Raw genomic sequence first — 57,671 nt, 5'->3', positions numbered from 1 at the left:
CCTATAAGCCGGATTCTGTCTCCAATAAAATTGGAGCCTTATCATTTATCTAGTTCCGAAATTACTCGCGGAATCTATCTTTCTACCCTTCAACAACGGACGAGAAGCCCTTACATGCTGATATACTTGAAATTTCACCGCATAGAGTTTACCTGGTTTCACTACAGCTTAACCTGTACATACTTTCTGTTGCACTTGTCCTTACCGATAGGTATCGGCAGACGGGCGTTACCCGCTATGCTTCTCTGTGGTGTCCGGACTTTCCTCACCGATAAATCGGAGCGATAAGGCGGTCTGCTTGGCAAATATAATTTAAATTGGGCGTTTTTCATGAATTAAATTGATTTTCTGAATTAATTTTAGAAACACAGATTATAGAAATCATATAAATTTTATAAATTTCTTTAATCTGTATTGTAAAGTTTATGCCTAAAAAATTCTTAATAACTTTTTACTTTTCACTTTTGAGTTTTCACTTTTTAAATCTATATTTGCTATCAATAATACGTTATGGAACAATTTATAGTATCAGCCAGAAAGTACAGACCTCAAACATTTAAAGATGTTATTGGGCAACTTGCTATTACGAATACTTTGTTGCATGCCATTGAAAACAACCATTTAGCACAAGCACTACTTTTTACAGGACCTCGTGGTGTTGGAAAAACAACTTGTGCTAGAATATTAGCCAGAAAAATCAACCAAGAAGGATACGATGATCCAAATGAAGATTTCTCTTTCAATGTATTTGAATTAGATGCTGCGTCTAATAATGGTGTTGATGATATTAGAAGTATTATCGACCAAGTAAGAATACCTCCACAAACCGGCAAATATAAAGTGTACATAATTGATGAGGTGCACATGCTTTCAGCTTCGGCATTTAATGCGTTTTTAAAAACATTAGAAGAACCACCAAAGCACGCTATTTTTATTTTAGCTACGACTGAAAAACATAAAATTCTTCCTACCATATTGTCTCGTTGTCAAATATTCGATTTCAAACGAATTACGATAAACGATACAAAAGAATATTTAATGGAAATTGCACAAAATCAAAATGTGCAGTTTGAAGAAGAAGCGCTTCGAATCATTTCGCAAAAAGCTGATGGCGCCATGCGTGATGCCTTGTCTATATTTGACAGAGTAGTTTCGTATTGTGGAAATAATTTAACACGACAAGCAGTAGCTGAAAACTTAAACGTATTAGATTACGATTATTATATAAAAGTTACCGATTTAATTTTAGAGAACGATATTCCGCAATTACTTTTAACGTATAACGATATTTTATCGAAAGGATTTGACGGACACCACTTTGTTGCTGGTTTAGCTTCACACTTTAGAGATTTATTGGTTTGTAAAAATCCAGCAACACTTTCGTTGTTAGAAGTCAGTGAACAAACACAACAAGAATTTGCTGTTCAGGCACAAAAAGCTTCTCAAGAGTTTTTATTGCAAGGGATTTCTATTGCTAATGAGTGCGATTTAAAATATAAAGTGAGTCAAAACCAACGATTGTTTGTTGAACTTACACTTATGCAATTGGCTTCATTAACACATGATGCCGAAAAAAAAAAGCTAAATATTATATAATACCTTCTACTTTCTTTGATTCAACTCAAAAAAGTCAATCTCCACAAATATCAATTCAACCACCAGTTGTTTCAACACCTGAAATAAAAGCTGTTCCTCAGGAAGAAGTTCCAAATATGGAAGTAAAAGTGGAAGCGAAAATTGAACAAATACAACAAAAACTTACGCCTACAATAGATACCAATAATCGAATTTCTTCTTTATCTATTAAAGGATTAAAACAAAAAGCAGATGTTTCTAATTTAGCAAAATCAGAAACTTTATCTGTAGGCGAACATTTAGCCGATCCATTCACACAGGAAGATGCCATAAAACATTGGAATGATTTTATAGATGTTTTAGAAAATAAAGGAAAAAAATTATTTGCAAGTTATATGCGATTGAGCAAACCTGTATTAATGGGCACCAATATATTGTTAGAATTTCCAAATCAAGGTTCTAAAGAAGATTTTGAAAATACAAATTCAGAATTAATTAGCTACTTGAAAACCAATTTACGCAACTACGATGTTAAAATTAAAATAACGGTAATTGAAACCTACAAACCTAAGGTGATTTATACCAACGAAGAAAAATACAAACATTTTAAGGAGTTAAATCCTAACATAGAATTATTTAGACAAACTTTCGAATTAGACTTATAAAAAAATGGATATTAATTTCAATAAAAACGAAGACCACAACAAACTTTTGGTTTCAGATATGTTGCAAAAATTTGCGAAAGTAAAATTAGGCGGAGGACAAAAACGTATTGATAAATTACACGCTGAAGGCAAAATGACAGCCAGAGAGCGTATCGATTATTTATTGGACAGCAATGCCAAAAGTATTGAAATTGGTGGCTTTTTAGGAGAAGGTATGTACGAAGAACACGGCGGATGTCCGTCTGGCGGCGTAGTAATAAAAATAGGATATATTAAAGGTAAACAATGCATAGTAGTTGCCAATGATGCGACTGTAAAAGCTGGTGCTTGGTTTCCTATTACTGGAAAAAAGAATTTAAGAGCACAAGAAATTGCAATGGAAAATCGTTTGCCAATTATTTACTTGGTAGATTCGGCAGGGGTTTATTTACCTATGCAAGACGAAATATTTCCAGATAAAGAACATTTCGGCAGAATTTTCAGAAACAACGCCATTATGAGTAGCATGGGAATTACCCAAATTGCTGCCGTTATGGGAAGTTGTGTAGCCGGTGGCGCATATTTGCCAATTATGAGTGACGAAGCTTTAATTGTAGACAAAACAGGAAGTATTTTCTTAGCCGGAAGTTATTTAGTGAAAGCCGCAATTGGCGAAACCATTGATAATGAAACACTTGGTGGTGCAACCACACATTGTGAAATTTCTGGAGTAACCGATTTTAAAGCTAAAGATGATGCAGCTGCTTTAGACAGAATTAAAAGTATTGTTTCAAAAATTGGCGATTATGACAAAGCTGGATTTAACAGAGTAACTCCTGCAAAACCCGCATTAGAGCCCAAAGATATTTACGGAATTTTACCAAAATTACGTACGGATCAATATGATATGAATGAAATTATCAAGCGTTTGGTGGATAATTCAGAATTTGATGAATACAAAGCAGGTTACGGACAAACGATTATTACTGGTTATGCTAGAATTGAGGGTTGGGCTGTAGGAATTGTTGCGAATCAGCGTTTGGTTTCTAAAACTAAAAAGGGTGAAATTCAGTTTGGTGGTGTAATTTATTCGGAAAGTGCGGATAAAGCCACTCGATTTATTGCGAATTGTAACCAAAAGAAAATTCCGTTAGTCTTTTTACAAGACGTAACGGGTTTTATGGTAGGAAGTAAATCGGAACACGGTGGTATTATTAAAGATGGTGCCAAAATGGTGAATGCTGTAGCCAATTCTGTTGTGCCAAAATTTACAGTTGTAGTTGGAAATTCATACGGTGCAGGAAATTATGCTATGTGTGGAAAAGCTTACGACCCACGATTAATTTTTGCTTGGCCAAGTGCTGAGTTAGCCGTTATGGGTGGAACGCAAGCCGCAAAAGTACTCGCACAAATTGAAGCCGCTTCTTTAAAAAATAAAGGAGAAGTGGTAGATGAAGCCAAAGAAAAAGAATTATTTGATAAAATTAAAGCCAAATACGATGCACAAGTGTCACCGTATTATGCGGCTTCCAGATTATGGACCGATGCTATTATTGACCCATTAGATACCAGAACTTGGATTTCTATGGGAATTGAAGCCGCCAACCACGCGCCTATTGAAAAGAAATTTAATTTAGGGGTAATACAGGTTTAGTTGGCAGTGTTCAGTTATAAGTAATCAGTAAAAAAACGCAAACTTGTATTGCTGAAAGCATCATTATAATTAATTAATTACGTTTCATATTTTAAATTTACTTTCTTTACTATGAAAAAAATACTTCTATTTACCTTTTTTCTATTCGTTTTCAATCAAATTGAAGCGCAAGAATTTTCTCGTAAAGATTCGCTACAAGGTGGACTTCGTGAAGAAAGAACCTGTTATGATGTGTTGCGATATGATTTAGACATCAGAATTGATCCTGAAAAAAAATGGCTATTTGGTTCCAATACGATAACATTTAAAGTAGACGATGATACAAATAAAATCCAAGTAGATTTGTTTGAAAATATGATAATTGATGGTATAAGATTAGATAATATTCCTAAAATAGAATGTACAAGAGAATTTAACGCCGTATTTATTCATTTTCCGAAAACATTAAAAAAAGGTGAAACCCATAAATTAAGAATTTCGTACTATGGAAATCCTATAATTGCTAAAAATGCACCTTGGGATGGTGGTTTTGTATTTACAAAAGATAAAAAACAAAATCCTTGGATTGGTGTGGCTGTGCAAGGAACCGGTGCGAGTTTATGGTATCCGTGTAAAGATTCGCAAACGGATGAACCAGATAATGGCGCCAGTATAAAAGTAGCCGTACCAAACGGATTAATGAATGTTTCCAACGGAAGATTTTTAGGTTCAACCGATTTAAAAGACGGCTACACACGTTGGGATTGGGAAGTAAAAAATCCTATTAACAATTATGATATTACAGTAAATATTGCCGATTATGTTCATATTCACGATAATCACGAAGGTCTGGATTTAGATTATTATGTGTTGCGATACAACGAAGAAACAGCTCGTAAACATTTTGACAATGATGTAAAACCTATGATGAATTGCTTTCAAAGTAAATTTGGAAAATATCCGTTTTTTGAAGATGGTTATAAATTAGTGGAAACGCCTTATTTAGGTATGGAACACCAAAGTGCTGTCGCATACGGAAACAAGTACAAAAAAGGGTATCTTGGAATGGATTTATCTGGTACAGGAGCTGGATTATTTTTCGATTATATTACGATTCACGAAACAGGACACGAATGGTTTGGTAACAGCATTACAAGTAAAGACATCGCAGATATGTGGATTCACGAAGGCTTTACAACCTACACAGAAACCGTTTTTATTGAATGTATTAAAGGATATGAGGAAGCCATTAAATATGTAAACGGACAATCAAGAAGTGTACGAAACGACCGTCCAATTATTGGTCAATTTGGTGTAAACCGAGAAGGAAGTGGCGATATGTATTACAAAGGTGCCTTAATGCTGAATACCATTAGACATATTATTAATGATGATGTAAAATGGTGGAAATTACTTTACGATTACTCTGAAACCTTCAAAAAACAAATTATTGATACGAAAACAGTAATTGATTTCTTTAATAAAGAAAGCGGTATCGATTTAACTTCTGTATTTCAGCACTATTTAACGACTACAAAAATTCCAAAATTAGTACTCTCAAAATCTGGCAATACACTGAATTATAAATGGGAAAATGTAACTGCCGATTTTAAAATGCCCGTTGATATTATCATTAACGAAAAAACAATTCGTTTACAAGTCACTACTGAAAATCAAGAGCTTAAAGTGGATAAAAAGGTAGTATTGGAAGACGTTACAGTAAAAACCAATCAGTTTTATATTAAGGTAGAAAGAAAATAATCCTTTGAAAAGTATTTGTTACACTAATTTTTCCAATGTTTTCTTTCTGTTGATTTTTTGCGTTTCTGTTCTTTTAAATGACTTTAAAAACAGAATTTCTTTAGGTATTTGATATTTTGATAATTCTGAAAACACACTATTATCAATAGCAAACGGAGTGGCTTCAAGCACAAGAATTACTTTTTCGCCTAAAATTTCATCTGGTTTACTGACTACAAAAAATGGAACTGAAATGAATTTAGCAAGTATTTCTTCTACTTCTTCAGGAAAAATTTTAATACCACCAGAATTAATTACATTGTCAATTCGTCCTTTTAACACAAATTGAGTTGCATTCAAGATTTCTACAATATCGTTTGTAATAATTTTTTCCTTAGACAGTTCTACTGCTTCAACCACCAAACAATTTCTTTCATCTACAGATATTATTACATTTGGTAAAACTTTAAATGCCTTTGAACCTATTTTCTTTATGGCAATATGCGAAATGGTTTCTGTCATTCCATACGATTCAAAAGCGTTACAATTGGTTTTTAGAATACTTTCTGATAAAGTATAACTCACTTTTGTACCGCCAATTAATAGGTTTTCAACCAAATGTAATTTTGAAATTGATTTTTGTACCTGCAAAGGAACCATTGCAATAAAATTGTATTTTTTTGTAACTAATAAAGTACTTGTTGGATCAATTGTATCTAAATGCAATCCTAAAGTAATTGCACGCACCAACATCATTTTTCCAGCAATATAATTGGCTGACAAACATAACAAAGCGGTGTTTTTTGGTTGTAATTTAAAAAACAAACCTGTAGCTTTCGCCGAAGCTATCATTGCCGATTTTTGAAGAACAATTTGCTTTGGTATTCCTGTAGAACCAGACGTTTGGACAAAAACAAATGATTCATTACTTAGCCAATCTATAAGGAATTTTCCAATTTCTTTTTCAAATAATTGTCCGTTTTCTTTTAAATATAATGCTTCAGATAAAAGTTCTATATAAGTAAAACTTTTTCCGTTTAATTTAAAATCGGGATGAATAATTTGACTCATTATTCTGATACTTGTATTGGTTTTATATTTCCAAAAAGTCTTTCTTTCCAATTGCTCCATTTGTACTTTTTAGAAAAAATATAAAGTAAAATTGGAAAAAACACTAATATCGGTATGAAAATTTGAAAATTAGCACTTGGAACTGAAATATCTTTTAAAATAGAATGCGTTTGAAATGCCGACCAATCTGAAGTAACCAACAACGCACCAATTAAATTATTAGCTGCGTGAAATCCTAATGCCAATTCTAAACCTTCATCCATTAAAGTTAAAATTCCTAAAAACAAACCTGTTCCAATATAATAAAACATAATAATCATCCCCAGTTTATCAACTTCTGGGTTGCCAATATGCATTATTCCAAATAAAAATGAAGTAACCAATAATGGCACCCATCTAGTTTTTGTAGCTAAACCTAATCCCTGAAGCATATGTCCACGAAATAAATATTCTTCAAAACTCGCTTGAAAAGGAATTAAAACGAAAGCCAATATTACAAATACAGCAAATTTTTCAGGATTAAATTGAATTACAAAATCTTCTGGAGCGGTATAATAGCCTATAATGGTTGTAATTATCGTAATGCCTCCCCAAACTCCAAATGAGAAAAAAACTCTAGACCAGTCAATTTTTGGACGAGATGTAGTCAATATGCGTAAGGAATTATTTTGAATGAATTTGTTATAAAACAAAACTATAAATAACAAAAATGATAATGGCGCTACTAGCATTACAAAAGTGCCATTTATTCCATACTTTTCAATCGTTTTTTTCATCACTTCATTGGTATCAACACCTTCTGATGAAATAAAAATTGTTACCATTAAAGCTAAAAAAAGAAATGGAATTATAGTATAAGACCATAAATTAATTTTAAACTTTTGCAATTGTTCTATATACATATTACGGTTTTTTAAGTCCACTAAATTACAATTATTACCTTTGTAAAAAAAATATTTATGCTAACTATATATCACAACAAAAGATGTTCAAAATCCAGAGAAGGTGTTTGTTTTTTAGAAAACCTTAAAATACCCTTTGAAACCATACATTATCTGGAAAAATCGCTTACTTACACTGAGTTAGAAACAATTATTAAAAAATTAAAAATCAAGCCAATTGAATTGGTAAGAGTTAAGGAAAAAGATTGGATTGAAAATTTTAAAGGCAAAAATTTGACAGATAAAGCAACAATTGAAGCTATGCTGCAATACCCAAAACTAATAGAAAGACCTATCGTAATTAATGAGGAAAAAGCGGTAATTGCAAGACCTTCAGAATTGATAAACACAATTTTATAAAATGATTTAACATAGTTTTAATACTTGTTTGAATCCAGAACACTACATTTGTACTGTAAAATGTCACAAAATATGTTATTTAAAAAATCAATGCTGCTACTAACTTTCTTATTTGTTAGTACTACAGCCATCTCTCAAATTTCGTTAAAAAAAGTAATTATTACTGGTAAAATTATCGATAAAGAAACTACAAAACCTATTGAATTCGCTGTAATTACGATTTCAAAATCAGATACTAAAAAAATTATTACTGGAGGTACTTCAGATGCAAATGGAAATTTTAGCATCGAATTAAACAACGGAATGTATAATTTTAAATATGAATTTCCTGGATTTAAAACTCAAGAAAAACTAAATCAAACTATAGCTTCAGATACCAATTTGGGAAATATAGCCTTAGAATCTGATTCGAATCAAATTGAAACCGTCGTAATTCGAAGTGAAAAAACGTCGGTTGACATTAAATTAGACAAAAAGGTATATAATGTTGGTCAAGATTTAATGGTTAAAGGCGGAACGGTAAGTGACGTTTTAGATAATATACCAAGTGTAGCGGTTGATGTTGAAGGGAATATTAGTTTGCGTGGTAATGAAAGTGTTCGTGTTTTAATTGATGGAAAGCCTTCAACAGCTATAAATGTTGCCGATGCCTTACGAATGCTACCTGCAGATGCTATTGAAAAAGTAGAAGTAATTACCAATCCATCAGCGCGATATGATGCTGAAGGTGGTGGTGGTATTTTAAATATTATCCTTAAAAAAGGAAAAAATAAAGGAATCAACGGAACAGTAATTGCAACTGCTGGTGATCCAAAAAATCAAGGTATTTCTGCAAATATTAATTCAAAATCAGACACATATAACTTATTTGCAACTATAGCTTATAATGACAGAAATAATCCAGGAAATACCAAAATCAATCAAGAAAATTTTGTGGCAAATACCTATATTGAAGAGCGTAGAAATGCCAATAGATTTAGCGATGGAGTCAATGTTAATTTTGGTATGGAAGTATTTCTAAACAAAGACAAATCGGCAACTTGGACAAATAGTATCAATTATAGAAACAACGACGGTAAAAATTTTGAAGATGTAACCTACAAAAATTATACTTTAAATAGAAGTAACTTTTTATTTACGCGTTTCAGAGACAACCAATCACTTTCTAGAAATGAAGCAGTAGAATACACTTCTAATTTTATAAAGAAATTTAAAAAGGATGGACACAAATTAACAATTGACGCTTCCTTTTCATTAAATGAAGAAGATGAATTTTCAACTATTTATGGAAGTATTTTAGAAACAAATACATTTGTATCGGACGAAACAACTTCAAAAATTGGAAGACAAACTAGAAATTTAATTCAAGCTGATTACGTTTTACCAATTACCAAAGATTTACAATTTGAAGCAGGATATAGAGGAAGTTATACTAATTCTACTAGTAATTATGAAGTATTGGAACGAATAAATCAGAACAGTCCTTATACTAATATTCCTGGTTTTACTAATAATTTTGAGTACATCGAGAATGTAAGCGCTATTTATACTCAATTAGGAACTAAATTCTTTAAAAAGTTATCTGTTTTAGGAGGATTACGATTGGAAAATACCAATTTGGAAATCAATCAGTTATTGACAAACGACTTAAACTCTAGAAATTATAGCAATTTTTTTCCAAGTTTGTTTTTAACATATGAATTAAATAACGATTCAAACATTTCCTTAAATTATAGCAAAAGAATTACCCGCCCTAGAGATAGATATATTAATCCGTTTTCTTCGTACACTAGTAATATCAATTTATATATTGGAGAGCCAAAATTAAATCCGTCATTTACCGATGCTTTTGATATTGGCTATTTAAGAAAATGGGATAAAATTACATTAAGCACCTCTGCGTATTATAATCATACTACTGATTCTTTCCAAACAGTACGAAAAGAAAGCGGTCAGTTTATAAATGGAATTCCAGTAATTTTAAATACGCCTTTTAATTTAGGTGAAGACAATAGAATTGGTATGGAAGTAACCTTTAATTATAGTGTAAAAAAATGGTGGAAATTAAATTCAAACGTAAACTATTTTTACAATGAAACGAAAGGAAATTATCAATTTATAAATTCTAATAATACTTTGGTAAATCAAAATTTCAATTTCAAATCCAGTACTTGGACTGCTCGATTAACGTCTAAAATTAATTTACCTTATAAAATTGATTGGCAAACTAACGGAACGTATAACGCTGGACAAAAAACAGCACAAGGAAAAACAATAGGAATTGCAAGTATGAATTTGGCTTTTAGTAAAGATGTTTTAAAAGAAAAAGCTACCATTTCACTTAATGTGAGTGACGTTTTTAATTCAAGAAAAAGAATTCAAGATTTACAATTGCCAACTGTAAATTCATATAGCGAAATGCAATGGAGGGTTCGACAAGTAACGGTTTCGTTTACCTACCGATTTAATAAACTGAAAAATGAAAAAGAAATAAAACCAAAAAGCCTTGAACAACAAGAAGGCGGTGGCGGAGAATTCTAATACAAAATAAAAAAATCCCGATTCGTACGAATCGGGATTTTTTATTAACTTAAGAAAATTACTTTTCTTGTTCAGCTAATTTTTTTGCTTTCTTTTCTTTGTATAATTCTATTAATGATCCGCCAATCCAATATTGAACAAATCCTACAAGAAAAAACATTAACCAAAAACCTATAGTTAAAATGGTTAAGAAAAGTATAAAGCCTAAATACTGTTGAAATTCAAACATATTTTCCGGAATTTTATTTGTGAATTCTTGTCAAAGATAAATCATAAATTTATTTTTAACAAATAATATCTTTTTTTTAATACTATTTTCTAAATTATACTTTAAAAACAAAAAATAAAATTAAATAGTTGGCAGTAGAAAAGCAGTTTAGTGCTATTCAATTTAGAAACATATTTCTACAAATCGCAATAAACTATATAACAGATTACTTTTTTTTGTAACTTTGCATTCCAAAATAATGAAGACATGTTAGACAGATTACAATATGTAAAACAACGTTTCGACGAAATATCAGATTTAATTATTCAACCTGATGTTATTGCCGACCAAAAGCGTTATGTACAATTAAACCAAGAATACAAAAGTTTAAATGCGTTAGTTCAAAAACGTGAAGAATATATTAATCTTGATGCTAATATTAAAGAAGCACAAGAAATAATTGCAGATGGTTCTGATGCCGAAATGGTAGAAATGGCAAAAATGCAATTAGAAGAAGCCAAAGAACGTTTGCCTCAATTGGAAGAAGAAATCAAATTTATGTTGATTCCTAAAGATCCAGAAGACGCGAAAAACGTAATGGTTGAAATTCGTGCCGGTACTGGTGGTGATGAAGCGTCTATTTTTGCAGGAGATTTATACAGAATGTATACTAAATATTGCGAAGGTCGCGGTTGGAAATGTTCCGTTGTAGATATGAGTGATGGAACTTCTGGTGGCTTTAAAGAGGTAATTTTTGAAGTAACTGGAGAAGATGTTTATGGCGCCTTAAAATACGAAGCTGGTGTACACCGCGTACAACGTGTTCCTCAAACAGAAACACAAGGTCGTGTTCACACTTCAGCAGCTACTGTTATGGTTTTACCAGAAGCGGAAGAATTTGACGTGCAAATTGATATGAATGATGTTCGTGTAGATTTCTTCTGTTCATCAGGTCCTGGAGGTCAATCAGTAAATACTACTAAATCGGCAGTTCGTTTAACGCACATTCCATCTGGATTGGTAGCGCAATGTCAGGATCAAAAATCGCAACATAAAAATAAAGATAAAGCGTTAACTGTTTTACGCTCTCGTTTGTACGAACAAGAATTGGCAAAAAAACAAGAGGAAGATGCGAAAACGCGAACTTCTCAAGTAAGTTCGGGTGACCGTTCGGCTAAAATTAGAACGTACAATTACCCTCAAGGTCGTGTAACTGACCATAGAATTGGTGTTGACGTTTTTGATATGGACGGAGTAATGTCAGGTAAAATTCATAAATTTATTGATGAATTGCAATTGGTTGCTAATACTGAAAAGTTAAAAGAATCGGAAGCATATTAAGAATTTACGATTTGGGATTTACGATTTACGATTTATAAAAACTCTGGATTTTTTCAGAGTTTTTTTTTATTTTATAGGGAAATTTTTCAATAACTGTTTAATTTTCAGAAAAAGAGAGAGATAAATCAAAGCGTTTTTATTAAATTTACTACTTCAATTTAATTAAAACACTATTTATAACTTATTAAATTTTACTCATATGAAAACAAAATTTCTAATCGTTATTGCTTTATTTAGTATCAGTTATACTAATGCACAGAGTTACTTTGGCTATTTAAATGATAACTATGCTGGAGTACATTCAGTACTTAACAATCCAGCAAATATTGTTGATAGTCGATTTCGAGCTGACATCAACTTATTTTCATTTAGCGCATTAGCTACAAACGATTATTATGGTGTGAAATTTTTTGACTTATTAAAAAGTGATTATAATTTCGAAAGAGATGCGAAGCAATATCCAACTAATTCTAATAATTTTTTGTTAAACTATGATGTTTTTGGACCTTCATTTATGTTTAACTTAAACAAAAAAAGTTCAATAGCACTATTCACAAGAGTTAGAGGAATTTCGCATTTAAGCAATATTAACGGTAATACATTAAATGATGTTCAAGATGGAAACAATGTAAGCTACCAAGTAAACAATCAAAATTTTAGTATTGCCTCTAATTCTTGGGGAGAATTAGGATTGTCTTATGCCAGAATTATAATGGATAAAGGCCAACATTTCTTAAAAGGTGGTTTTTCTGCAAAATACTTAGTCGGTGTTTATTCGGGTTATGCTAAAGCAAACAATATTAATATGGCGTTTAATTATACAGGCAATCCAAATACAAGCACCTATACATCTTCAGGAAGTTTAGAAGTGGGGAATTTGAATTCACTTGATAATTTTGATAATCCTACAGATAATATTGGAACTGGTTTTGGAGCTGATTTAGGATTTACATACGAATATCGTCCAGATTATCAAAAATATAAAAACCCCAATAGTGATAGTAAAACAAACTATTTCAAAGATCAAAACAAATACAAATTTAAATTAGGTTTTTCTATAACTGACATTGGTGCTATTAATTATAATGATGCAACTGTAAGTTTTTATAACGTAAACACTACATATACTGACGCACAGTACAATGCTAATTCAAATTTTGATAATTTATACACTACGATTAATCAAACAAAATCAGTTAAATTTAAATTACCAACTGCCATTCATTTAAATGCAGATTGGAAAATGAATAAACGTTTTTATTTGAATTTAAATACTGATTTTAGTGCTGTTTCAGCAGCAGACAAAAACTCTTCATACATAAATAACAATGTAAGCCTAACGCCTCGTTATGAAGTAAAATGGTTGAGTTTATTCACGCCAATTAGTTATTTAGAATATTCTGGCTTACAAGCTGGTTTTGGATTTAGAGTGGGACCATTATTTGTAGGTTCAGGATCAATTGTAAGCGCTATGCTTTCTGAAACTAAAGCAATTGATGCACATTTAGGATTAAAAGTTCCAATTTACCAAAACAAAATTAAAGATATTGATTTTGATGGAATTAAAGACAAAGACGATAATTGTCCAGATGTTGCCGGACCAGTTGAAAACAAAGGTTGTCCTTGGGGCGATGCTGATAATGATGGCTTAACAGATAATTTAGACAAATGTCCGAAAGAATTTGGACCATCAGAAAATAACGGTTGTCCTTGGACAGATAAAGATGGTGACAAAGTTTTAGATAAAGATGATAGTTGTCCAGATGTTGTTGGTGCTGTTGAAAATAAAGGTTGTCCTTGGGGAGATGAAGACAAAGATGGTATTACTGATAATTTAGACAAATGTCCTACTCTGTTTGGAGAAAAAGACAATAACGGTTGTCCTTACACAGATAAAGATGGTGACAAGGTTTTAGATAAAGACGACAAATGTCCAGATGTGGTTGGAACTATTGAAAACTATGGTTGTCCAGTTATTGATACTAAAGTGATCAAAAAATTAAATGATTATTCTAAATCCGTATTATTCAATTCTGGAAAAGCAACTATATCAGCAAATTCTTATGCAACTTTAGACGCTATGACTGAAATTATGAAAGAATATGAAGCCACGAACTTTAGCATTGAAGGTCATACGGATAATGTTGGGAAACCAGAAAGTAACGTAGAGCTTTCTGCAGAAAGAGCTTTAGCAATCAAAACATATTTAATTTCGAAAGGAATAAACGAAAACAGATTGAATTCTCAAGGATTTGGAGCAGCCAAACCAATTGCTTCAAACAAAACTGCGGCTGGAAAAACCGCTAATAGAAGAGTCGAAATCAAAGTTATTCAATAAGCTTACAATCAATATATTAATAAAAACTCTTTCTTAACGGAAAGAGTTTTTTTATAAACTTTTCTTGAACAATAGTTTTTTACAATCAAAATATTTACTTTTATCACAAATATTAATACAATGACCATTACCCAATTATATTACGTTTTAGCTGTTGCTGAAAACAAAAATTTTACATTAGCTGCCGAAAAATGTTTTGTTACGCAGCCGACATTAAGTATGCAAATTCAAAAATTAGAAGACGAATTAGGGATTCAAATTTTTGATAGAACAAAAAAACCTATTGGTTTAACAGAAGTAGGTTATAAAATTGTAATACAAGCTAAAAACATTGTAAACGAAGCAAATAGAATTAAAGACATTGTAGACCAACAAAAAGGATTTATTGGTGGCGATTTTCGTATTGGAATGATACCTACGATTATGCCTACATTATTACCTATGTTTTTAAATACATTCATTAAAAAGTATCCAAAAGTAAACTTAATTGTAGAAGAATTAAACACGGCAGATATTATTACCAAATTAAAAAATGGTCATTTAGATTGCGCTATAGCCGCTACGCCTTTAGATGAAGAAAAACTTAAGGAAATTGTGTTATATTACGAACCGTTTGTAGCATACATTCCAGATAACAGCCTTAATAAAGCAAAAAAAGAAATTGAAGTTGCTGATTTAGATGTTGAAAAAATATTGCTTTTACAAGACGGACATTGTTTTAGAAACAGTGTTTTGAATCTATGTAAAAACAATAATTTTATTGGTGAGAATCATTTTCAATTAGAAAGCGGCAGTTTTGAAACTTTAATTAAATTATCCGATGAAGGTTTAGGAACTACCCTACTTCCCTATTTACACACATTAGATTTAAACGATAAAAACAAAACTAAACTTAAGCAGTTTACTAACCCAAAACCATCAAGAGAAGTGAGTTTAATTTTCTCTAAAAACGAATTAAAGATTCATATTATTGATGCGTTAAAATCAACCATTCAAGGTGTCGTTCGAGGTGCGATTGCGTTTAGTGATGTGGAAATTGTAAGCCCAAAGTAATTTACGATTTGGGATTTACGATTTACGATTTAAAATATGAATATTGGAATTTGGAATTTTGGAGTTTGTAATTTATATTACATTTACATCACCTTTACCTTCTCGTACAATAATTGGTTCGTGACCTGTTAAATCGATAATGGTTGATGCTATGTTTTCTCCGTAACCGCCATCAATTACTAAATCGACTTGGTTTTGCCATTTCTCAAAAATTAATTCTGGATCGGTGGAATATTCAATTACCTCATCTTCATCGTGAATGGATGTTGAAACTATTGGATTCCCTAACATTTCCACAATTTGTATGGCAATATTATTATCTGGTACTCGAATTCCGACTGTTTTTTTCTTACGGAAGTCTTTTGGTAAGTCGTTATTTCCTGGTAAAATAAACGTATAAGCGCCGGGCAACGCTCGTTTTAAAATTTTAAAAGTAGGCGTGTCAATTTGCTTTACGTAATCTGAAATATTGCTTAAACTACTACAAACAAACGAAAAATTAGCTTTTTCTAACTTCACACCTTTAATTTTCGCTAATTTTTCCAACGCACGAGAATTGGTAATGTCACAACCTAAACCATAGACGGTATCGGTCGGATAAATAACTAATCCACCATTTTTTATGACCTCAACCACTTTTTTAATAGCAGTTTCACTTGGTTTGTCTTCGTATATTTTTATGAATTCTGCCATATTTTTTTTGCTTTATGCCGTAAGCTTAATGCTTACAGCGTTACCCAATCACATTTAACTTTGCAAATCGTAACAATAACTTCTTCAAGCCTCCAACATCGAAACGAATTTCCGCTTTTTTGTCGGCTCCTATGCCTTCTAAACCTACAATTTCACCTTTTCCGAAACGTTCGTGCATTATAATATTTCCTACAGCTAAATTAGAATCTGTAACATTATTTTTCGATGCACTTGCGCCACTATTTAACGGTTTTAATCTTCTAATATTAATAGACGAAACCGGTTCGTTTTTGGTAATATATTCTGGTGGCGTTCCTGCAGTTGGTTTCGCCAATCGTAATTTAGATTTATCCACATCGCCAAAAATATCAATATCCATAGTTGGTTTGTATCGGTAACCCGAATCTATAGGATTGATATATTCTAAATATTCGCCATTAATTTCTTCGATAAAACGTGATGGTTCACTATCTACTAATTTTCCCCAACGGTAACGCGATTGCGCATACGTTAAATACGCCTGGTGTTCAGCACGAGTTAAAGCTACGTAAAACAATCTTCTTTCTTCTTCCAATTCGCTTCGTGTGTTCATACTCATCGCACTTGGAAACAAATCTTCTTCCATTCCTACCACAAAAACGTGTGGAAATTCTAATCCTTTTGCTAAGTGAATCGTCATTAATGCTACTCTATCATCATCGCCTGTGTCTTTATCTAAGTCTGTTGCCAACGCCACATCTTCCATAAATTCTGCTAAAGCACCACGAGCACCATCAATTTCTTTCTGACCTTCGGTAAAATCTTTAATACCGTTTAATAATTCTTCTATATTTTCGATACGAGCAATACCTTCTGGCGTACCGTCTTTTTTTAATTCTTGTACTAATCCTGTTTTTTTAGTGACGTGGTCAGTAAGTGTAAAGGCATCTTGCTGTTCATTAATAACTTGAAAACTTTTAATCATAGTTACAAAATCTTGCAACTTGGTTTTCGTCCCTGAATTTAATTTTAAATCGATTTTATCAATGTGTTCCATCACTTCAAAAATGGAACGTTTGTAATGGTTGGCGGCTACCGTAAGTTTTTCTACAGTTGTATCGCCAATTCCTCTTGCTGGATAATTTATAACTCTAACTAACGCTTCTTCGTCTTTCGGATTGATTACCAATCGTAAATAAGACAATACATCTTTAATTTCTTTACGTTGATAAAACGATAATCCGCCATAAATTCGGTACGGAATATCTCTTTTTCGCAACGCATCTTCCATAGCACGAGATTGCGCATTGGTACGATACAAAATAGCAAAATGTGAATTTGGTAATTGATTCTGCATTTTTTGTTCGAAAATTGTTCCAGCTACAAAACGACCTTCTTCACCATCTGTAAGACTTCGATGTACTTTAATTTTCGGACCGTCATCATTCGCTGTCCAAACAATTTTATCCAACTTGGTTTTGTTCTTATCAATAACATTATTTGCCGCTTCTACAATATTTTTTGAAGAGCGATAATTCTGTTCCAATCGATACATCTTTACGCCATCGTAATCTTTTTGAAAGTTTATAATGTTATTAATATTCGCACCACGGAAAGCATAAATACTTTGCGCATCATCACCTACCACACAAATATTCTGGAATCTATCCGAAAGTGCTTTTACAATTAGATATTGTGAATGATTGGTATCTTGGTACTCATCGACTAAAATATATCTAAATCTGTCTTGGTATTTCGCTAAAACGTCTGGAAAACGATTTAATAACTCGTTGGTTTTCAATAACAAATCGTCAAAATCCATCGCACCCGACTTGAAACAACGTTCTACATAATTATTGTAAATTTCTCCCATTCGAGGCTTTTTGCTCATCGCATCGGCTTCTTGTAGTTCAGGATTATTAAAATAAGCACGAACTGTAATTAATGAGTTTTTATATTGCGAAATTCTTCCTAAAATTTGTTTGGGTTTGTACACATCTTTATCCAATTGCATTTCCTTAATAATACCACCCAAACAACGTAAAGAATCTTGAGAATCATAAATGGTAAAATTGGAAGGATAACCTAATTTTTCAGCTTCACTTCGTAAAATTTTAGCAAAAACTGAGTGAAATGTACCCATCCAAAGGTTTTTAGCTTCATTATTTCCCACAATTTCAGCAATACGTTTTTTCATTTCACGTGCTGCTTTATTCGTAAATGTTAGAGCTAAAATATTAAACGCATCTACACCTTGATGCATCAGGTTAGCAATTCGAACGGTAAGCACACGTGTTTTTCCTGAGCCAGCACCCGCAATAACAATCATCGCACCGTCTTTTTGCAAAACTGGCGCACGTTGTGCCTCATTTAATTGATTTATGTATTGTTGCATGGCCAAAATAGGATAATTAGGAAAGCAAAAATACAGATTATGAAGTGATTTTACCCGTTTTTAATTGTCTTTTAACTGTAAATTATCAACAATTTTTTGATTAAAAGTAACAACATAACATAAGAATTAAATATTGCATAGACTTTTAAAAAAATATTTTAGATTTGTAAAAAAAATCTAATGAACATAGAAGCAAAATTACTTGAAATTGCCACTTACACTTTACCAGCAATTATTACTGGCGGAGTTGCGTTTGGTTTATTGCATAAATTTTTTAAAAACGAAGAAAACAAACGAAAATTCGAATTACTAAGAGAAAATCAGCGCTTAGGGTTGCCAATTAGACTGCAAGCATACGAGCGTATTGTATTATTCTTAGAACGCATCAATCCAATCAACTTAATGATGCGTGTAGAACCGAACAGTTTAGATGCGCAGAATTACGCCACGCTTTTAATACATACTATTCAAACTGAATACGAACACAATATTGCGCAACAAATATATTTCACTCATGAAAGTTGGGAAATTATTTTAAAAGCCAAAAACAGTATTATTACTCAAATTAGAAGATTTTCGATTGAAGGAGAAGTAAAATCTGGTGAAGAATTACGCACGAAACTACTTCAAGAACTTACACAAACAGAAAGCGCAAGTGCTGTAGCCATTAGTTTTATTAAAGAAGAACTAAAAAGGGTATTTTAGCTATTAAACCTGTCAGGTTTTTGAAACCTGACAGGTTTATTCTTGTTACTCCTTCAAAAATTTCAAATATAAATTAGTTGTTTTTTCATCCACAGTTTTGACTAAATTTTCAACTTGATTTCTAAAATCAGGCTGCTTTAACATCGTTCGAATTTTCTCTCTTGCGAATTTTGTAAATTGCCATTTGTGATGCGTGGTTGCATGAAACAAAGCTTGAATTACATTAGGATTATTTGGATATAATTCCAACAAAACCTCTAAAGCATTTTCACGAATTAAACTTCCATTGTTACTTGAAGTGTAATTTAATAATTCATTGAAATACAGATTTTTATGACTTATGTATTTATCTGAATTCAACGCGATTTTCAACCAAGATACTCGTAAACTTTTATCATTGTTGCCTTGCAAATTTTTTAATTTCTCTAAATATTTATTTGCTTGATTTGGAAAAGAATTACATAAATTTATCAAGGCAATTTCTTTTGTTTTATATGAATCATCATCTAAAAACGTTTCATATTGCGATTTAAATTCAACTGGTATTTCACTCACCGTTTCTGCAATAGCTTGACGAACATATACGTTTTGTTTCATACCAATTTCAATCAGTTCTTTTTTGCCTTCAAAAGGTGTGTTTCCTAACTTATAGAAAATATATTGTTTTATAGGAAAATACGTTTCTGATTGTAAAATTGCTTTATAGTTTTCAATATCTTTTTTCTCTTTTGTTAGTTGAATATAGGTCGTTACAGATTTGTTCTTTAACAAATATCTTTCCGCTAAAACCATATCAAAACCTGCCGTTTCTAGCCATATCTTTTTAAAATTTTCTGTATCAAAATCTTTAGCAAACTTTTTTATTTCAGCTATAAACTCATCAGTATTTACATTTTTATATTGGTATTTTTTCAAATACCTTTTTACTGCCTTTTGAAATTTTTTCGCACCGATATCTTCACGTAACGTATGCAACGCCCAAGCGCCTTTTTTGTAAAATGATAGCGAACTTGCTTTTTCATTCATCACTGGAATTGTGTCGGTTTTGGCTGCATTTCTTAACTGCAAAGCATAATCATATAACTCGTTATAAAAATAATCGTCGCCAAATATTTCTTTTTCTGCCAAAAGTGCATAATAAGTCGCAAAACCCTCTTGTAACCAATGATGTTTCCCCGATTGTGCAGTAATTAAATCGCCAAACCATTGATGCGCCAATTCGTGGGCATTAACATTAATATAATTTTTATCATTAAAACCAATTGAATCCACTACAAAATCTTGAGAAAAAATGGTGGAAGTTGTGTTTTCCATTCCGGAATATAAGAAATCTCTAACAGGAACTTGACGATAAATTTTCCACGGGTATTTAATACCAATTTCTTGTTCTAAATAATCGAAAATTTGTTTAGAATAGCGATATGTAGGTTCGAATTTTGAATAATCATTTTTATCTATATAGAATTCTAAGAATGTTCCTGAATTGCTTTTAACTTCATGTTTTACAAAATTTCCAAACGCCAACATTACCAAATAAGATGACATTGGTTTTTGCATTTGATAATTTCTTGTTATATCGTTAACGCCTCTACTCCAACTTATAGTTTTTTTCTCAAAATTTAATTTACCATTAGATAATGCGATAGGATTAAATTCAAATTTATCCATATCAACATAATAGTTAATAGTTATACCAAAAATTACTTTCTCATTGACATCGTCAAAACTCGGCAACCAATGACTCGTATATTTTCCTTGACCTTGCGTCCAGATTTGCCTATTTTCATCTTGACCTATGAAATAAAGCGTCTGTTTTGGTATTGCAGAGTACTGAAACGTTAGTTTGTTTTTACCTTTAGAAAACCCATCAAATAAGTCCAATGTTTTTCCTGAATTTTTATATTTCACCAATTTACCATTAATCATCACGTCAGAAAATACGATGTTTTTGGCATCGATTTTAATAGTATCTATAATCTGCTTTACTTTAAATTCGTATGTTACACTTCCAGAAATAGATTTTTCTTCAAAATTTGGATACAAAGAAGCAGTACACGTCAAAAAATCAACATATTTTGTTTGTTGCGAAAAGGAAAAAATGGAAAAAAGCAGAAAAAACAGCGCTTTCATAAATTAATTTAAAATTAGATACGAATATAACTATTTTTAATTTTACTCATTTCTAATTTAACAAATAATAACTATCTTCGCTTTTCATGTGTGTCTTAACACAGATTAGAGAAATTTTAATAATTTATATAATATCTTTTATCCGTGTTCAAAATTTAACTTGAATTACAAAAATAGAATTAGACTTTGAATCTACTCGATACTCCCATAGAATATTTAAAAGGTGTTGGACCTCATCGTGGCGACTTACTTCGCAAAGAAATGAATATTCATAAATATGGCGATTTAATCAATTTATACCCTAATCGATATATCGACAGAACGCGCTATTTTAAAATCAACCAACTGATAAATAGTAATTCAGAAGTTCAAATTATTGGAAAAGTGGTTCATATTAAAACCATCGACCAAGTAAAAGGAAAATCGAGATTAGTCGCAACATTCTTGGATGATACCGGACAAATGGAATTGGTTTGGTTTCAAGGACAAAAATGGGTTAAGGAAAGCTTAAAACTCAATACTGTTTATGTTATTTTTGGGAAAGTCACACAATTTGGTTCGGTTTTCAATATGGCTCATCCAGAAATGGAATTGTTGGAAGAACACAAAACCACTTTACGAAGTGCGATGCAGCCTGTTTATCCAAGTACCGAAAAGCTAAATAATAAAGGTGTTACGAATAAAGTTATCAATAAAATGATGATGCAATTATTTTCGGAAACGCATCAATTATTTTCAGAAACGCTATCTGATTCCATTATTGAAGAATTAAAGCTTATTCCAAAGAAAGATGCATTACTAAACATTCATTTTCCGAAAAATCAAGACCTTTTATCTAAAGCGCAACTTCGATTAAAGTTTGAAGAGCTATTTTTCATTCAACTGCAATTAATCACTAAAAATTTAATTCGAAAACATAAAATAAAAGGTTTTCCTTTTGAAATAATTGGTGAAAATTTCAACAATTTTTACAACAATCATTTACCATTTGAACTCACCAATGCTCAAAAACGTGTATTGAAAGAAATACGAAACGATTTGGGAAGTCACGCACAAATGAATCGTTTATTGCAAGGTGATGTGGGTTCAGGTAAAACCATTGTGGCATTAATGTGTATGCTTATCGCGAAAGATAACGGTTTTCAAAGTTGTTTAATGGCGCCTACAGAAATTTTAGCCAATCAACATTTTAATGGCATTACCGAATTAGCTAAAGATTTGAATATTAATATTCGTATATTAACAGGTTCTACGAAAATTGCACAACGAAGAATTATTCACGAAGAATTAGAAAACGGCACGTTAGATATCATCATCGGAACACACGCTTTATTAGAAGATAAAGTTCAATTTAAAAATTTAGGTTTAGCCGTAATTGATGAGCAACATCGTTTTGGCGTAGAACAAAGAAGTAAACTGTGGACGAAAAGCCAAATCCCACCTCACGTTTTAGTAATGACCGCTACTCCTATTCCACGTACTTTAGCGATGAGTTTGTATGGCGATTTAGATATTTCTGTGATAGATGAGTTGCCTCCTGGCAGAAAACCAATTCAAACCGTACATCGATTTGACAGTAAACGACTGGTTGTTTGGAAATTTATAAAAGATGAAATCGCCAAAGGCCGACAAATTTACATTGTATATCCGTTAATTCAGGAATCTGAAAAAATGGATTATAAAGATTTGATGGACGGTTATGAAAGTATTTCTCGTGATTTTCCTTTACCACAGTATTCTATTTCTATTTTACACGGAAAAATGAAACCTGCCGACAAAGATGAAGAAATGAAACGTTTTGCGGAAGGAAAAACCAATATTATGGTAGCCACAACAGTTATTGAAGTGGGTGTAAACGTTCCAAACGCTTCCGTAATGGTAATTGAAAGTGCCGAACGTTTTGGCTTGTCGCAATTGCATCAGTTGCGTGGACGAGTTGGGCGTGGTGCCGAACAAAGTTATTGTATTTTAATGACGGATTACAAACTTTCTGAAGACAGCAAAACCCGAATGGAAACAATGGTTAGAACGAATGACGGATTTGAAATTGCAGAAGTCGATTTAAAACTTCGCGGTCCCGGAGATATAATGGGAAAACAACAAAGTGGCGTGTTAAACCTTCAAATTGCCGATTTGGTAAAAGACCGAGATATTTTGCAAGTAGCAAGACATATTGCTGTAAGACTTCTTAAAGAAGACCCAAGTATGAATTTACCTGAACACGCCAAATTAAAAGCGGTATTTATGGAAATCAGTAAGAAGAAAAGTATTTGGAATTATATTTCGTAATGGAAAAATGAATGTAGATTTAATAATTTTATTTAAAACATAAAACAATGGTACAATACAACCCAAAAGACTGGATTACTTTTATTTTTCGATTTCATAAATCGGATACGTTTCGTCAATTAATCCCAATGATGATTTTGATTGGTGTATATTCTGGTGCCATTTGTTATTTCGAAATACATTATTTCAAATTAAAAGAAAATAGTCACGTTAAGAATATTTCCATATTACATACAACTGTTGGATTTGTGTTATCATTGCTTTTGGCCTACCGAACCAATACTGCATATGATAGATGGTGGGAAGGAAGAAAATTATGGGGAAGTTTAGTTAATAATTCCAGAAATTTAGCCATTAAGTTAGCCGCTATTTTGGAAAGTGAATCGGATAAAAATTATTTCAGAAAAGTGATTCCAAGTTTTGCTTCAATTTTAGCGAAACATTTAAGTAATGAAGAAGTTGGTAAGGTTTTATTTGAAGGATCAGACCTCGAAATAGACCAAAACAAGCACAAACCCAACCAAGTAGCTAAGATGATTTATAGTAAAATTAATGATTTATATAAATCTAATAAAATATCTGGAAATCAATTAATTATATTAAATTCAGAAATACAATCTTTTACCGATGTTTGTGGTGCTTGTGAACGAATTAAAAACACACCAATACCCTATTCGTATAGCGCATTTATTAAAAAATTTATTTTCTTTTACGTTATGACATTGCCTTTTGGATATGTTTTTAGCTTAGGATATTACATAATTCCTGTGGTAGTTTTTATATTTTATGTGTTGGCAAGTTTAGAATTAATTGCTGAAGAAATTGAAGATCCTTTTGGCGGAGATGAAAACGATTTACCTACAGCAAAAATTGCAAGCAATATTAAAAAACATGTAGAAGAAATTTTATAACCTACTAACTAAAACAAAAATTCCCGTCCCGATTATATCGGGACGGGAATTTTTTAATTATAAAAGAATATTATTTTCTGGCCATCACTTTTAATGATTTCTCAATAATAGCTTTACTATTTAATCCGTATTTTTCCATTAATTGTTCTGGCGTTCCGCTTTCTCCAAAGGTATCATTTGTTGCTACAAATTCTTGTGGAGCTGGTGAATTTAAGCTTAACGTTCTGGCTACACTTTCTCCTAAACCACCTAAAAAATTATGTTCCTCAGCAGTTACTACACAACCTGTTTTAGCAACCGATTTTAAAATTGCTTCTTCATCTAAAGGTTTAATGGTGTGAATATTGATTACCTCTGCAGAAACGCCTTGTTTTTCTAATTCTTCAGCAGCGATTAAAGCTTCCCAAACTAAATGCCCTGTTGCGATTATAGTTACGTCATTACCTTCGTTTAATAAAATGGCTTTCCCAATTACGAAAGGCTCATCTGCTGGCATAAAATTAGGCACTACTGGACGACCAAAACGTAAATAAGCAGGACCATGATGATCTGCTAATGCCAAAGTCGCAGCTTTAGTTTGATTGTAATCACATGTATTGATTACTGTCATCCCAGGTAACATTTTCATCAAACCTATATCTTCTAAAATTTGGTGCGTGGCACCATCTTCACCCAAAGTTAAACCCGCGTGTGAAGCACAAATTTTAACATTTTTATCAGAATAAGCTACAGATTGACGAATTTGGTCATATACTCTTCCAGTAGAAAAGTTAGCAAAAGTTCCTGTAAAAGGAATTTTTCCTCCAATGGTTAAACCTGCTGCAATTCCAATCATATTGGCTTCTGCAATTCCGATTTGGAAAAAACGTTCTGGATGATTTTTTTTAAAATCGTCAAACTTTAACGAACCAATTAAATCGGCACAAAGTGCTACTACATTTTCGTTTTTTTGTCCTAATTCGGTCATTCCTGCGCCAAATCCTGAACGCGTATCTTTACTTCCTGTGTTTTCGTATTTTTTCATATTTTTAAGCTATAAGCATAAGGCATTAAGCACAAAGCATTAATTAATAATCTCCTAAAGTGGCTGGATTTTGATTTAAAGCATTTTCTAATTGCTCATTACTTGGTGCTTTACCGTGCCAAGCATGTGTATGCATCATAAAATCTACTCCATTACCCATTTCTGTATGTAATAAAACACAAATCGGTTTTCCTTTTCCTGTACGAGATTTTGCATCTGCCATTCCGTTTATTATGGCTTCTATATTATTTCCTTCCGTAATTTCTAACACATCCCAGTCAAAGGCTTCAAATTTCGCTTTAATATTCCCCATATTTAAAACATCAGTAGTAGAACCATCAATTTGTTGCCCATTTAAATCCACTGTTGCAATTAAGTTGTCTACATTTTTAGCAGATGCATACATAATTGCTTCCCAATTTTGACCTTCTTGCAACTCTCCATCACCAGTTAAAACATACACTAAATTTGTGTCTTTATTTAGTTTTTTTGCTTGAGCAGCTCCAATTGCAACTGACAAACCTTGTCCTAAAGATCCAGATGCTATTCTTATACCTTCTAAACCTTCATGTGTAGTTGGGTGTCCTTGCAAACGCGTGTTTAATTTTCGGAAAGTAGCCAATTCAGATACTGAAAAATAACCGCTTCGAGCTAAAACACTATAAAATACTGGAGAAATGTGTCCGTTTGATAAAAAGAAAATATCTTCATTAGCACCATTCATATCAAAACCTTCGTTTCTTTTCATTACGTGTTGATACAGGGTTACTAAGAACTCTGCACAGCCTAAAGAACCACCTGGATGACCTGAATTAACTGCATGAACCATTCTCAGAATATCTCTTCGAACTTGTTGTGTAAATTGTTCTAAATTAGAAATTTGTTGTGTCATTGTAAAAAGTTTTTTGCAAAAATAAATTTAATAATCTGTTTATACTAATGAGATTTTATTTTTTTATCAATAAGAATTCAACAATTTTTTGAATCACTTTTGAATCACCTAATATTTTTCTATGTCCTAATTGATTTGTAATTAGCAATTCTTTATCAGAAAGGTGCTTCGCTAAATGATAGGCTTCTGAAACCGGTATATCTTCATCATCAGTATCATGAATAACTAAAACTGGAATTTTCACATCTTTAGCTGCTACGTATGCCGAAAAACTTTCCATTTCAAAATGGTATTTTTTCTCAAAATTATTTTTCATTAAAATAGCTACATCATTTGTTAAACCAATTTTTTCAATAAATGTATTCACAATATTAATCACGCTATTTCCACTGCCAATTACTACCGCTTTTTTTATTTGAAAGCCTTTTTTAACTGCATTTAAAATAGACATACCTCCTAAAGAATGTCCTACAGCAAACTCAAAAGAACCATAGTGTTTTTCAACCTCTAAAATTGATTCGATAAACTCGAGCATTAATGTAGTTTTTGTACCTGATTTTCCATGGGCAGGTGCATCAAAGCTAATTATAGAATATCCGTTTTCAATTAAAGTATCAGCAATTTTTACTAATTGGGTTCCTCTGCCCGACCAACCGTGAACCAATAGTATTTTTTTACTCGAATTTCCATAAGCATACACCACAATTTCTTTATTTATGGATGGAACAAATAACTTGGTTTGTTGCGAAGTAGCTTCCATTTGAAACTCTCTTTTCGGAATTTTATGTTTTATTGGCGTGATAAATAATTTTCGAGCAAATTTCTCAGCCAAATTAGGAGAAATTCGATATAAAAACCGCCCAATTAACACTATAAATTTAGGAACTTTAGTTGTGGTTGAAGATTTTTTATTTGCCATCTGTCATATTTTTATGCAAAAGTAATCAATTATAGTATGGTATGATTTTTGAAATAAACAAAAAATAGAATAACTTTGTTAGACCAAATTTTTAATCATGAAAATACTTCTAAAATCACTTATCGTAACAGGAATTCTTGTGGTTTCTTGCGCAAAAAACCCGTTTACAGGAAAAAGCACAATGGCTTTTAAAAAAAATAGTGAAATTTTTCCAGCTGCTTTTCAACAATACAATCAGTTTTTGTCTGAGAACAAAGTTTTGAAGGGAACTTCAGACGCCAAACGAATTGAAACCATTGGAATGAAAATAAAAACAGCGTCTGAACGCTATTTAACCGCCAATGGATATTCAGATTATTTGAACGATTACAAATGGGAATATAATTTAGTAGATAGCAAAGAAGTAAATGCTTGGTGTATGCCTGGCGGAAAGATTGTTTTTTACACTGGAATTTTACCTATATGTAAAGATGATGCTGGAATAGCAGCTGTAATGGGACACGAAGTTGCACATGCATTAGCCAATCACGGGCAACAAAGAATGAGTGCAGGTTTAATCCAACAATTTGGAGCTATTGGAACCGCATTAGCTGCTGAAAAATATGCGCCAAAATATCAAAATGAAGCCATGCAAGCGTATGGAGCTGGTTCGCAAGTATTAGGAATTTTGCCGTTTAGTAGAGCACATGAAAGTGAAGCTGATATGATAGGTTTAACACTTATGGCTATTGCAGGATACGATCCCATTAATGCAGTTAAAGTATGGGAAAGGATGTCGGCACAATCTGAAGGAAAAGCACCGCCAGAATTTTTAAGTACACATCCAAGTAACCAAACAAGAATTGATGAATTAACCGCATTACTTCCCCAAGCTAAAGTAGAAGCTGCTAAATTTGGCGTTACTTTTAAATAGTAAAAATATTATCTTATATTAGTCCCGATATTTATCGGGATTTTTATTTAATATATGATGCAACAACTGGAAAAGGGAAATAGTAAAGTAATGAATGCTTGGGCATTTTATGATTGGGCAAATTCTGTATATTCATTAGTTATATCTTCATCAATTTTTCCATTATATTTTGGATTTTTATTTACTAAAGAAAATCCAAATATTGATCTATTCGGAACATCAATTAAAGCTACATCACTGGTTTTCTTCATTACCGCTTTTGCCTTTTTAACAGTTGCAATTCTATCGCCAATTTTATCAGGAATTGCAGATTATTTAGGAAACAAAAAACGATTTATGCAGTTTTTTTGTTACTTAGGTGCTGCCTCTTGTATAGGACTGTATTGGTTTACCAAAGAAAACATAATTTTTGGCATGTGTTGTTTCTATTTTGGATTGGTTGGTTTTTGGGGGAGTTTAGTATTCTATAATTCGTATTTATCAGATATTGCTTTTACAGAACAGCACGATAAATTAAGCGCTAAAGGTTTTTCATTAGGCTATGTTGGAAGTGTAATTTTACTTGTTATTTGTCTGTATTTAATTATTGGAAGAACAGATGAAGAAGCCATTCAAGCTATGAAATTATCATTTGTTTTCACTGGAATTTGGTGGATTGCATTTAGTCAATATACTTTTTATTATTTACCAAAAGGAAATAAAAATAAGCACTCGCTAACTTTTTCAGTAGTCCTTAATGGATATAATGAACTAAAGAAAGTTCAAAAATTATTTTTTAAAGACGCTTTATTAAAACGTTTTTTAATTGCTTTTTTCATTTATAGTATGGCAGTGCAAACAGTAATGCTTGTAGCTACTTATTTTGGAGAACAAGAAATAAAGTGGGGAAATGCTGATGAAAAAAGACAAGGCTTAATTGTTAGTATACTAATGATTCAATTGGTAGCAGTTTTGGGAGCTGTTTTAACCTCAAAATTAGCTTTAAAATTCGGAAATATTAAAACATTAATTGGGATTAATTCTGTTTGGATATTTATTTGTATCGGTGCTTTTTTTGTTACAAAACCCATACAGTTTTACTTAGTTGCAGGAATTGTAGGTTTAGTTATGGGCGGAATACAATCGCTTTCACGCTCAACTTTTTCTAAATTAATGCCCGAAACAAATGACACCACCTCTTTTTTTAGTTTTTATGACGTTGCCGAAAAAATTGGAATTGTAATTGGAATGCTACTTTACGGAAGCATCAACCAAATTACAGGAAGTATGCGAAATGCCATTTTGTTTCTGGTGCTGTTTTTTATAATTGGTGTTATTTTACTTTATAGAACCCTAAAAATTCAGAAATAATTCAAAAATCTAAATATTGTATTCCCATTTATGGCATACATCTTGACTACTACATATGTAAATTAATCTGTACTTGTTGTTTTTATTGAGACTTACGTCGATTAAAAAAAATAGTTGTAAATTTACGTCCCATTTTTAATGACAAAATGACTTATAAATAGATATGCCAAACCATAAAATAGTAGCGATTGACAATTTGTCGCTTCAAGAACTAGATTCAGAAGCAGAATTAATTCCATTAATGACTCCGGAAGATGAGGAGGAAATGAATAATGAAGAATTACCTGCAGATTTACCCATTTTACCTTTAAGAAATACTGTTTTGTTTCCTGGAGTAGTAATCCCTATTACAGCTGGACGAGATAAATCGATAAAATTAATAAACGATGCTAATGCCGCCGGTAAAATTATTGGAGTAGTAGCGCAAAAAAATGAAGCTGACGAAGATCCTACCTCAGATGAAATTTATCACGTAGGAACCGTTGCTCGTATTATGCGTGTTTTGAAAATGCCCGACGGCAATACAACCATAATTCTTCAAGGAAAAAAACGTTTTGAAATAAGTGAATTTACCCAAAGCGAACCTTACTTCAAAGCCAAAATAAAGGAAGTAAATGAAGTGCGTCCGAAGAAAAAAGATGAAGAATTTTCTACAATAATTGAATCTATAAAAGATTTAGCTATTGAAATCATAAAAGAAAGTCCAAACATTCCTTCAGAGGCCACTTTTGCAATTAAAAACATCGAAAGTAATCCGTTTTTAATCAATTTTGTTTCTTCAAATATGAATTTAAATGTTTCGGACAAGCAATATTTATTAGGAATAGTAGATTTAAAAGAACGTGCGTTAGAAACCTTAAGATATATGAATTTAGAACTTCAGAAATTGGAGTTAAAAAATGATATTCAATCTAAAGTTCGATTTGATTTAGACCAACAACAACGCGAATATTTCTTACAGCAACAAATGAAAACCATTCAGGAAGAATTGGGTGGCGTTTCGCACGATGCTGAAATTGAAGAAATGCGAAACAAAGGAAAAAGTAAAAAATGGGATGCAAAAACGGCGGAACATTTTGATAAAGAAATTTATAAATTACAAAGAACCAATCCAAATTCGCCAGATTTTGGAATACAACGTAATTATTTAGATTTATTTTTAGAATTGCCTTGGAATGAGTTTTCTAAAGATAAATTTGACCTAAAAAAAGCGCAACAAATTTTAGACCGTGATCATTTTGGTTTAGAAGATGTGAAAAAACGCATCGTTGAACATTTAGCGGTTTTGAAACTGCGCAACGATATGAAATCGCCAATTTTATGCTTATACGGACCTCCAGGGGTTGGAAAAACATCAATTGGAAAATCGGTAGCAGAAGCATTAGGAAGAGAATATGTTCGAATTTCATTAGGTGGATTACGTGACGAAGCAGAAATTCGCGGACATCGTAAAACCTATATCGGAGCAATGCCTGGAAGAATTATTCAATCTATAAAAAAAGCAAAAACATCAAATCCTGTTTTTGTTTTAGATGAAATTGACAAATTATCTTCAAGTCATAATGGAGATCCATCTTCTGCCCTATTAGAAGTTTTAGATCCAGAACAAAATAGCGACTTCCATGATAATTTCTTAGAATTAGGTTACGACCTTTCAAAAGTTATGTTTATTGCTACATCAAACAGTTTATCAACCATTCAACCTGCGTTAAGAGATAGAATGGAAATTATAAATATGTCGGGTTATACCATTGAAGAAAAAATTGAAATTGCGAAAAACTTCTTGTTACCCAAACAATTAAAGGAACACGGATTAACTACAAAAGATTTACAAATTGGTAAAAAACAATTAGAAAAAATCGTAACGGGTTATACACGTGAATCTGGTGTACGTGGTTTAGATAAAACGATTGCTCAAATGGTTCGATATGCTGCAAAATCTGTAGCTATGGAAGAAGACTATAATATAAAAGTAACAGATGCTGATATTCTTGAAGTACTAAAATCACCAAGAATGGAACGTGATAAATATGAAAATAACGATTCAGCTGGAGTAGTTACTGGATTAGCTTGGACATCTGTTGGCGGTGATATTTTATTTATTGAATCGTTAGTTTCTAAAGGAAAAGGCGCGATGACTATGACAGGAAATTTAGGAACTGTTATGAAAGAATCGGTAACAATTGCATTAGAATACATTAAAGCGAATTCAAAGCAATTAAATATTGAATCTGAAGTTTTAAACCAATATAATATTCACATTCACGTACCAGAGGGTGCTACGCCAAAAGACGGACCAAGTGCTGGTATTGCTATGTTAACCTCAATGGTTTCTAGTTTTACTCAAAGTAAAATTAAGAAAAATATAGCGATGACAGGTGAAATTACTTTACGTGGAAAAGTGTTACCAGTTGGTGGAATTAAAGAAAAAATATTGGCTGCGAAACGTGCCAATATAAAAGAAATTATTTTGTGTAAAGAAAACAAACGTGATATTGAAGAAATTAATGCTGATTATTTAGCCGGCTTAACTTTTCATTACGTGGATACTATGAAAGAAGTAATTGATATAGCCATTTTGAAAGAAAAAGTAAAAAATGCCATTACATTTGATGTTAAAAAGATAAATTAGATTTTCGGATATTCAGAAATCAGACTAAAACCTATATGAAATAAAACATATAGGTTTTTTCTTTATATTTGAAATATTAAAATAAAACAATGAAAATACTACTTGTAGGAGAATTTAGTCGGTTACACAATTCATTAAAAGAAGGACTCTTGGCATTAGGTCACGAAGTTGTATTAGTGAATAATGGCGATGGCTTTAAAAACTATCCTGCAGATATAAGTATAGGTGCCAATTTTTTTAAATCGAAATTAGGCAATGTTCCAAGACAAATTTGGGCAAGAATTTTCAAATATGATTTAGCTTTGTTAGAACACGGAATTAGATTTTGGTGGATTTCCAAAAAACTGAAAAATTTTGATGTCGTTCAGTTAATTAATGAAAGACCAATTCAAACTACTTTTAAATTAGAATTTTTTTTACTGAAACGTATTTTCAAGCAAAATAAAAAAGTATACTTAATGTGTTGTGGTATAGATTATATGACCGTATCTCATATGTTACAACAAAAAGACAAGTATTCCGTTATGAATCCTTATTTTGAAGGTATTCCTGAAGCAACAAAACAATATGACTACTTCTTTGATTTTTTAACAAAATCTCATCAAAAAATCCATCAATTTTTATACAAAAATAGTTCTGGTGTAATTGCGTCTGATTTAGATTATGTTGCACCGCTAATTGGAAATGAAAAGTATTTAGGAATGATTGCAAATCCTATAAATATTGATAAAACTGGAAGTAGTGAAACTACAATTTCTGGAAAAATTTCTATTTTTTTAGGGATAAATTCAGGAAATTCTTTCACGAAAGGTGTTTCTTTTTTTCAAAACGCGTTAGTAATTCTTCAAGAAAAATATCCTAATTTGATTGAAGTTAAAATTACTACAGATATACCTTATATAGCATATCAAAAACATTTTGAAAGCGCACATATTATTTTAGACCAAGTATATGGTTTTGATCAAGGTTTTAATGCCTTAGAAGCTATGGCTAAAGGAAAAGTAGTGTTTACGGGTGCTGAAACTGAATTTTTAAAACATTATCATTTAAAAGAAGATGATGTAGCAGTAAATGCATTGCCCGATGTAAATTATTTAGTTGAAAAATTATCGTATTTGATTGAAAATCCCTCAGAAATTAATCGAATTGGTCAAAATGCTATTCAATTTATACATAAAGAACATCATTATATTACTCAAACTCAAAAGTATTTGACGCTTTGGAAGTCCAATTAAATTTTTCTTTCAAAAACAACAATAGCACAACTAACATAAAAAATTCATATGGAAAGGCGTATTTAGCATTGGTGCCATAAACTACAAGTGCTTGTAAAATAGCTGCTGCGTGAATAAAAGCTAAAAGAATCATCACATTAGTCACTTTTTTATTTTTAATAAAGAGAAACGTATAGTAAAAACTTAAAAATAAGAAAACGAATTTCAAAATAAAAAGTATTACCATCTGAATTGCATTTATAACAGAAACGACTGAATTAAAGGCATTGTCTTTAAAATTCATATATGGTTTCACATCAAAAACCTTCCAAAAATCAAACCACGAATGGGTAATGGAATAATATAGATAATCTCCAAAATTAGAGGCAATTGTGGCTTTTGCATAATCGCCAAATTGATGTGTTACATCGGCAAATTTTGTATATTTCGGTGCCAAATGTTGACCGCCCCATACTTTCCAAACGGCCATAGAAGCATCTTCGCCATTATGTAACATTTCATCTCTATATTTAACATACGGTTTTGCTATATAATCGTATTCATTTGGTCCTTTTTCAGCAAAAAACAAGCAGTTTTGAGCTAAATTTAAACCAAAATAAGCTGTTGGATCAAAGTAACCAAATATTTCTTCTACAAAACTACACCAAGAAAAATAAGCGTAAGCAGGCAAAATAAAAATAATTAATTTAACAGAAATTGCTTTTTTCAAAGAAGGATTTTTAATTAGATATAAAGCAAAAATTAAAAATGGATAAAACAGAAAAAAGGGTTTTACTAAAATTAATATAGCAAGTAGGACACTCATACAAATTTCAACAATAATTTGTCTTTTGTAGAAATAATTATTCAATAAAATATACAGAATTAACGAATTTAAAAGCAACATAAATGTTTCTGCTAAAATAAACGTTTCATAGAAAAAATGTTGAAGGTATAACGCAAAAAATAACGTGCAATAAAACGAAATTTTTTCAGATATTTTAAGGTTTAATAACATTTTAAACCATAAAATACTGGTGATAATTCCCATTAACATTTGTACTAAAACCACCAACATTTTATCATGATTTAGTAAATAAATCAAATAGGGATAACCTGGAGTTCTTTCTCCAACATAATCGTTAAAATTATCATTAATTAATTCTGTAACAAAATGATTAAATGCCCAACTATCTGGCGCTTCAGAAAACGAATTATATTCAAAGTAGAAAATTATTTTTGCCGTAAAAAGGAAAAATATCAACAAATAAATATATTTATTATTTAGTATATGTTGCTTCATTTTTAATTTCTATAAATTTGAAAAAGTTCAAAAGGAATTTTAAAAAAATCGGTACGTTTAATTTTTGAACTCCCTATTTCTTCCCATTTTTCCAATGGAATTTCTTTTACTACTTCTTTTAAGTTATGACTCTTTTGCAATCGTTTTAATAATTCCACATCAAATAACCATTTTGAAATAAAAGGTTTCGAAAAAATAGGCTTAGCTGTTTCAAAATCAATGACTTTAGCACCGCATTGCGTATCATAAACCGCTACTTTTAGTACAAATTGACTCACAATTGTGGCGAAAATTCTACCAAAATAATGTCTTGTTAAAGATCTTTTTACTTGATTTCCAATTAACTTTATTCGAGCTCCCATAACCATTTTGTAGTTTTGGTGTACTATAGAAAACTGGATTAATTTTTCTAATTCTGAAAAAGGTGTAGCCAAATCAGCATCGTAATACACAATAAAATCAGTATTAGAAATAGATAAAACAGCCGCACGAATGGCCTCTGCTTTTCCAACATTTTTATCTAATTTTAAAATAGTTAAGTTTGGAAATTTGCTTTTGAATTCGTCTAAAATAGTATTTGTATTATCAGTACTTCCATCGTTAACTAATAAAAAATTATATTGTGTGAAGTTATTAAAAATCTGATAAAAACGTTCAATTTCGATTCGTTTTTCTTCGTTATAAAACGGAATTATTATCGTAATTTTCATCTTAATTGTTTTCTAAAGTAAATTACTAAAACCACTAAATAAATCAAATATGTAAAGGCATACGCCTGAACAATTCCGTTAATTCCCAAGGTATGCAACATATAATTTGTAGAAAAATACATAATACATAAAGAAATAGTTTCTGTAATTATAAAAACTTTAGTCTGTTTCTTAGCTATTAATAGGGTTCCAAAAATAAGTGAAGTAGCTTTTAACACATCGCCAATTAATTGCCATAAAAACAACGATTCCATAGATTCAAATTCCGAAGAAAACAAAACCTGAATAATTAATTTTCGCAAAAAATAAATAATCACTAAACCAATTGTGAAAAGTGGAATAATTGTTTTTAAATAGTGTAAAACAATTTCTTTACAATTTGAATTCGTTTCTGCTAATTTTGGATAAAAATAAATCGCCATTATAGAAGAAACAAATAATAAATAATAAGACGAAATGCGTTGTAATCCTTCGTAAATACCTGCTTGTTGTAAACCTGTAATTGCAACAATATCAGTTCGGATTTCCAATAATACGAAAGAACCAATTACACCAGAAACAAGTGCCATTAAGACATATTCTGACAAATTTTTCACAATCTTAAAATCGAAAAATTCAATAGATAAAACATCCCGAAAACGGATATGCTTCTTTAAGTAAAAAAGACTAACAAAAAAAACAAAAATTGGTGCGAAAATTAATGAAACTAATGCGCCAATTGTGGAATAATAATAGATAAAAAATACTGAAAAAATCAAAGCAATTGCACTTGAAATAATCTGAATATAAATAACATTTTTATATTCCTGAAAACCGTTAACTACTGAAATACAAAACGTTGAAAAAACATATAATGGAAATACAACCGCTATACTGTGAAATACGAAACTATATATTTCTGAGTGATTAAAAATTTGTTTGGATAAATAATCAGCTCCTAAAATTAAAAACAAACTAATTGCAATAGAAGAAGTTAAAAGCAACAATCCAAAAGTAGCTAAAACCGATTTCAATTTAGATCTATCATTCTGAAATTCAGAAACATATTTCACAACGGCATTCTGAATTCCAAGTAAAGAAAAATTTTCCAATACATTTAAAAAGGCTCTAAAATTTCCTACATAAGCCATTCCGTTTGCACCAACAAAGAGGGCTAACGCTTTTGAAGTGATGAAACCAAAAATCAATTTCAACAATATATGAACACTATTCAAAGAAGTAATTTTGAATAAAGGTTGTTGTATTATTTTTTTAATTTCAGACAATTAATACGAATTTAAAGTAGCAATAATATGCGTAATTTCTTCATCTGACAAAACGGAACTCATTGGTAAACTCAGCACTTCTTGATGAATTTTTTCTGTAATTGGTAAACTTAAATGATTAAATTCTTGCAATGCTTTTTGTATGTGAGGCGGAATTGGATAATGAATTACTGTTTCTATTCCGTTCTTAAATAAATATTCTTGTAACGCATCTCTGCTTTCTGTACGAATTACAAATAAATGAAAAACGTGATCATTAAAATTATTGCAAACTGGCAATTGAATTTTGTTGTTTTTTATTTCAGATAAATAACGTTTTGCTATTTTTTTTCGTACCTCGTTTTCGGTATTTAAATGTGGCAACTTTATGTTTAAAAATGCCGCTTGTAATTCGTCTAATCTTGAATTTACTCCAATAAAATCGTTATGGTATTTCTTATTTGAACCATAATTTCGTAAAGAAAATAAAATTTCTGCTAATGCATCATCGTTGGTTGTAATGGCACCACCATCGCCTAAAGCACCTAAATTTTTTCCAGGATAAAAGCTAAAAGCTCTCGTTTGATTACCATTAAAAGTTAATCCGTGCGCTTGAGCAGCATCTTCAATAACAAGTAAATTGTGAGTCGCACAAATAGCATTAATTTTGTTCATTTCGGCCAATTGTCCATATAAATGAACCACTAAAATGGCCTTAGTTTTTGAAGTGATTTTTTCTTCAATTAAATTGGGATCGATATTGTACGTTTCGATATTTGGTTCTACAAAAACAGGAATTAAATCGGCTTGTAAAATTGCCAAAACAGAAGCTATATAGGTGTTTGCAGGAACTATCACTTCATCACCTTTTTTTATGTTTCCTAATTGAATATTTGCTTTTAATATAAGCACTAAAGCATCTAACCCATTTCCTACGCCAATACAATGTTTTGACTTAGAATATGTGGCAAAACTTGTTTCAAATTGTTTTACTTCATCACCTAAAATATACCAACCGTTATCTAAAAACGCTTTGGTTTTAGCTAAAAATTGAGCTTCAAAAGGCTTATTTAATTTATGTAAATCGAGGAATTTTATCATATCAATACCTGATTTAATTTTACATAATTTTTAGTCTCAATTTCATAAAAATTTTGAACAATTGTTCTTGCTCCAAAGGATTCTTTCCAATAATGTAAACTTTCCCTCAGTTGTAAACCATTATTTTCATTAGAGATTCCAAAATCAAAATATTTATCATTTGAGAATACGTTTTGAATTAAATGATTGTATAAAAAATCCAAACCACCTAATTTTGTGTTAAATGCTTTATTTCCTGAGATATACTGAGGATGAACTACATTTTTTGTAATAAAGACAGTTACGCCACCTATAATTTCATTTTCAAAATACACATTAAATTGTCTGATTAATTTAGGAAATTTAGACTTTAAATAAGTCATTTCTTCCACAGTATGTATGGGTTTTGAATTGTATTTGGTATATAAATTAGGAATTAATAGTTTTTCCCAAAATAAATCAAAAGAGGTTTCTTCGACAATTTTTAATTGCTGTTTTTCGCCTGTTTCTATGCCTCTTTTACGAACACGAGAAGGCACAATTTTATTTGCTAATTCCAAAATAGCTATGGCATCTCTTCGAATAAGCTTGGCTTGTAATAAAAAAGAAATGTACTCCATTTCGTCCGATGGGAAGGAATTATAAATTGGAGGAATTATTTTTAATTGTACTTTATTAAATCCGGCTTCAAATAAATATTGAAATAAATTATAGTTTAAATGAATTATTTCAGAAAGTTTGCTTTTTTCATCTAAGATTAGTCCGCCATAAGTTAAACCTTGATGCGAAAAAAGGTCGTTTTCAATTCTATTTGCAGGAAAAAGTGCTTTTAAGTTTTCCTTTTCATCAAAAATAAGCAACGAATAATCTTCAAATCGATCCGAATGGTATTCCATAAAATCTCGATGAAACAAAAATGTAGCATTTTTTGCATCTGCTACAAAGTCATTCCATAAATTATAATATTCGGAAGTATATTTTATTATTTTAAACGTATTCATTATTGATTTTGAGTGTTCTAATTATGAGAAATAACAATTTCGCTTCATAAATCTTTGGGGAAATTAGTAAAATTTATTACTTTGGTAAAATTATTCAGCATAAATATTAAATTTTAAAACCTGTTGATGAAAAAATCACTAGTGTTTTTTGTGTTTTTCCTAAAATTTTCATTTTCTCAAAATATTGGTTTATATAGCCAATTTAATGGAAGATACGACTTTACTTTTGTAGGAAATACATTAAATCCTGTTGAAAATTCATTTCAAACCACTCCGGCAGTTTTAACAACATCTTCGGCGACGTTAGCACTTAGCACCAATAATATTATTGAAAGCGCCTATTTATATTGGGCAGGCTGTGGGACTGGGGACTTTAATGTCAAATTAAATGGTACAGATGTACTTGCTACCAGAACTTTTTCAAATATATTAACTCAAAGTCAATCGTTTAATTATTTTAGTGCATTTGCGAATGTTACCTCACAAGTACAATCCACCGGAAATGGCACCTATACTCTTTCAGATTTAGATGTGAGTAGTTTCGTACCGCTTCACGCGCAAAACAGTACTAATTTTGCAGGTTGGGCATTAATTGTAGTATATAAAAACCTATCATTACCCTTAAATCAGTTAAATATTTACGATGGGTTACAAGTGGTATCGCAATTACAAAACAATCTAAATGTTACGCTTAATGCGTTAAATGTAATTGATAATGTGGATGCTAAAATTGGCTTTTTAGCTTGGGAAGGCGATTCCGGAATTCAAGTGAATGAAACATTGCGAATCAATGGAAATATAATTAGCAATCCGCCTTTAAATCCTGCTAATAATGCTTTTAACGGTACGAATTCTACAACCAATTCCAATCAATTATACAATATGGATTTGGATATTTACAACATCCAAAATAATATCAATATAGGTGATACTTCGGCGTTAATTCAACTAACTTCAAGTCAAGATTATGTAATGATTAATGCTATTGTAACAAAATTAAACAGCCAGTTACCAGATGCTCGAATTACTTTTCCAGCACCAGCTTTAAGTTGTAATGTGAGGCAACTTCAAATTAATTACACCGTAACAAACAACAATTCTACTGCCAGTTTACCTGCAAATACACCAATTGCTTTTTACGCTGATAATGTCGTAATTGGATCCGCTCTTACGCAAAACGTCATTCCAATTGACGGATTTGAAACGGGAACTATTACAGTAACAATTCCAGCAAATATTCCATTGCAATTTAATTTAATTGCTAATGTTGACGATACTGGAAATGGAACAGGAATAGTAAATGAAATATCAGATACAAATAATTTGTTTTCATTACCCATTCAACTGTTAGCTTCTCCTAATTTCAATCCGCTTGATGATATTGTGAGTTGTAATTTAGGATTCACAAAAGGTATTTTCAATTTTTCTGATTATGAAGGAAGTGTAAAAACTAATTCTGGCCATCTATGCGCCTTCTATAATTCAGAAATAGATGCTTTAAATTTTACGAATCAAATACTGTTTTTAAATAATTTTGAAGCATCACAAACTCCGAAAACCATTTGGGTAAGAATTGATGATCCACAAATTGGTTGTTATAGTTTAACTACATTTGATTTACTAACAAAAAATTGCGAACCAATAGTTTATAATGCCGTATCGCCAGATAATGATGGGCAAAATGATTTCTTTTTTATTGAAGGATTACGAGATATTTTTATAAATTTTAAATTGGAAATTTATAACCGCTGGGGAAGATTATTATGGACTGGAAACAACAATAAACCAGATTGGAACGGATATTCCGAAAATACAATGGGAAATAATGAAGCTGCAAGTGGAACATATTACTACATTTTATATCTTAATGACCCTGATTATCCAAAACCTATAAATGGTTATTTGTATTTGAGAAGATAATCAATTTTAGTTAGACAATCCTTAAAAATTAAATTATTACTTATTTAAAATTAATAATCTCAAATATATTTTATATTTTTAGCCAACAAAAAACAAAAACTATGCGAATATTTAATGTCTTAATAGCAGTATTGGCTATAAATTGCGGTTTCAGTCAAAATTATTTTCCAAAAAATGATGGCGTAAAGCAAACCTTCAAAAACCCGATTGTAGTAAAAAATGCAACAATTTATACTTCGTCATCTGTTAAAGTTGAAAATGCTACTATGCTCCTTGATGGAGATAAAATTTTAGAAATTGGTACTCAAATTTCAATTCCTAAAGAAGCGACAATAATAGATGCGACCGGCAAAACAATTTATCCCTCATTTATTGATTTGTATACCGAATTTGGAATTCAAAAACCGCAAAGAAAATCGGGGAATTCAAGATCTCCTCAGTATGATACAGAAAGAAATGGGTATTATTGGAATGACCACATTAGAGCCGATTTTAATGCGTATGAAAACTTAAATTACGATGAAAAAGCCGCAAAAGAATTAAGAGAAACTGGATTTGGTACGGTTTTAAGTTTTAATAATGACGGAATTGTAGCCGGAACAGGTTTATTATGGACATTAAACGATAAAGATACGAATGGATTTCGTATTTTAAATAATAAAATATCGCAACACTTTACTTTCAAAAGAAGTTCGCTTTCTGGTCAAGCTTACCCTTCTTCTTTAATGGGAAGTATGGCATTAATAAAACAATTGTATCACGATGCAAAATGGTATGCTGCAGGAGGTTCAAAAACGAATGATATTTCATTAGATGTATTTAATCAAAATAAAAATTTAGTTCAAATATTTAATGCTGGCGATAAATTAAATATCCTAAGAGCAGATAAAATTGGTGACGAATTTGGAATTAATTACGTTATTAAAGGAAGTGGAAACGAATTAGAACGTATTGAAGAAATTAAAAAAACAAATGCAACACTAATTGTTCCAATCAATTTCCCTGATGCTTATGATGTTTCCGACTCGTTTCTTGCAGAACAAGTAGTGTTGTCTGATATGAAATTTTGGAATCAAGCGCCATATAATTTAAAAGTTTTAGCAGAAAACAATGTGAATTTTGCTTTAACTACAGCTGATTTAAAAAATCCAAAAGACTTTTTAACCAATTTAAGAAAAGCAGTAGAATATGGATTTCCAAAAGAAAAAGCCTTAGCAGCTTTAACTGAAATACCAGCTAAAATTGCCAATCAAAACAATATTGGTACTTTAAAGAAAGGAAATTTAGCGAATTTTATCATTGTGAGTGGTGATATTTTCGAATCAAAAAGTAGCATTCAAGAAAATTGGATTCAAGGAAATAGAACCATTATTGAAAAAATACAACCTTCTGACATAAGAGGAAAATATGAATTAAATATCGATTCAAATAAATACGACTTATCAATTGAAGGTGAAATTGGTAAAATCGAAGCAAAGATTTCGCAAAACAAAACAGAATTCGGAACGAAAGTAACGTATAACGATCCTTGGATTACTTTGGTTATTAAAAGTAAAGATACCATTGATTCGAAATTTATTAGAATATCTGGATTAAAATCAGACACCGAATTAGCTGGAAAAGCCATTTTAGAAAACGGCAATGAAGTAAGTTGGTCTGCAGTTAAAAAAACAGAAACAACTGAATTAAAAAAAGATATTGTAGCTGAGAAAAAAGACGAGAAAAAAACGCCTGTTTTTTATCCAATTACTTTTCCAAATATTGCTTTCGGTAATAGTACAAAACCAAAACAAGAAACGATATTATTTAAAAATGCTACAGTTTGGACAGGTGAAAAAGAAGGTGTTTTAAAAGAAACCGATGTCTTAATTGAAAACGGAAAAATCATTAAAATTGGCAAAAACTTACCTCAAAAAGGAAAGGTAATTGATGCAACTGGAAAACATTTAACCGCTGGAATTATTGATGAACATTCGCATATTGCCATTTCAAATGGAGTAAATGAGGGCGGACAAAATTCATCTGCTGAAGTAACTATTGAAGATGTAGTAAATTCTGAAGATATTAACATTTACAGAAATTTAGCTGGTGGCGTAACTTCTGCTAATTTATTACACGGATCTGCCAATCCAATTGGTGGTAGAGCTGCATTTGTAAAATTAAAATGGGGATACAATTCAGATGAAATGTTAGTTAAAGACGCCCCTAAATACATCAAATTTGCTTTGGGTGAAAATGTAAAACAATCCAATTGGGGGGATATTGAAAGACTACGCTTCCCTCAATCCAGAATGGGTGTAGAACAAGTTTATGAAGACTATTTTTCTCGTGCAATGGCTTATCAAAAAGAATGGGATGCATACAATACAAACAAAAGTAAAATTGCACCTCGTTTTGATATTGAATTAGAAACATTGAGTCAAATTTTAAATAAAAAACGTTTCATTACTTGTCACTCTTATGTACAATCTGAAATAAATATGTTGTTAAAAGTAGCTGAAAAATATAATTTTAAAATTCAAACATTCACTCATATTTTAGAAGGGTATAAAGTGGCAGACAAAATGGCTAAACACGGTGTGGGTGGTTCTACTTTCGCAGATTGGTGGGGATATAAATATGAAGTAAATGATGCTATACCTTATAATGCAGCACTTATGAATACTGTAGGTGTAACGGTTTCTATTAATTCTGATGATGCTGAAATGTCAAGAAGATTAAATCAAGAAGCGGCAAAAACACTAAAATATGGTGGTGTAACGGAAGAAGCGGCTTGGAATTTTGTAACCTTAAATCCTGCTAAATTATTACAAGTTGATGACAAAGTTGGAAGTATTAAAATAGGTAAAGATGCCGATGTGGTACTTTGGTCTGACAATCCTTTAACGATTTATGCTACAGTTGAAAAAACAGTTGTGGATGGAATTATTTTCTTTGATTTAGATCAAGAAAAAGCAAAAAACGAAACGGTTCAAAAAGAAAGAAACGAGTTAATCAATTTAATGTTAGACGCCAAAAATAAAGGCTTAAAAACACAAGAACCTAAGAAAAAATCGAGCGGACATTACCACTGCGATACCCTTGGTGAAAAATGCAGAGAATTTCACGCTAAATACAATAACTAATAAGTATTACACTATTTTTCAACACAGATTTCACAGATTAAAATAATTTCAAAAATCTGTGTTATAAAAAATTAATATAAAATGAAAAAACTAACATACATTTTAGCACTAACTACTTTAATTAGTTTTGCACAACAAACACCTGCTCCTAAGCAAACAAAATCGATTTTAATAATGGGTGGAACGGCGCATTTAGGCAACGGAAAAATTCAGGAAAACAGTTTAATTTCAATTGTAGATGGGAAAATTGCTTCCGTTTCAGATGCTACTGTTACTAAAATTGCCAAACACGATATTGTGATTCAAGCAAATGGAAAGCATATATATCCGGGGTTCATCGCACCAAATTCTACTTTAGGATTAGTAGAAATTGATGCCGTTCGTGCCTCAGATGATGAAAGTGAAATTGGTGAATTCAATCCACATATTAGAAGTTTAATTGCTTATAATGCCGAATCGAAACTTACCGAATCAGCTCGTCCAAACGGCGTACTTTTAGCCCAAATTACACCACGTGGTGGAAGAATTTCTGGAACTTCTTCTGTCGTTCAATTTGATGCGTGGAATTGGGAAGACGCAGTAATAAAAGAAAATGACGGAATTCATATGCGATGGCCAAATAGTTATGCACGATTAGGATGGTGGGCTGAACCAGGCGGCATTGAATCGAACAAAAAATATGACGAGCAAACCAAAGGCATTCAACAGTTTTTTGACAATGCGTTTAATTATTTAAATTCAGATAAAAAAACAAAAGACATTCCTTACGATGCGATGAATGGGTTACAAAGCGGAGAAAAAACGTTGTTTGTAAACGCAAATGGTGAAAAAGAAATTACAGATATTATCTTATTCAAAAAGAAAAATAATATTAAAAAATTGGTAATTATTGGCGGTTATAATGCACATAAAATTGTCGATTTATTAAAAGAAAATAATGTTTCTGTTTTATTGAGAAGAGTGCACGACGTTCCCAATTCTGAAGATGAAGATGTAAATTTACCGTACAAAATTGCTAAAATCTTAACCGAAAAAGGAATTGTAGTTGGATTAGAAAACGCGGGAGATATGGAACGTATGCAAACAAGAAACATACCGTTTTATGCCGGTACTTGTGCCGCTTGGGGAATGAATAAAGAAGAAGCGCTAAAATTAATTACATCAAACACTGCTAAAATTTTAGGAATTGATGCCAAATACGGAACCTTAGAAGCAGGAAAAAGCGCTACCCTATTCATCTCTGAAGGTGATGCTTTAGATATGAAAACCAATAAATTGTCTCACGCTTTTATTGATGGAAGACAAATTAGTTTAGAAAGTCATCAAACCGAATTATACGAAAGATATAAAGGGAAGTTTGAGAGTGAAGGTTCTTCAAAATCGGAAGTAAAAAACTAAATCACAAAATAATATTTTCAAAGTCGCAAAGCCCATCGTTTTGCGACTTTGTTTTTATCCCTAAAAACGATAACTTTGTAACATAGATACTCAGCAACTTAGTCACTCAAAATGAAACAAATCACGTCCATTCAAAATCCGTTTGTAAAAAACTTAGTTGTATTGCAAGAAAAAGCCAAAGCACGAAAACAGTCGGGAACGTTTATTATTGAAGGAATACGTGAAATTGAATTAGCCGTAAAAGGCGGTTACGAATTAGAAACAGTACTTTTTTGTCCAGAATTATCTGGAAAATCTGAACATCTGAACATCCAAATAGCTGAACATCTCAAAATAGAAATTTCGAAAGAAGTCTACCAAAAATTAGCATATCGCGATACAACCGAGGGAATTATTGCCATTGCGAAATCGAAACCTTTGCATTTATCCGATTTAAAATTATCTAAAAATCCATTAATTTTAGTTGCAGAAGGATTAGAAAAGCCAGGAAATTTAGGTGCCTTATTACGAACCGCTGATGCAGCCAATATTGATGCCGTTATTATAGCTAATCCAAAATCGGATTTGTACAATCCTAATATTGTGCGTTCAAGTGTGGGTTGTTTATTTACACGTCAAATTGCTGTGGCGACTTCAGAGGAAGCAATTGCTTATTTAAAAGAAAACAACATAAATATTTATTGTGCAACTTTGCAAGATTCAGCGACGTATCACACACAAAATTATAACGAACCAACCGCTTTAGTTGTAGGAACAGAAGCCACAGGAATAACTGAAGTTTGGCGACAAAATTCAACCAAAAACATCAACATTCCTATGCAAGGTAGCATTGATTCTATGAATGTTTCGGTAGCGGCGGCTATTTTACTATTCGAAGCGAAAAGACAACGTGGATTTGAATGAGACAATTATCAATTAGTCAATGTGCCAATAAAAACAACACAGATTTAAAAAATTATTATAATTTATAAAATTTCTTTAATCTGTGTTTCAAAACTTTCAATCAAACCTTCTATATTTTTTTAAAAATCTTTTTTGATATCTAAATTTTAAACACTATTTTTATGTTCTACAAAAATTGAATATGACAGAGATAGATTTAGAGGCCGAAAACAAAGCTATTGCCCAAGAATATAAAGAGTTATTACGTATTAGTTATCAAAGCTTAACAGCCGATGATAAAAAAATAATTCGTAAGGCTTTTGATGTGGCAGTAGAAGCGCATAAAGATCAAAGAAGAAAATCTGGGGAAGCCTATATTTTTCACCCTATTGCTGTTGCAAAAATTGTAGCCTCACAAATTGGTTTAGGTTCAACAGGTATTGCCTCTGCCCTACTTCACGATGTGGTAGAAGATACAGACATTACTATTTCTGACATTGAAAAAATGTTTAATCCTAAAATTGCTAAAATTGTTGAAGGATTAACTAAAATTCCAAAAGTAAAAAACGACCAAGAGATTTCGCTTCAAGCTGAAAATTTCAGAAAAATGTTACTCACGCTAAATGATGATGTTAGGGTAATTTTAATTAAACTTGCCGATAGATTGCACAATATGCAAACTATGGACGGAATGTCTGACTACAAACAAGCGAAAATTGCATCGGAAACTTTATATATTTATGCGCCTTTAGCTCATAGATTAGGACTTTACAATATTAAAACGCAATTAGAAGATTTAGGTTTAAAATACACAGAACCAGAAGTTTACGCTGAAATTGTTAGCAAAATTAAAGAAACCAAAGAAGAGCAAGACACATATATAAAATCTATTTCAGATATTTTAAGTCAATCTATGACTACGGAAGGTATTGATTTTATTATTAAAGGGCGTCCAAAATCGATTTATTCAATTCGCAGAAAAATGAAAGTGCAAGGCGTAACTTTTGATGAGGTGTACGATAAATTTGCGCTTAGAATCATTTACAATTCCAATCTTCACGATGAAAAATTCATAGCTTGGAAAATTTATTCTGTTGTTACAGACCATTACAGACCGAGTCCAAGTCGTTTACGCGATTGGATTTCTTCACCAAAATCAACCGGTTACGAAGCGCTACACATTACTGTAATGGGACCATTAGGGCGTTGGGTGGAAATTCAAGTTCGAAGTGAACGAATGGACGAAATTGCAGAAAAAGGCTATGCTGCACATTACAAATACAAAAACGGAGCAACCGAAGAAAACAGTTTGGAAATTTGGTTAAACCAACTTAAAGAAGCGCTTGAAAATTCAAACAATAATGCCGTTGATTTTGTAGAAGATTTTAAACTGAATTTATATGCTAAAGAAATATATATTTTCACACCAAAAGGTGAAATAAAATCGTTACCAAAAGGGGCTACATCACTCGATTTTGCATTTAGTATTCACTCGGAAATTGGTGTAAAAACACGAGGAACAAAAGTAAATGGTAAATTAGTACCGCTAAATCATATATTAAATAGTGGGGATCAAGTAGAAATTATTACTTCGCAAAATCAAAAACCTACGATTCAATGGTTAGAATATGTAACTACCTCACGTGCCAAAAATAAAATTAAGAATGTTTTAAACGAGGACATCAAAAAAATTGGCGAAGAAGGCCGAGAAATTTTAACTCGAAAATTACGCCATTTAAAAATTACTTTAAATGAGAAATCAATTAATGAATTGGTAAATTTTTTCAAATTAAAAACCAGTTTAGATTTGTTTTACAGAGTAGGTGTTGGTGCTATTGAAAATCAGCAATTACGTGATTATGCGGCACAAAAAAGCAATACTTTAGTCAACTTTTTTAAGAAAACCATTAAAAGAAGCGCCAGTTCTTCTGATGAAAAAAATCAAAAAAATAAGACAGATGAAAAACTCGACTTATTGGTTTTTGGAACGGAACAAAGTAAATTAGAATATAAATTTTCTCCTTGTTGCAATCCTATTCCTGGCGACCTTGTTTTTGGTTTTGTAACCATTAACGAAGGAATAAAAGTACATAAAATGGACTGTCCGAATGCCATTAGTTTACAATCTAATTTTGCATATCGAATTGTTCAAGCCAAATGGATAGACTCTACTCAGGAAGAATTTAATGCCGTTTTAAAAATTACTGGAATGGATGTTATGGGATTAACCAATCAACTTACTAAAGTCATTTCAAATCAAATGCACGTGAACATTCAAAGTATTAGTTTAAGCTCTGAAGCAGGTATTTTTAAAGGTCAAATTACTGTTATGGTTCAGAATAATGTCATTCTCAAAAAATTAATTGAGAACATCAAAACTGTGGATGGCATTGATAAAGTGACAAGGGTTTATAATACATAAGATTAAAAATTTAGGGATTTTTATGTATGTCAATTAGTTAATTCTTTTTTTTACTTTTCACTAATCACTTTTTACTATATTTGCATTTCTTTCATTTAAACTTAAAATGGATAACAACCAAAACCAAGAAACGGTAAAAAACGTTTTTACAAAATACCTTGAAGAAAAAGGACATCGCAAAACGCCTGAACGTTATGCAATACTTCAAGAAATATACGAAAATCAAGAACATTTTGATATCGAATCCTTGTATATTAAAATGAAAAACAAAAATTATCGTGTTTCTCGTGCTACTTTATACAACACTATTGAGTTATTATTAGATTGTAAATTAGTTCGTCGTCATCAATTTGGACAAAATCAAGCACATTATGAAAAGTCTTATTTTGATAAGCAACACGATCATATTATTTTAACGGATACAGGAGAAGTAATTGAATTTTGCGACCCTCGTATTCAGCAAATTAAGCAAACAATGGAAGAAATGTTTGGAATTAATATAGAAACACATTCCTTATATTTTTACGGAACAAAAAAGAAATAAAAATACAGACAAATTAAATTTGTCTATTCAATGCAAACAACACAAACAACAACACAATGAATGTAGATTTACTACTTGGATTACAATGGGGTGACGAAGGAAAAGGAAAAATCGTCGATGTATTAACTTCAAAATACGATATTATTGCGCGTTTTCAAGGCGGTCCGAATGCAGGACACACACTTGAATTTGATGGAATTAAACACGTTTTAAGAACCATTCCTTCTGGAATTTTTCATAAAAACAATGTAAATATCATTGGAAATGGTGTGGTAATGGATCCTGTGGTTTTTCAAACAGAAATTAAAGGATTAGAAAAATTTAATTTGGATGTTAAATCAAAATTATTTTTATCAAGAAAAGCGCATTTAATTTTACCTACACATCGTTTACTTGATGCCGCTTCGGAAGCTTCAAAAGGAAAAGCTAAAATTGGTTCTACTTTAAAAGGAATCGGGCCTACATATATGGATAAAACCGGTAGAAATGGTTTACGAATTGGCGATTTAGAAATGGCTGATTTTAAAGAAAGATACCGTGCTTTAGCTGACAAACACGAAGCAATGATTGCTTTTTATGATGTAGATTTACAATATAATTTAGCCGAAATGGAAGCTGAATTTTTCGCAGCAGTGGAAGAATTAAAAACATTAACTTTCATTGATTCAGAAGAATATTTAAATAAAGCATTAAAAGCTGGTAAAACGATTTTAGCAGAAGGCGCACAAGGTTCTTTATTAGATGTTGATTTTGGAACGTATCCATTTGTAACGTCTTCTAACACTACTGCTGCTGGAGCTTGCACAGGATTAGGAATTGCTCCAAACAGAGTAAAAGAAGTTTTCGGAATTTTTAAAGCGTATACCACTCGAGTAGGAAGCGGTCCTTTCCCAACAGAATTATTTGATGAAGTAGGCGCCAATATGGCAAAAATCGGAAACGAATTTGGTTCAGTTACTGGTCGTGCCCGTCGTTGTGGATGGTTAGATTTAGTGGCTTTAAAATATGCTGTTGAAGTGAATGGTGTTACCGAATTATATATGATGAAAGGTGACGTATTATCTGGATTTGAAACACTAAAAATTTGTACAGCATACAAGTACAAAGGAGAAGTATTAAAACATTTCCCTTACAACATTGAACCAGAAAACGTACAACCAATATACACCGAAATGAAAGGTTGGCAAGCCGATTTAACGGGTATGACAATGTATGAAGAATTACCTTCAGAATTAAAGACTTACATCGAATTCATTGAAAAAGAATTAGAAGTGCCAATAAAAGTTGTTTCTGTAGGTCCTGATAGAACTCAAACAATTACAAGATAAGTTACAAAATTTTGTTATACTGAACTCGTTTAAGTATTACACATATTAAAACCGCAGATTCTCAGATTATCCAAAATCTGAAATCTGCGGTTTCTTATTTTTGATCTATTAAAATTCGCAAAATCTGTGTACCTATCAAAAAAACCATAAAATATTCTTAATACGCATTCATTATTCTACATTTTACTTAAATTTGACAAAAAATTGAGAAATTGAGAAAATATTTATATGCTGTCGTTTTGGTATTTACCATATGGTTTGGAAATGCTCAAACTACAAATCAACAAATTACTCCTTCTAATCCTAATGGGATAAAAATTTTGCATTCTGATTTTATCGATAAAAATCAAAATGAAATCCCGGGCGCCATTATTTTTACTGGAAATGTTCAAGTGCAACATAATGGTGTTCTTATAAATTGCAATAAAGCGTATCATTATACCGATGAAGATTACGTAAAAGCGTTTGGAAACGTAATATTAAACCAAGGCGATACGATTGTAATGAATAGCCGTTATGCGGAATACGATGGGAAAACATTACAAGCCTTCGCAACTGGAAATGTGAATTTGCGTTCGCCCGATTCTAATTTAACAACCGATACCATTCATTTCAACAGAAAATCTCAAGAAGCTTATTACACAAGCTGGGGAACCATTCTTAATAAAGAAAATACTTTAAAAAGTAAATCTGGAAGATATTATTTAAATAACAAAAAATACGTTTTCAAAACGGCAGTTACCGTTGTAAATCCGCAAGTTACTATTAAAACTAATAATTTAGATTTTTACGACAACTCAGGACACGCCTATGTTTACGGCCCAAGTACGATTACAAGTAAAGACAATGTGATTAACACTACAAACGGTTTTTATGACACTAAAAATGATGTTGGAAGGCTTTTAGATAAATCTAATATTGTTTACAACAATCGGAAAGTAGAAGGCGATATTATCAATTACGACCGTAAGAAAAATTTCGCAAAAGCTACCAATAATGTAAAAATTACCGATACAATTAATAATATGATTGCTACCGGACATTACGCAGAAGTGTACAGAAATATTGGCGGCACCAAAAAAGATTCGATGTATATTACCAAAAAAGCGTTGGTGAAAACATTAGTAGAAAAAGATACTATGTATTTACACGGAAAAAAAATATTGGTTACGGGCCCGCAAGAAGATAGAACGATTAGAGCTTTTAACAATGTACGATTTTTTAAAACGGATATGAGTGGAAAATGCGATTCCATTCATTCTAATAATAAAACACAACTCACAAAACTTATCGGAAGACCTGTAGTTTGGAATGCCGACAATCAAATGACAGGAGACGTTATTCATTTAATAGGAAATAATAAAACCGAGAAATTAGATTCATTGAAAATACTCAATAATGCCTTTTTGGTTCAAAAAGATACTATAGGTGAAGACAATTTCAATCAAGTGAAAGGGCAATTTTTATACGGAAAGTTTAGAGATAATAAATTATACGAAGTAGATTTAATTAAAAATACCGAGAAAATTTATTTTATGTATAACGACGAAAATGAAATGGTTGGAATTGATAAAGGCGTTTCAAGTAGTATCAATATGCAATTGGAAAATAACAAAATTTTAGAACTAACTTCTTTCAAACAAATTTTAAGCGATACCTATCCTGATAAAGAATTTCCAAAAAACGCAAGGCGACTTAGAGGTTTTATTTGGCGAATAGACGAAAAAATCACATCTTTAGAGAATATTTTTCCTGATGAAGAAAAAGCCATCGACGAAAAAGTAAAAGTCGAAACAAAAAAGAAAGAAAAAGAAGAGAAAAAACCAATGTCTGTTCTAAAAGAAACTACGGATTATGGAAAAAAAGTAGGAAGTAAAAAGGAAAAAGTGAAAAGTAAAAAGCAGTAAACTTCATCACCTTTAACCCTTCACCTAAAACCCAAAATAATGATAAACGATTTCTTTAAATATCAAGCACAAACCTCTCCTCACCCATTAGCTATGGAAATTTCTTATGCTAAAGGTTCTTATATTTATGATACTTCTGGAAATAAATATTTAGATTTTGTTGCAGGTGTTTCAGCTTGTAGTTTAGGACATCAAAATGAGCGTGTAAATACGGCTATAAAAAACCAATTAGACAAATATTCTCACGTTATGGTGTACGGCGAATATGCCCAACATCCAGCAACCGAATATTGTAAATTATTAGCCGAACATCTACCCTATCCATTGAAAAAAACGTATTTGGTAAATTCGGGTACAGAAGCTACAGAAGGTGCTTTAAAATTAGCCCGAAGAATAACCGGAAGAAGCCAGTTTATATCTTGCCATAATGCGTATCACGGGAATACTATGGGAAGTTTAAGTGTTATGGGATTTGAAGAACGCAAACAAGTATTTAGACCCTTACTCCCTGATGTCGATTTCATTACGTTTAATAACGAAGAAGACATACAGAAAATCACAACGAAAACAGCTGGAATTATCTTAGAATCCATTCAAGGTGGCGCAGGTTTTATTCAACCTCAAAATGATTTTTTAAAGAAAGTTAGAGCACGATGTACCGAAGTTGGTGCGATGTTAATTATAGACGAAATTCAACCCGGATTTGGTCGTACCGGAAAATTATTTGGCTTTGAAAATTACGATTGCATTCCAGATATTTTAGTTATCGGAAAAGGAATGGGCGGTGGAATGCCAGTTGGCGCATTTGTAGCTTCTGAAGCACATATGGATTTATTATACAACAATCCGAAGTTAGGACATATCACCACATTTGGTGGACATCCTGTAATTGCAGCGGCTTGCTTAGCCACATTACAAGAAATTACTGAAACCAATTTAATGGCTGAAACATTAGAAAAAGAAATTCTTTTTAGAAAATTATTGGTTCACCCTTTAATAACAGAAGTACGTGGAAAAGGTTTAATGTTAGCTGCAATGACAAAAAACGCAAACATTACAAACGAAGTTATTTTACGATGTCACAAACGTGGACTAATACTATTTTGGTTACTATTTGAAGGAACAGCCATCCGAATTACACCGCCATTAACCATTTCCAATCAAGAAATTGAAGAAGGTTGTCAATTATTATTAGAAGTTATGGCCGAGGTTCATACTTTGAATCTTTAAAACCTAAATATTAATTTTTTAAACACTGATTTGAGAAATTATAAAAATTAGTATAATTTCTCAGATCTGTGTTGCATAAAAACTGTATTTGAACTTAAATTTTGTTAATTAAATTGTTCAAAAGATACACTTGGCAAAGAATTTGATAGCATTAAATTACGTAATTTTATTACTGTAACTTTTAAAAAGTTGTTGCTATGAATATGAGCCATAATGAAGAAGAGGAAGAAAACAAATTATCGCTTTCTAAATTCGAATCGATGCTAAAAACCAACAAGGTTTTCTTTTTTGATTCAGAAGAATTTGAAGATATTGTTTTGCATTATATGGATACAGGGCGAATAAATTTGGCAAAAAAAGCACTAAGATTAGGCTTAGAGCAACATCCAAAATCTACAGGATTAAAACTGGTTCACGTTGAATTATTAATTTACGATGACAAAATTGAACAAGCTGAAAAAATCTTAAACGAAATCGCGTTATTAGAACCTACAAACGAAGAAGTTTTTATTCAACGTGCCAACATTTGTTCTAAAAGAGACCAACACGAAAAAGCTATTGAACATTTAAGAATTGCACTTCGATACACAGATGATGAAGCAGATGTCTATTCTATGATTGGAATGGAGTATTTATTTATGGATAATTTAGAGTTGGCCAAAGAAAACTTTATTTTATGTTTAGATAATGACGAAGAAGATTATTCTGCACTTTACAATGTGGTATATTGTTTTGATTTCTTAGACCAGAATCAGGAAGCAATAGTATATTTAGAAAATTTTATAGAGAAAAATCCTTATAGCGAAGTAGCTTGGCACCAATTAGGTCGCCAATTTTATGCCATTAAAAATTACGAAAAAGCAGTTTGGGCTTTTGACTATGCTTGTCTTATTGATGAAGGTTTTTTAGGCGCCTTTTTAGAAAAAGCAAAATCATTAGAAAAACTTCAGCACTATCAAGAAGCCATAGATTGCTATTTAATAACTATTGAATTAGATGATCCTACTTCATTCGCCTATTTGCGCATTGGAAAATGCTATGAAAAACTTGGAAATTCAGAACAAGCTTTGAATTTTTACTTAAAAACTGTTCACGAAGATCCTCTATTGGATAAGGCTTGGTTAGCAATAACTGATTTTTACATCAAACAAAAAGATTTTCAAAAATCATTATATTATGTAAATAAAGCAATTGGAATTGATGGTGAAAATCCACTTTATTGGAGACGATATGCTACCATAAATCAATACCTGAATTTCTTTGAAGAGGCAGAAGAAGGTTACAGAAAAGCGTTTGAAAACGGAGATGTAGCATTAGATAATTTTCTTTTTTGGAGTGATGTTTTATATGTTTTAGGCGAAGTAAATGCAGCTTTCGAAATATTAAATCAAGCCAAAGAATTGTATCCAAATGAAGCCGAGATTTTATATCGTTTAGTAGGTCTATTCTACAATATTGAGGAGGAAACTAACGCCATCGAAGCATTAGAAACGGCTTTAACAACCGATTTTAATAAAAATTATATATTAAAAGATACCTTCCCACACGTTTGGGAATGCGAAACTGTACAAAATAGTATTAAAAAACATACACTATAAGCCAATCTATGGAAATTATCGACTTTTTATTACATTTTTTAAAAGATCCTTTAACCGTAATTACCCAACTAATTGACCAATACAATACACTAATTTATTTTATATTATTTTTAGTAGTTTTTGTGGAAACTGGATTTGTTGTAATGCCATTATTACCAGGAGATTCGATGCTTTTTGCCATTGGTGTCATTGCTGCAACTACCGGAAAATTAAGTTTAGTGATCATAATTCCATTGTTAATTTTAGCTGCGTTACTTGGTGACAATTTAAACTATTTTGTAGGGCATAAATTTGGTGAATTCATAAAAGAAAAAAAGAAAATTCTATTTCTTAAAAGAGAATATATTGAAAAAACGGAAGATTTCTTCGAAAAAAATGGAGGAAAAGCAGTCATAATGGCTCGTTTTGTGCCTATTGTAAGAACTATCGCACCCTTTGTGGCCGGAGCTGGAAGTATGAAATATAGAAATTACATTCTGAATTGTATTTTAGGCGCTATACTTTGGGTAGCAGGAATTACGCTTTTAGGTTATTTTTTAGGACAATTTGAAATAGTGAAAAACAATTTTGAAAAATTAGTTTTAGGTATTGTTTTAGTTTCAGTATTACCTATTTTCATTAAAATTTTCAAATCCAAATTTAACAAAGCGTAACGGAAATGAAGCATAAATCACAAAAGAAACAGCGCAAGTTTGGACTTATTGGTAAAAACATAAGTTATTCTTTTTCTAAAAAATACTTCTCCGAAAAATTTATTAATAATCATTTTCACAACTGTGAATATGAAAATTACGATATTGAAAATATTAAAGAAATTACTGAAATTATAAATAAAACCAAAGGTTTAGTTGGGCTAAACGTTACTATTCCTTACAAAGAATCTATTCTTCCGTTTTTAGATAAAATTTCAAAAAACGCAAAAAAAATTGGCGCTGTAAATTGCATTTCTATTTCTAAAAATAAAAAAATAAAAGGATACAATACCGATTTTTATGGGTTTAAAAAATCATTGAAACCCTTATTGAAAAATCATCACAAAAAAGCTTTGATTTTAGGAACTGGTGGCGCCAGTAAAGCTGTAGCTTTCGCTTTAAAAAAACTAAATATCGAATTTGATTTTGTATCTCGAAATCCTTCGGAATATGAAATCGGATACAACGAAATTAATGCGGCTATTTTTAATGAATATCAAATAATTATAAATACTACTCCATTAGGCACATTCCCAAATATTACGGAATTTCCAAAATTAGATTATGCCCTATTTACATCAAAACATATTGCTTTTGATTTAGTGTATAATCCTGAAGAATCCGCTTTCTTAAAAAAAGCAAGAAAAGCTGGTGCAATTACAAAAAATGGACAAGAAATGCTTATAAATCAGGCTGAAAAAGCTTGGTTAATATGGAACAAATAACATTTAATTTGATATTTTAGTACAATTTCTTTGTATTTCCCACCTCTTTTGGTATCTTCGAGCCCTAAACTTAAGCATTAAAACATGTTAGAAGAATTGAATGATAACCTGCAACAAGCAGATGGACAAGAAGAAACAACTTCAATTGAAAACCAAACACCTATTTCAGAAGAAACTGAATTAGAAAGTCAAGTTTTGGAAGTAACTGAAAATGAAACGATTTCGGAAAAATTAGAAGAAGAAACAACTGTTTCCGTTCAAGATGAAATAGACAATCATTTGGCTGAATCAAGCGAAGAAGGTTCTATTGATAACGATTTAGAAATTGAAGTTAAAGATTACGAAAAACTTTCTTTAGAAGAATTAGTTGACGAATTGGCAACTCTTGTAGGTCATGAAAAAGCCTTAGTTTTCAAAAATCAAATTGAAGATGTAAAAAAAGCATTTTTAAATCAATTTCATCAGTTACTTGAAGAAAAAAGAGCTGCCTTTTTTGCTGAAAATGAAACGTCTACAGAATTTGAATATCATTCACCAATAAAAGTAAAATTTGATCAATTGTTAGATACTTTTCGTAACAAAAGAAATACAAATTTTAAAAATATTGAAAATCAATTAAAAAATAATTTAACGGAGAAAACAGCTTTAATTGAAGGATTGAAAGCATTAATTGCTAGTAACGATTCTAATATTTCAGAAATGTTTAAAAAATTCAACGACATTAGAGAGCGTTGGAAAAATTCGGGAGCCATTCCGAAAGACAAATACAATTTAGTTTGGAATAATTTTCATTTTCATGTAGATAGATTTTACGAAATTGTTCATTTAGATAGAGAAATTAGGGATGCTGATTTTAAAAACAATTTAGATCAGAAGTTAGAAATTATTGCCAAAGCAAAACTTTTAGTAGAATTACCAGATGTAACTAAATCTTTCAGAGAATTACAATTGTTACATCGTGTTTGGAAAGAAGAAATTGGGCCTGTTGACAAAGAAAATAGAGAAAAAATTTGGCAAGAGTTTAGTGAAATTACTAAAATTCTACACGATAAACGTGAAGCATTAGCATCT

Annotated in this window: 43 protein-coding genes and 1 other RNA gene (1 of these 44 running past the window's edge); 29 read left to right on the top strand and 15 right to left on the bottom strand. The window is 31.3% G+C overall.

The features are described 5' to 3' along the window. Nucleotides 1-301: RNase P RNA component class A (gene rnpB, locus ACIQ16_RS06430), an RNA gene on the bottom strand (it extends 12 nt beyond the left edge of the window). A gap of 209 nt (nt 302-510) precedes the next feature. Between rnpB and dnaX the strand changes: the two genes are divergently transcribed. From dnaX to ACIQ16_RS06410, 4 genes are all read left to right on the top strand, one after another. Then, nucleotides 511-1,596, top strand: coding sequence for a DNA polymerase III subunit gamma/tau (gene dnaX / locus ACIQ16_RS06425; protein ID WP_396149774.1), 1,086 nt, complete (start codon nt 511-513; stop codon nt 1,594-1,596). A gap of 116 nt (nt 1,597-1,712) precedes the next feature. Continuing rightward, entirely contained in the window at nt 1,713-2,240 is a 528-nt protein-coding gene (locus ACIQ16_RS06420; RefSeq protein WP_396149772.1) for a hypothetical protein, read from the top strand. Between the two features lie 4 nt (nt 2,241-2,244). Next, complete coding sequence (locus ACIQ16_RS06415; protein ID WP_396149769.1) at nt 2,245-3,873, top strand: acyl-CoA carboxylase subunit beta; 1,629 nt, start codon at nt 2,245-2,247, stop codon at nt 3,871-3,873. 111 nt (nt 3,874-3,984) lie between these two features. Continuing rightward, nucleotides 3,985-5,613: a M1 family metallopeptidase gene (locus ACIQ16_RS06410; protein ID WP_396149766.1), complete on the top strand. Its 1,629-nt coding sequence runs from the start codon at nt 3,985-3,987 to the stop codon at nt 5,611-5,613. 18 nt (nt 5,614-5,631) lie between these two features. Here the strand turns inward: ACIQ16_RS06410 and ACIQ16_RS06405 are convergent, their stop codons facing one another. Together ACIQ16_RS06405 and ACIQ16_RS06400 are read right to left on the bottom strand one after the other, a co-directional pair. After that, nucleotides 5,632-6,663, bottom strand: coding sequence for an AMP-binding protein (locus ACIQ16_RS06405; protein WP_396149764.1), 1,032 nt, complete (start codon nt 6,661-6,663; stop codon nt 5,632-5,634). Further along, the gene (locus ACIQ16_RS06400; RefSeq protein WP_396149762.1) at nt 6,663-7,565 is read right to left on the bottom strand and encodes a lysostaphin resistance A-like protein; all 903 of its coding nucleotides are present in this window, start codon (nt 7,563-7,565) and stop codon (nt 6,663-6,665) included. The genes ACIQ16_RS06405 and ACIQ16_RS06400 overlap by 1 nt, the downstream gene beginning before the upstream one ends. Before the next feature lie 57 nt (nt 7,566-7,622). On the opposite strand from ACIQ16_RS06400, the gene ACIQ16_RS06395 reads away from it, so the two are divergent. Both ACIQ16_RS06395 and ACIQ16_RS06390 read left to right on the top strand, forming a co-directional pair. Continuing rightward, nucleotides 7,623-7,964 (top strand): ArsC/Spx/MgsR family protein, encoded by a 342-nt coding sequence (locus tag ACIQ16_RS06395; RefSeq protein ID WP_396149760.1) that lies wholly within the window; start codon nt 7,623-7,625, stop codon nt 7,962-7,964. A gap of 90 nt (nt 7,965-8,054) precedes the next feature. Continuing rightward, nucleotides 8,055-10,505, top strand: coding sequence for a TonB-dependent receptor domain-containing protein (locus ACIQ16_RS06390; RefSeq protein ID WP_396149758.1), 2,451 nt, complete (start codon nt 8,055-8,057; stop codon nt 10,503-10,505). A 58-nt stretch (nt 10,506-10,563) separates the two neighbouring features. On the opposite strand, the gene ACIQ16_RS06385 is transcribed toward ACIQ16_RS06390, so the two are convergent. Beyond that, nucleotides 10,564-10,734, bottom strand: a complete 171-nt coding sequence (locus ACIQ16_RS06385; RefSeq protein ID WP_353076616.1) for a hypothetical protein — start codon at nt 10,732-10,734, stop codon at nt 10,564-10,566. 246 nt (nt 10,735-10,980) lie between these two features. Between ACIQ16_RS06385 and prfA the strand changes: the two genes are divergently transcribed. The 3 genes from prfA (at nt 10,981) to ACIQ16_RS06370 (ending at nt 15,445) form a co-directional block, all read left to right on the top strand. Then, nucleotides 10,981-12,054: a peptide chain release factor 1 gene (prfA, locus tag ACIQ16_RS06380; protein ID WP_396149755.1), complete on the top strand. Its 1,074-nt coding sequence runs from the start codon at nt 10,981-10,983 to the stop codon at nt 12,052-12,054. Nucleotides 12,055-12,253: 199 nt separating this feature from the next. Further along, nucleotides 12,254-14,392 (top strand): DUF5723 family protein, encoded by a 2,139-nt coding sequence (locus tag ACIQ16_RS06375; protein WP_396149752.1) that lies wholly within the window; start codon nt 12,254-12,256, stop codon nt 14,390-14,392. Between the two features lie 120 nt (nt 14,393-14,512). Continuing rightward, nucleotides 14,513-15,445, top strand: a complete 933-nt coding sequence (locus ACIQ16_RS06370; RefSeq protein ID WP_396149750.1) for a LysR substrate-binding domain-containing protein — start codon at nt 14,513-14,515, stop codon at nt 15,443-15,445. 72 nt (nt 15,446-15,517) lie between these two features. On the opposite strand, the gene ACIQ16_RS06365 is transcribed toward ACIQ16_RS06370, so the two are convergent. After that, entirely contained in the window at nt 15,518-16,138 is a 621-nt protein-coding gene (locus tag ACIQ16_RS06365; RefSeq protein ID WP_396149748.1) for an L-threonylcarbamoyladenylate synthase, read from the bottom strand. A 40-nt stretch (nt 16,139-16,178) separates the two neighbouring features. Beyond that, a complete protein-coding gene (locus ACIQ16_RS06360) occupies nt 16,179-18,512 on the bottom strand; it encodes an ATP-dependent helicase (RefSeq protein WP_396149746.1) in 2,334 nt (777 codons plus the stop codon). Nucleotides 18,513-18,692: 180 nt separating this feature from the next. Here ACIQ16_RS06360 and ACIQ16_RS06355 point away from each other — a divergent pair, with 180 nt between their 5' ends. Continuing rightward, nucleotides 18,693-19,217 carry a hypothetical protein gene (locus tag ACIQ16_RS06355; protein WP_396149744.1) on the top strand — a complete coding sequence of 175 codons (525 nt, stop codon included), beginning with the start codon at nt 18,693-18,695 and terminating at the stop codon, nt 19,215-19,217. Nucleotides 19,218-19,262: 45 nt separating this feature from the next. Here ACIQ16_RS06355 and ACIQ16_RS06350 read toward each other — a convergent pair whose 3' ends face one another. Continuing rightward, nucleotides 19,263-21,347 carry a M1 family metallopeptidase gene (locus ACIQ16_RS06350; RefSeq protein ID WP_396149742.1) on the bottom strand — a complete coding sequence of 695 codons (2,085 nt, stop codon included), beginning with the start codon at nt 21,345-21,347 and terminating at the stop codon, nt 19,263-19,265. 186 nt (nt 21,348-21,533) lie between these two features. Between ACIQ16_RS06350 and recG the strand changes: the two genes are divergently transcribed. Continuing rightward, complete coding sequence (recG, locus tag ACIQ16_RS06345) at nt 21,534-23,636, top strand: ATP-dependent DNA helicase RecG (protein ID WP_396149740.1); 2,103 nt, start codon at nt 21,534-21,536, stop codon at nt 23,634-23,636. A 47-nt stretch (nt 23,637-23,683) separates the two neighbouring features. Next, entirely contained in the window at nt 23,684-24,547 is an 864-nt protein-coding gene (locus ACIQ16_RS06340; RefSeq protein ID WP_396149737.1) for a bestrophin family protein, read from the top strand. A gap of 70 nt (nt 24,548-24,617) precedes the next feature. Here the strand turns inward: ACIQ16_RS06340 and ACIQ16_RS06335 are convergent, their stop codons facing one another. From ACIQ16_RS06335 to ACIQ16_RS06325, 3 genes are read right to left on the bottom strand one after another with little or no spacing between them, the layout of a single operon-like run. Beyond that, nucleotides 24,618-25,571 carry a transketolase family protein gene (locus ACIQ16_RS06335; RefSeq protein WP_396149734.1) on the bottom strand — a complete coding sequence of 318 codons (954 nt, stop codon included), beginning with the start codon at nt 25,569-25,571 and terminating at the stop codon, nt 24,618-24,620. Nucleotides 25,572-25,614: 43 nt separating this feature from the next. Then, complete coding sequence (locus ACIQ16_RS06330) at nt 25,615-26,463, bottom strand: transketolase (RefSeq protein ID WP_396149732.1); 849 nt, start codon at nt 26,461-26,463, stop codon at nt 25,615-25,617. A 55-nt stretch (nt 26,464-26,518) separates the two neighbouring features. Then, entirely contained in the window at nt 26,519-27,382 is an 864-nt protein-coding gene (locus ACIQ16_RS06325; RefSeq protein WP_396149730.1) for an alpha/beta hydrolase, read from the bottom strand. Nucleotides 27,383-27,479: 97 nt separating this feature from the next. Between ACIQ16_RS06325 and ACIQ16_RS06320 the strand changes: the two genes are divergently transcribed. The 4 genes from ACIQ16_RS06320 (at nt 27,480) to ACIQ16_RS06305 (ending at nt 33,512) form a co-directional block, all read left to right on the top strand. Continuing rightward, complete coding sequence (locus tag ACIQ16_RS06320; RefSeq protein WP_396149727.1) at nt 27,480-28,295, top strand: M48 family metallopeptidase; 816 nt, start codon at nt 27,480-27,482, stop codon at nt 28,293-28,295. Between the two features lie 57 nt (nt 28,296-28,352). After that, on the top strand, nt 28,353-29,645 hold the full coding sequence (locus tag ACIQ16_RS06315) for an MFS transporter (RefSeq protein WP_396149789.1): 1,293 nt from the start codon (nt 28,353-28,355) through the stop codon (nt 29,643-29,645). 163 nt (nt 29,646-29,808) lie between these two features. Next, on the top strand, nt 29,809-32,277 hold the full coding sequence (gene lon / locus ACIQ16_RS06310; RefSeq protein WP_396149725.1) for an endopeptidase La: 2,469 nt from the start codon (nt 29,809-29,811) through the stop codon (nt 32,275-32,277). A gap of 89 nt (nt 32,278-32,366) precedes the next feature. Further along, nucleotides 32,367-33,512 carry a glycosyltransferase gene (locus tag ACIQ16_RS06305; protein WP_396149723.1) on the top strand — a complete coding sequence of 382 codons (1,146 nt, stop codon included), beginning with the start codon at nt 32,367-32,369 and terminating at the stop codon, nt 33,510-33,512. On the opposite strand, the gene ACIQ16_RS06300 is transcribed toward ACIQ16_RS06305, so the two are convergent. Genes ACIQ16_RS06300 through ACIQ16_RS06280 form a run of 5 tightly spaced genes read right to left on the bottom strand, consistent with a single transcriptional unit; the run spans nt 33,469 to nt 38,829 of the window. Further along, complete coding sequence (locus tag ACIQ16_RS06300) at nt 33,469-34,794, bottom strand: hypothetical protein (RefSeq protein ID WP_396149721.1); 1,326 nt, start codon at nt 34,792-34,794, stop codon at nt 33,469-33,471. The two genes, ACIQ16_RS06305 and ACIQ16_RS06300, sit on opposite strands and share 44 nt — an antisense overlap. A gap of 2 nt (nt 34,795-34,796) precedes the next feature. Continuing rightward, nucleotides 34,797-35,504 carry a glycosyltransferase gene (locus tag ACIQ16_RS06295; protein WP_396149719.1) on the bottom strand — a complete coding sequence of 236 codons (708 nt, stop codon included), beginning with the start codon at nt 35,502-35,504 and terminating at the stop codon, nt 34,797-34,799. Beyond that, complete coding sequence (locus ACIQ16_RS06290) at nt 35,501-36,718, bottom strand: O-antigen translocase (RefSeq protein ID WP_396149716.1); 1,218 nt, start codon at nt 36,716-36,718, stop codon at nt 35,501-35,503. The genes ACIQ16_RS06295 and ACIQ16_RS06290 overlap by 4 nt, the downstream gene beginning before the upstream one ends. Before the next feature lie 51 nt (nt 36,719-36,769). Further along, nucleotides 36,770-37,849 (bottom strand): DegT/DnrJ/EryC1/StrS family aminotransferase, encoded by a 1,080-nt coding sequence (locus ACIQ16_RS06285; protein WP_396149714.1) that lies wholly within the window; start codon nt 37,847-37,849, stop codon nt 36,770-36,772. Next, nucleotides 37,846-38,829, bottom strand: a complete 984-nt coding sequence (locus ACIQ16_RS06280; RefSeq protein ID WP_396149711.1) for a GNAT family N-acetyltransferase — start codon at nt 38,827-38,829, stop codon at nt 37,846-37,848. Before ACIQ16_RS06280 ends, ACIQ16_RS06285 begins: the two co-directional genes overlap by 4 nt. Nucleotides 38,830-38,955: 126 nt before the next feature. On the opposite strand from ACIQ16_RS06280, the gene ACIQ16_RS06275 reads away from it, so the two are divergent. The 13 genes from ACIQ16_RS06275 to ACIQ16_RS06215 form a co-directional block, all read left to right on the top strand. Then, nucleotides 38,956-40,749, top strand: coding sequence for a gliding motility-associated C-terminal domain-containing protein (locus ACIQ16_RS06275; protein ID WP_396149709.1), 1,794 nt, complete (start codon nt 38,956-38,958; stop codon nt 40,747-40,749). A gap of 101 nt (nt 40,750-40,850) precedes the next feature. Further along, nucleotides 40,851-43,874, top strand: a complete 3,024-nt coding sequence (locus ACIQ16_RS06270) for an amidohydrolase family protein (protein ID WP_396149706.1) — start codon at nt 40,851-40,853, stop codon at nt 43,872-43,874. 81 nt (nt 43,875-43,955) lie between these two features. Then, nucleotides 43,956-45,272, top strand: a complete 1,317-nt coding sequence (locus ACIQ16_RS06265) for an amidohydrolase family protein (protein WP_396149704.1) — start codon at nt 43,956-43,958, stop codon at nt 45,270-45,272. A 111-nt stretch (nt 45,273-45,383) separates the two neighbouring features. Then, nucleotides 45,384-46,175, top strand: coding sequence for a TrmH family RNA methyltransferase (locus tag ACIQ16_RS06260; RefSeq protein WP_396149702.1), 792 nt, complete (start codon nt 45,384-45,386; stop codon nt 46,173-46,175). Between the two features lie 181 nt (nt 46,176-46,356). Next, nucleotides 46,357-48,576: a RelA/SpoT family protein gene (locus ACIQ16_RS06255; protein WP_396149699.1), complete on the top strand. Its 2,220-nt coding sequence runs from the start codon at nt 46,357-46,359 to the stop codon at nt 48,574-48,576. Nucleotides 48,577-48,682: 106 nt separating this feature from the next. Beyond that, nucleotides 48,683-49,120, top strand: a complete 438-nt coding sequence (locus ACIQ16_RS06250) for a Fur family transcriptional regulator (RefSeq protein ID WP_291242725.1) — start codon at nt 48,683-48,685, stop codon at nt 49,118-49,120. A 56-nt stretch (nt 49,121-49,176) separates the two neighbouring features. Then, the gene (locus tag ACIQ16_RS06245) at nt 49,177-50,448 is read left to right on the top strand and encodes an adenylosuccinate synthase (protein ID WP_396149697.1); all 1,272 of its coding nucleotides are present in this window, start codon (nt 49,177-49,179) and stop codon (nt 50,446-50,448) included. Between the two features lie 212 nt (nt 50,449-50,660). Continuing rightward, on the top strand, nt 50,661-52,355 hold the full coding sequence (locus tag ACIQ16_RS06240; RefSeq protein ID WP_396149695.1) for an OstA-like protein: 1,695 nt from the start codon (nt 50,661-50,663) through the stop codon (nt 52,353-52,355). 39 nt (nt 52,356-52,394) lie between these two features. Then, entirely contained in the window at nt 52,395-53,585 is a 1,191-nt protein-coding gene (locus ACIQ16_RS06235; RefSeq protein WP_396149693.1) for an aspartate aminotransferase family protein, read from the top strand. A 203-nt stretch (nt 53,586-53,788) separates the two neighbouring features. Next, complete coding sequence (locus tag ACIQ16_RS06230; RefSeq protein WP_396149786.1) at nt 53,789-55,183, top strand: tetratricopeptide repeat protein; 1,395 nt, start codon at nt 53,789-53,791, stop codon at nt 55,181-55,183. Nucleotides 55,184-55,191: 8 nt separating this feature from the next. Continuing rightward, nucleotides 55,192-55,836, top strand: a complete 645-nt coding sequence (locus ACIQ16_RS06225; protein WP_396149691.1) for a VTT domain-containing protein — start codon at nt 55,192-55,194, stop codon at nt 55,834-55,836. Nucleotides 55,837-55,841: 5 nt separating this feature from the next. Continuing rightward, nucleotides 55,842-56,600, top strand: a complete 759-nt coding sequence (locus ACIQ16_RS06220; RefSeq protein ID WP_396149689.1) for a shikimate dehydrogenase family protein — start codon at nt 55,842-55,844, stop codon at nt 56,598-56,600. An 84-nt stretch (nt 56,601-56,684) separates the two neighbouring features. Further along, nucleotides 56,685-57,671, top strand: a 987-nt coding sequence (locus ACIQ16_RS06215; protein ID WP_396149687.1) for a DUF349 domain-containing protein, incomplete at its 3' end; no start/stop codon positions are given.

This window comes from Flavobacterium sp. (assembly GCF_044360715.1).
GTDB lineage: Bacteria > Bacteroidota > Bacteroidia > Flavobacteriales > Flavobacteriaceae > Flavobacterium.
This window is presented reverse-complemented; position numbering and strand designations above follow the sequence as displayed.

What these genes read in the sequence shown, in the direction of transcription:
- dnaX (WP_396149774.1), top strand. Translation starts at nt 511, where the DNA reads ATGGAACAATTTATAGTATCAGCCAGAAAGTACAGACCTCAAACATTT.
- ACIQ16_RS06420 (WP_396149772.1), top strand. Translation starts at nt 1,713, where the DNA reads ATGGAAGTAAAAGTGGAAGCGAAAATTGAACAAATACAACAAAAACTT.
- ACIQ16_RS06415 (WP_396149769.1), top strand. Translation starts at nt 2,245, where the DNA reads ATGGATATTAATTTCAATAAAAACGAAGACCACAACAAACTTTTGGTT.
- ACIQ16_RS06410 (WP_396149766.1), top strand. Translation starts at nt 3,985, where the DNA reads ATGAAAAAAATACTTCTATTTACCTTTTTTCTATTCGTTTTCAATCAA.
- ACIQ16_RS06405 (WP_396149764.1), bottom strand. Translation starts at nt 6,663, where the DNA reads ATGAGTCAAATTATTCATCCCGATTTTAAATTAAACGGAAAAAGTTTT.
- ACIQ16_RS06400 (WP_396149762.1), bottom strand. Translation starts at nt 7,565, where the DNA reads ATGTATATAGAACAATTGCAAAAGTTTAAAATTAATTTATGGTCTTAT.
- ACIQ16_RS06395 (WP_396149760.1), top strand. Translation starts at nt 7,623, where the DNA reads ATGCTAACTATATATCACAACAAAAGATGTTCAAAATCCAGAGAAGGT.
- ACIQ16_RS06390 (WP_396149758.1), top strand. Translation starts at nt 8,055, where the DNA reads ATGCTGCTACTAACTTTCTTATTTGTTAGTACTACAGCCATCTCTCAA.
- ACIQ16_RS06385 (WP_353076616.1), bottom strand. Translation starts at nt 10,734, where the DNA reads ATGTTTGAATTTCAACAGTATTTAGGCTTTATACTTTTCTTAACCATT.
- prfA (WP_396149755.1), top strand. Translation starts at nt 10,981, where the DNA reads ATGTTAGACAGATTACAATATGTAAAACAACGTTTCGACGAAATATCA.
- ACIQ16_RS06375 (WP_396149752.1), top strand. Translation starts at nt 12,254, where the DNA reads ATGAAAACAAAATTTCTAATCGTTATTGCTTTATTTAGTATCAGTTAT.
- ACIQ16_RS06370 (WP_396149750.1), top strand. Translation starts at nt 14,513, where the DNA reads ATGACCATTACCCAATTATATTACGTTTTAGCTGTTGCTGAAAACAAA.
- ACIQ16_RS06365 (WP_396149748.1), bottom strand. Translation starts at nt 16,138, where the DNA reads ATGGCAGAATTCATAAAAATATACGAAGACAAACCAAGTGAAACTGCT.
- ACIQ16_RS06360 (WP_396149746.1), bottom strand. Translation starts at nt 18,512, where the DNA reads ATGCAACAATACATAAATCAATTAAATGAGGCACAACGTGCGCCAGTT.
- ACIQ16_RS06355 (WP_396149744.1), top strand. Translation starts at nt 18,693, where the DNA reads ATGAACATAGAAGCAAAATTACTTGAAATTGCCACTTACACTTTACCA.
- ACIQ16_RS06350 (WP_396149742.1), bottom strand. Translation starts at nt 21,347, where the DNA reads ATGAAAGCGCTGTTTTTTCTGCTTTTTTCCATTTTTTCCTTTTCGCAA.
- ACIQ16_RS06340 (WP_396149737.1), top strand. Translation starts at nt 23,684, where the DNA reads ATGGTACAATACAACCCAAAAGACTGGATTACTTTTATTTTTCGATTT.
- ACIQ16_RS06335 (WP_396149734.1), bottom strand. Translation starts at nt 25,571, where the DNA reads ATGAAAAAATACGAAAACACAGGAAGTAAAGATACGCGTTCAGGATTT.
- ACIQ16_RS06330 (WP_396149732.1), bottom strand. Translation starts at nt 26,463, where the DNA reads ATGACACAACAAATTTCTAATTTAGAACAATTTACACAACAAGTTCGA.
- ACIQ16_RS06325 (WP_396149730.1), bottom strand. Translation starts at nt 27,382, where the DNA reads ATGGCAAATAAAAAATCTTCAACCACAACTAAAGTTCCTAAATTTATA.
- ACIQ16_RS06320 (WP_396149727.1), top strand. Translation starts at nt 27,480, where the DNA reads ATGAAAATACTTCTAAAATCACTTATCGTAACAGGAATTCTTGTGGTT.
- ACIQ16_RS06315 (WP_396149789.1), top strand. Translation starts at nt 28,353, where the DNA reads ATGCAACAACTGGAAAAGGGAAATAGTAAAGTAATGAATGCTTGGGCA.
- lon (WP_396149725.1), top strand. Translation starts at nt 29,809, where the DNA reads ATGCCAAACCATAAAATAGTAGCGATTGACAATTTGTCGCTTCAAGAA.
- ACIQ16_RS06305 (WP_396149723.1), top strand. Translation starts at nt 32,367, where the DNA reads ATGAAAATACTACTTGTAGGAGAATTTAGTCGGTTACACAATTCATTA.
- ACIQ16_RS06300 (WP_396149721.1), bottom strand. Translation starts at nt 34,794, where the DNA reads ATGAAGCAACATATACTAAATAATAAATATATTTATTTGTTGATATTT.
- ACIQ16_RS06295 (WP_396149719.1), bottom strand. Translation starts at nt 35,504, where the DNA reads ATGAAAATTACGATAATAATTCCGTTTTATAACGAAGAAAAACGAATC.
- ACIQ16_RS06285 (WP_396149714.1), bottom strand. Translation starts at nt 37,849, where the DNA reads ATGATAAAATTCCTCGATTTACATAAATTAAATAAGCCTTTTGAAGCT.
- ACIQ16_RS06280 (WP_396149711.1), bottom strand. Translation starts at nt 38,829, where the DNA reads ATGAATACGTTTAAAATAATAAAATATACTTCCGAATATTATAATTTA.
- ACIQ16_RS06275 (WP_396149709.1), top strand. Translation starts at nt 38,956, where the DNA reads ATGAAAAAATCACTAGTGTTTTTTGTGTTTTTCCTAAAATTTTCATTT.
- ACIQ16_RS06270 (WP_396149706.1), top strand. Translation starts at nt 40,851, where the DNA reads ATGCGAATATTTAATGTCTTAATAGCAGTATTGGCTATAAATTGCGGT.
- ACIQ16_RS06265 (WP_396149704.1), top strand. Translation starts at nt 43,956, where the DNA reads ATGAAAAAACTAACATACATTTTAGCACTAACTACTTTAATTAGTTTT.
- ACIQ16_RS06260 (WP_396149702.1), top strand. Translation starts at nt 45,384, where the DNA reads ATGAAACAAATCACGTCCATTCAAAATCCGTTTGTAAAAAACTTAGTT.
- ACIQ16_RS06255 (WP_396149699.1), top strand. Translation starts at nt 46,357, where the DNA reads ATGACAGAGATAGATTTAGAGGCCGAAAACAAAGCTATTGCCCAAGAA.
- ACIQ16_RS06250 (WP_291242725.1), top strand. Translation starts at nt 48,683, where the DNA reads ATGGATAACAACCAAAACCAAGAAACGGTAAAAAACGTTTTTACAAAA.
- ACIQ16_RS06245 (WP_396149697.1), top strand. Translation starts at nt 49,177, where the DNA reads ATGAATGTAGATTTACTACTTGGATTACAATGGGGTGACGAAGGAAAA.
- ACIQ16_RS06235 (WP_396149693.1), top strand. Translation starts at nt 52,395, where the DNA reads ATGATAAACGATTTCTTTAAATATCAAGCACAAACCTCTCCTCACCCA.
- ACIQ16_RS06230 (WP_396149786.1), top strand. Translation starts at nt 53,789, where the DNA reads ATGAGCCATAATGAAGAAGAGGAAGAAAACAAATTATCGCTTTCTAAA.
- ACIQ16_RS06225 (WP_396149691.1), top strand. Translation starts at nt 55,192, where the DNA reads ATGGAAATTATCGACTTTTTATTACATTTTTTAAAAGATCCTTTAACC.
- ACIQ16_RS06220 (WP_396149689.1), top strand. Translation starts at nt 55,842, where the DNA reads ATGAAGCATAAATCACAAAAGAAACAGCGCAAGTTTGGACTTATTGGT.